Here is a 57,671-nt window from a genome sequence, read left to right on the forward strand (position 1 = left end):
GGGCGTCGCAGGGCGGGGGCTATCCCGACCGGCTGGCCTCCCGGCTCCGCAAGGACGGCCTCCCCGTGGGCCATACCAACCTGGGGCAGAGCGGCGCGCGCGTGCGCGACGTCGTGAACAACGCCCTCAAGCGCGTCATCGCGTTGCAGCCCACGCTCATCACCCTGGGCGTGGGCACCAACGACATCTGGCGGGGCACCGAGGCGGCGGAGTTCCAGGACGACCTGGACCGCATCGCCCGGCGGCTGAAGCAGACCGGCGCGCCCATGGTCGTCGTGAACATCGCGGACATGGCGCTCGCGCCCGTGGCGAAGATGGTGCCCAGCGCGCTGTACGAGGGGCGCATCGAGCCCTTCAACGAAGCCATCGCCTCCGTGGCCCACGCGCACGGGCTGCACCTGGTGGACCTCTACACCGCCAGCCGGGAGATGATCCCCCGGCGCCCGGACTTCTTCTGCCCGGATGGCTTCCACCCGTCCGCGGCGGGCTACGAGGAGTGGGCGGACCTGATGCTCCCCGTGGTCCGCACGCTCGTGGGGCGGTAGGCCCCGCGCCCTCAGGCCTTCGCGATGCCTGGAGGCGTGGGCGGCGTGGCGGGCGGATCCGCGGGCGGCGTGCTGATGCTGCGCTCGCGGCCGGGGTGCACCTCCATGCCGGGCTCGAACGCCGTCACGCGGTTGCGGCCCGTGCGCTTGCTGCAATAGAGCGCCGAGTCCGCGCAGTCCACCAGCGTGTCCTGCGACGTCGCGTCCGTGGGGAAGTGCGCCACGCCGATGGACACCGTGACGTGCCCGCCGGGCAGCCCCGGGCGGCTGAGCGTGACGGCGTCCGCCACCGCGCGGCGCAGCGTCTCCGCCACCTCCACCGCAGTGGCCTTGGACACCTGCGGCAGCAGCAGCACGAACTCCTCGCCGCCGTAGCGCCCCAGCGTGTCCACCTTGCGCGCGCGGGTGCGCAGCACCTCGGACACCCGGCGCAGCGTCTCGTCCCCGGCGCGGTGCCCGGCCAGGTCGTTGAGCCGCTTGAAGTGGTCCACGTCCACCATCAAGAGCGCCAGCGGCACGCCGAAGCGCTGGGCGCGCGCCAGCTCCAGGTCCATGCGCTGGAAGAGGTGGCGGCGGTTGGGCACGCCCGTGAGCGCGTCCGTCAGCGTGAGCTTCACCGTCTCCGCGTGCAGGCGCGCGTTCGTCACCGCCGTCGCGGCCTGATCCGCCACCGCGGTGAAGAGTTCGATTTCCTCCGCGGAGATGCTCGCCGTCTCCGGGCGCTGGAAGTTGATGACGCCCAGGAGCGTGTCCGCGTGCACCATGGGGACCGCCAGCAGCGTGCCGTGCTCGGAGCCGCCGCGCAGGCCGCGCCGCGCGAAGATGCTGGTGGGGTCCGTGAGGTCCGGCAGGTACACGGCCTTGCGCGACTGGGCGGCCCGGCCACACGCGCCCTCGCCCATGGCGAAGGTGTGGCCCTCCAGGCCCCGGCCCTGCGGCCACGCGTGCTTCACCTCCAGCATGCCCTCCTCGTTGAGGAGCATGATGGAGAAGTCCGGGATGTGCAGCCGCTCCACCACCAGGCGGGTGATGCGCGACAACAGCTCGTCCAGCTCCAGCGTGGTGTTGAGCGAGCGGGCCACGTCGAACAAGAGCGACAGCTCCGTCAGGCGCTCCTCCAGCTCGTCCTTCAGCGCCAGCTTCTCCTTCACCAGCTGGAGGTCGCGGTGCGTGTCGATCTCCTCCACCTTCATGGAGGTGAGCCGCGCGAGCATCTGGTTGAAGGCCGCGCCCAGCCGCGAGATTTCATCCGTGCCCCGGGACTCCGCGCGCACCAGCAGGTCGCCGTCCGCCGCGCGCCCCATGGCCTCGCTCAGCCGCTTGAGCGGCGCGGTGAGCACGAAGCGCAGGGACAGCCAGGTGACGAGCCCCAGGATGCCCACGAAGAGCACCATCGCGCCCAGCGCGTCCTGGAACACCGTCTGGAGCTGGCGGTGCAGCGCGGGCTCCCCCAGGCGCACCTGGAGCACGCCCATGCGCTGCGCGGCCTGCCCGGTGTGACAGCCGGAGCACTCCGGACCGCCCAGCGGCCGCACCACCTCCGTGCCGTGGTCGCTGGAGCGCGCCGTCTCCGGCCCTGTCGCGGACAGCCGCGCGGCCTCCGGATGCGGGTGGCCCTGCTCGGCCGGCCGCCGGCTCCAGCGGATGCGCCCGTCCGGCGTCAGGATGCGCACGTCCTCCACGGAGCGGAACAGCCGCGTGTCAGAAGACAGCACCTCCGCCACCGCGCCATGCGGCGCCGCGCCCGGCACCTGCGGCAGCAAGAACGTGTTGGCGACAGCCTCCGCCAGCGCGAGCGCCTCCAGGTGGGTGCCCTCCCGCACTGCCTGTCGCGCCTCGCGCGAGAAGTGGCCCACACCCAGGAGCGCCACCACCAACCCGGGCAGCGCGATGCTCCACAAGAGCTTCCTGCCAATCGTCTCGGAACCGAGGGCCATGTGCGGGGCGCAGTGTGTTCCGCGCGCTCGCGTTCTGTCCGCGAGTGACGGAGTGTTGAAAATTGTCAGGCGCATGACACGCCCTGTCAAACGTACCGGTGTCGAAATATTGAAACGAGAGTGTTGTTCCCCGGCCTGTTCCTGTTTTCACGGGTTGTACCCTTGGCGCGGCGGACGTACTCCCGAAGTCCAAGCCCGGAGATTGGAAGTCCACCATGACCCAGCCCCTGTTCCTCACGTCCTCGCTGTTGCCGGTGCCGCACGGCTTCGCCACGCGCGCGGGAGGCGTGTCCGAAGGGCCCTACGCGTCGCTGAACCTGGGCTTCTCCGTGGGCGACGAGCGCGCCCGCGTGGAGGAGAACCACCGCCGCCTGGCGCAGGCCGCGGGGGCGGGGCTGGGTGCGCTCTGCCGCGTGTCGCAGGTGCACGGCGACACGGTGCTGGAGGCGCGCGGCCAGGCGGACGAGGTGCTGCGCCCGACGCTGGGCGAGGCGGACGCGCTGTGGACGGAAGGGGAGGGGAGTTGGGTGGCGGTGGGCACCGCGGACTGCGTCCCGGTGCTGCTCGTGGATCCGCGAGGCCGGCGCGTGGCGGCGGTGCACTCGGGATGGAAGGGCACGGACCTGGAGATCAGCGCGCGCACGGTGGAGACGCTGGTGGCGCGCGGCAGCCGGCCGGAGGACCTGCTGGCGGCGGTGGGCCCCTGCATCCAGGCGTGCTGCTACGAGGTCTCCCCTGAACTGGGGGACCGCTTCCGCGCGCGCTTCGGCGGGGAGGTGGTCCGCGAGGGGGCGAAGCCGCACCTGGACCTGCCACGCGCGGTGAAGGCGTCCCTGCTGAAGGCGGGCCTGAAGGCGGCGCACGTGGACGTGCTACAGGCCTGTACGGCGTGTGATCCGGACCGGTTCTTCTCCCACCGGCGGGACGCGGGACGCACCGGGCGTCACCTCAACCACGTACTGCACCGCTTCTAGCGGAGGCCCGCCGGGTCGTTTTCTTGACGGTCTCCGACCGGCCTTCCTATCCTCGACCTGGAATTCCCTCCGTCCAGGCTCGTGCCGGTGCGTCCCTTCCTCTTCCGCCTGTTTGCCGCCGTCGCGCTGTCCGCGCCGACCGCCTGCGCCACCACCGCCGCTTCCCAGACGGAAGTGGGCCGGCTGGAGGCGGAGGTGCGCACGCTGCGCGCGGCCCAGGCGTCGCTCGTGGAGCGCCTGGAGCGGCTGGAGAACCGCGACACCGTCGCTCGCGCCCGGAACGCCGCCGCCCCCGCCGCCGCGAAGCCCTCGGCCACCGCGAGCACGAAGCCGGAGGCCGCGTCGCCGGAAGCGGGCGAGCCGCTGGGCCTGGCGCCGGCGGAGCTGACGGTGGTGCGGCTCAAGCCGAAGAAGGAACCCGCGCCGCGCATCAACACGGCCGTGGCGGTGGTGGAGCCGGACCCGGATCAGATGGAGATGTTCATCTCCCCGGTGGAGGGCTCGTCCGGGACGGGTTCCGTCATGCCCGCCCGCGTGGAGGTGCCGGAGAAGGATCCGGACATCCTCGACGCCGAGTACGAGCGCGCGGTGGCCATGCTGCGCACCGGCAACGTGGAGGGCGGCGTGGACACGCTCACGCGCTTCGCCGCGGACAACCCGCGCCACCCCCGCGCCGACAACGCCCTGTACTTCAGCGGCCTGGGCCAGATGGGGCTCAAGGACACCGTGGGCGCGGCCAGGACGTTCGAGAAGCTCATCAAGAACTACCCCGCCGGGGACGCCGTCCAGGACGGCATGCTCCGGCTCGCGGAGTGCCGGGTGCGGCTGAACCAGGCCGTGGATGCCCGAGCCCTCTATACCCGCGTCGTCACCCAGTTCCCGGGGACGGCCGCCGCCACGCAAGCGGAGCAGCGGCTCGCCGCGCTCTCGCCGTAAGCCCTTTGTGAAAGGACGTCGTCCGATGCGCTCCCGGATCCTCGCCACCCTGCTCGTGCCCCTCACCGTCGCGCCGGCATGGACGGCTTTCGCCCAGGACGCGCAGGAGGAGGAACCCCAGCCGGCCTCCACCGAGACGGAAGGGCAGGACATCTCCGACGACGTGGAGCAGCGCCCCACCTCCGTCACGCTCCCGCCCGGCGCCGCGCAGGGCCGTGAGAGCGCGCCCGGCCAGGTGCACACGGTGGAGACGGGCGACACGCTGTGGGACCTGTCCCAGCGCTACCTGGGCAGCCCCTGGTACTGGCCCAAGGTCTGGTCCTACAACCCGCAGATCGCCAACCCGCACTGGATCTACCCGGGCAACAACGTGAAGTTCTTCCCGGGCGGCGAGGAGGTCCCCGCGCGCGTGGAGGGCGGCGACCTGCCCTCCGACGACGTGGTGGCGCCCACGGAAGTGAGCGGCAGCAGCCTGGTGTCGGTGGTCGGGAAGATCGGCTTCGACCCGGCCAACGCCCGCCCGGTGACGACCAAGGGCTTCGTGACGCAGCGCGAGCTGGACGAGGCGGGCCGCATCGACGGCTCGGCCTCCGAGGCGCTGATGCTCTCCGCGCCGGACAAGATCTACCTGCGCTTCAAGAAGCGCGGCGCCGCCAAGATTGGCGACCGCTACGTCATCTTCCACACCGTGGAAGAGGTGAAGCACCCGGTGACGAATGCGCGCACGGGCTACCTCACGGAGCTGCTGGGCACGGTGCAGGTCGTCGCCATCAACAACGACGTGGTGACCGCGCGCATCACGGAGACGTGGGACCCCATCTCCCGCGGCGACCTGGTGGGCCCCTCCAGCGAGAAGCTGTCGGAGCGCGTGGCCCCCAAGCCCAACGCCAAGGAGATCCCCGGCTATGTGCTCACGCCGATGACGCCGGGCCAGACGCTGCTGGGTGAGCACCACTTCGTCGTCGTGGACCGCGGCACCGCCGACGGCGTCCAGCTGGGCAACGTCTTCACCATCGAGCGCCGGGGTGACCCGAGCCGGGACGTGCTCGGCCGCAGCGACTACAAGCCGGGCGACGCGGGCAAGAACCAGAAGGCCTACCCCTGGGAGGCCGTGGGCCAGTGCATGGTGACGGAAGTGCGTGAGCGCACCTCCAACTGCCTGCTGACCCGCACCCTGGTGGAGGTCTCCGCCGGCGACCGCGCCACCATGCGCAAGGACGGGACGCCCACCGCCAGCCGCTGAAAAGCGGCGCGGCGAACGGCAGGAATGCTGCATTCCGGCCCGCCCGGGAAGGGCGGGTCGCTTGACCCCCGAAGAACCGGTGTTATGTGTCACGCCCCTCCCGGGACCACCTCTATATAGGTGGGAAACAGGCGGGGGACGGCATGGCGGGCACGAACACGGATACGCACCCACACGCAGACGAGCAGCGCGCCACCCTGGCGCTCTGGGCCATTTCAGGCCTGGGGCCCCGGACGTTGGCCTCCGTGCGCGCGTTCGCCGGAGGAGCGCTGTCCCGGCTCGCCTCCACGCCCGTGCGGGACTGGGTGTCCGACGTCCCGGTGCCCGTCCCCGTCCGCCAGCGGCTTGCCACCGTCGCTTCGCTGGACGCCCTGGCGTCCCGGACCGAGGAGGCCTGTGCGCGTTCGGGACTCCAGGTGGCCTTCGCGGGCACGCCCGCCTATCCCGCCCGGCTGGAGGGCGTGGAGGACGCGCCGCCGCTCCTGTTCCACCTGGGCAACCCCGGGCCGCCCCGGCGCCGGCTGGCCATGGTGGGCAGCCGCCATCCGGACCAGGGCTTCCTGCCCTTCGCTCGCACGTTCGCCCGGAAGGTGGCCCAGGCCGGGGTGGGGGTGGTGTCCGGCGCGGCCGAGGGCGTGGACCGGGCCTGCCACTGGGGCGCCCTGGACGTGGGCGCGGAGACGTGGGCCTTCCTGGGCTCCGCGCTGGACGCGCTGGACCCCGCCCAGGCGCGGCTGTTGCCCCACTTCCTCGAGCGGGGCGGGGTGTACTTCAGCGAGCTGCCGCCCGGGGTCCGGGCGAGCACGACGACCTTCCCCCGGCGCAACCGGCTCATCGCTGGCGCGTCGGACGCGGTGCTGGTGATGCGGGCGGGAGAGGGTTCGGGGGCGCTGTACACGGCGGACGCGGCCCTGAGGCAGGGCCGGCCGGTGTTCGCCCTGCCGGGGGATGTCTGGCAGCCGGCCGCGGCGGGCTGCAACGCCCTGCTGGCGGACGGACGGGCCCGCGCCTGCACGTCCGCGGAAGCAATCTGCGCGGTGGTGGGCGTTGACCCCGTCCGCGCGGTGCCCGCGGGGCGGGATCCGGGGTGGTGGGAGGCGCTGTCGGCGGAAGCGCGCGGGGCCTATGGGCTGTTGGACAGGGTTCCCCGTTCGTTCGACGAGGTGCTCGCCGCAAGCCCGCTGTCACCCGCGGCGCTCACGAGCGCCCTGGTGGAGTTGGAATTGTCGGGGCTGGTGGTCCAGCACCCGGGTAAACGGTACGAGAAGGTCTAGAGGCAGTTCGAGGTAGGAGAGCCATGGCCACGCGGAAGAAGACACAGGCGGCGCAGACGGAGGAGGCGGCGGCGGAGGAGACGCCCAAGAAGGCGGCTGCGAAGAAGCCGGCGGCGAAGAAGGCGGCCAAGAAGAAGACGGCGGCCAAGAAGGTCGCCGCCAAGAAGAAGACGGCGGCCCGCCGCCGTGGCGCGGACGCCGACGAGCTCCCCACCGTGGACGCGGACGCGGACGCCGAGGAGGAAGTGCCCGAGCGCCGTGGCAAGGGCCCGCACTACCTGGTCGTGGTGGAGTCTCCCGCCAAGGCGAAGACCATCAAGAAGTACCTGGGCTCCGGCTACACGGTGAAGGCGTCCGTGGGGCACGTGAAGGATCTGCCCAAGAGCAAGATTGGCGTCGACGTCGAGGACGACTTCAAGCCCGAGTACACGGTCATCAAGGGCAAGGAGAAGGTCCTCAACGAGCTCAAGAAGATGGCCAAGACGGTGGACCGCGTCTTCCTGGCGACGGACCCCGACCGCGAGGGCGAGGCCATCGCCTGGCACATCAAGGAGGAGCTGGGTCACCCGGACTCGCTCCGCGTGACGTTCAACGAGATCACTAAGCGCGCCGTGCAGGAAGCCATCGCGCAGCCGCGTGAGCTCAACCAGGACAACTACGACTCGCAGCAGACCCGCCGCATCCTGGACCGGCTCGTCGGCTATCAAATCTCGCCGCTGCTCTGGAAGAAGATCCGCCGGGGCCTGTCCGCCGGCCGCGTGCAGTCCGTGGCGGTGCGCCTGATTGTGGAGCGCGAGGCGGAGATCAAGGCCTTCCAGCCCGAGGAGTACTGGACGCTGGACGCGCTGGTGCAGGGCCCGCAGGGGCCGCCGCCCTTCAAGGCGAAGCTGTCCCGCGTGGACGGCAAGAAGGTGGAGCTCAAGGACCGCGCCACCACGGACGGGCTCGTCGCGGAGCTGAAGGACGCCTCCTTCACCGTGGCGAAGGTGGACCGCAAGGAGCGCCGCCGCAACGCGCCCGCGCCCTTCATCACCTCCAAGCTCCAGCAGGAGGCGGCGAACCGGCTGCACTTCACCGCCAAGAAGACGATGACGCTGGCGCAGAAGCTGTACGAAGGCGTGCCGCTGGGGGAAGAGGGCCAGACGGCGCTCATCACGTACATGCGTACGGACTCCACGCGTCTGTCCGACGACGCCGTGACGCAGGTGCGCGAGTTCATCGGGCAGAAGTACGGCGCGGACTACCTGCCCGCGGAGCCCATGGTCTACAAGAGCCGCAAGAGCGCCCAGGACGCGCACGAGGCCATCCGGCCCACGTCCCTGGAGTACCCGCCCGAGCGCGTGCGTCCCTTCTTCGACGCCATGGACGAGCTGGACATGTTCCGGCTCTACGAGCTCATCTGGAACCGCTTCGTCGCGTGCCAGATGAAGCCCGCCGTCTATGATCAGACGGCCGCGGACATCACCGCGGGCCGCGCCACCTTCCGCGCGTCCGGCAGCACGCTGAAGTTCCCCGGCTACCTGGGCGTCTACGGCTCCGGCCTCACGCCGGAGGAAGAGGCCGCGGCGGAGAAGGCCAAGGCCGCCGGTGAAGAGGCCGCGGAGGACGCGGTGGGCGAACTGCCGCCGCTCAACGAGGGCGAGACGCTCACGCTGGACAAGCTGCTCAACGAACAGCACTTCACCCAGCCGCCCCCGCGCTTCAGCGAGGCCACGCTGGTGAAGGAGCTGGAGGAGCGCGGCATCGGGCGTCCGTCCACGTACGCGGCCATCCTCTCCAACATCCAGGACAAGAAGTACGTGGAGAAGCTGGAGAGCCGCTTCCGTCCCACCGACCTGGGGCAGATGACCAACGAGATGCTGGTCAAGCACTTCCCCCACGAGATGGACATCGCCTTCACCGCCAGCATGGAGGAGAAGCTGGATCAGATCTCCGACGGCGGCACGTCCTGGAAGACGGTGCTGCACGACTTCTACGGCCCCTTCAAGGAGACCCTGGAGAAGGCCGAAGCGGAGATGCGCGACGTCAAGCGCGAGGAGATCAAGACCGACATCGCCTGCGAGAAGTGCGGCAACCCGTTCGTCATCAAGTTCGGGAAGATGGGCCACTTCCTCGCCTGCTCGAACTACCCCGACTGCAAGAACACCAAGGACTTCAAGCGGGACGCCGAGGGCAAGATCGTCATCGTGGAGGAGGAGACCACGGACGAGAAGTGCGAGAAGTGCGGCAAGCCCATGGTGATCAAGCGCGGCCGGTTCGGGCGCTTCATGGCGTGCTCGGGCTACCCGGACTGCAAGACGTCCAAGCCCATCTCCATTGGCGTCAACTGCCCGGAGTGCAAGGTGGGCTACCTCACCGAGCGCCGCAGCGGCCGCGGGAAGATCTTCTTCGGCTGCAACCGGTACCCGGACTGCAAGTTCGCCGCGTGGGACCGGCCGCTCGCGGAAGCCTGCCCGCAGTGCGCGTCGCCCTACCTCCTGCAGAAGTTCTCCAAGCGGGACGGCGCCTACATCGCCTGCCCCAATAAGGAATGCGACTACCGCCGCGAGGTGGTGGAGCCCGCCATTCCGGGGGCTTCGGCGGAGGGCGCGCCTGCTCCCACGCCCACCGTGGAAGCCTGAGGGGAAAGCCCAGTCATTCCAGGGGGGTAGGCCCGGCCCCCTGGCTTGACACCCTCGCGGGCGAAGTCCTAGAAGTCCGGATTGCTCCCGGCCCGCCAGCATGCCTCCTGCCCGTTTCGCGGCAGGGGTGCGCGCGGGGGTAGCGAAAGGACGCGGTCCGCGATGAATCCCTCCCTGAACGAGTTGCTGCGCGTAGTGGTGGCCGAGGCCGCCCCCGCAGCGGCGGGCCACGCTTCTTCCGGAGGCCTTGGGGACTTCATCGTCGGCGCGTTCAAGGCCGGCGGTCCGTTCATGTACGTGAACCTGTTCTGGCTGGCCGCGTCGCTGGCTGTCATCGGCGAGCGCGCGGTGACGCTGCTCTACCGCTACCGCCTCAACGCGACGGCGTTCATCGAGCAGGTCCACAAGATGGTGCGCAGCGGCAACCTGGACCGCGCGGTGAAGTTCTGCGGCATGGCGCCGCGCTCGCCGCTGGCCCGCGTCATCCGCGCGGGGCTCATCAACGCGAACCGCGGTGAATTGGAAGTCGCCAAGGCGGTGGAGGAGGCGCTGGCGGAGTACACGCCGCACGTCTCGCGCCGGGTGCAGTGGCTGTGGTCGCTCGCGAACATCGCGACGCTGGTGGGCCTGGTCGGCACCATCGTGGGCCTCATCGGCACCTTCCGCGCGCTGGGCAACGTGCCGGCGGAGCAGAAGCAGGCGCTGCTCTCCAACGGCATCTCGGAGGCCATGTACAACACGGGCTTCGGCCTCTCCATCGCGGTGCTCTGCATCGTGTCGCACCTGTTCTTCAGCAACTACGCCAAGAACATGGTGGAGCTGGTGGAGCTCAACGCGCTGAAGCTGGAGAACCTGCTGTCGCGCCGGGGCTCGCTGGAAGTCGTCCCCGCGGACCCGGACGTCCGCGCCGCTTCGTAGTGGTGGCCCCGCCATGGCGTTCCACTACTCACGCCGGAAGCTGAAGCCGAGGGAAGAGGAGGAGGCGGGCGAGCTGAACATCGTCCCGTACCTCGACATCCTCATGAACCTCATCATCTTCATGCTGCTCTCCATCACGGGGCTCACCGCGTTTGGCGCGCTCAACGTGAACGCGCCCAGCTATGGCGCCAGCGTGGGGGCAGGGGGCGACGCGGACGCGCCCAAGCTGAACCTGTCCGTGCTCATCTCCCAGAAGGGCCTCTTCATCCGGGGCAACAGCGCGGAGCTCCCCGCCACGGAAGCCGGGGCGCCCACGGTGCCCGTGCGCAAGGACGGGACGCAGGACTTCGCGGCGCTGAACGCCCAGGTGGTGAAGCTCAAGGCCGCCTTCCCTCAGGAGACGAAGGTCATCGTCGCGGCGGATCCGGACATCCCCTACGAGTCGCTGATCCAGACGATGGACGCCCTGCGTGAGACGACGGGCACCGCCGCCGAGCGCAAGCTGCTCTTCCCCGACGTCACCCTGGGCGTCCTCTAGCCATGTCCGAATCCGCGCCCCTGTCCGCCGAGGAAGCCGATCAGCTCGCGCGCATGCGCTACCGCCGGGCGCTCGCGCGCAAGAAGCGCAAGGAGCGCGAGGCCGCCAGCGAGGTGAAGGAGCTCAACATCACCGCGATGATGGACATGATGACCATCATCCTGGTGTTCCTCCTGAAGTCCTTCGCGTCGTCTTCCGCGGCCATCACCGCGTCGGAAGACGTCCGGCCGCCGGTGTCCTCCACGCGCGCCACGCCCAAGGACACGGTGGCCGTCACCATCACCCCCAGGTTCATCCTGGTGGGGGACAAAGAGGTGGTGCGGCTGGAGAACGGCCGCATCCCGCAGAACCAGCTCCAGGGACGCCTGGTGCTGGGGTTGGATCAGCGGCTGAAGAAGGAAGTGGAGAAGCTCAAGCTGATCGCCTCACGCAACCCGGCGGCGCCGTTCACCCATGAGCTGTCGGTCATCGCGGACAAGATGGTCCCGTATGATCTGCTGCTCACGGTGCTCTACACGGCGGGCGAGAACGAGCTGCAGAACTACCGCTTCATCGTGCTCCAGCGCGACTCGGAGTAGCCGCCGGACACACGACTCCCCCGCGCGGGATGGACGCACGGGGGAGCGCTGGCACGGCTTCGCTAGAGGGACAGGCTGCCCACGTGGCGCGCGGCCTCCCGCGTCTCCTGCTCATGGATGGCGGCGTCCTCCTCGCAGCGGATGGCGAAGGGCATGGCCTCCAGCCGGTCCAGCGAGATTTCGTTGCCGCAGTCCACGCACTCGCCAAAGACGTCGTTGTCCATGCGGCTCAACGCCGCGTCGATGAGCATGATCTCCCGGCGTTGCGCTTCAATCAGCGTGGAGAGCGTGTAGTCCGCCAGCTCTGCCTGCGCCTGCTCCTCGTACTCGGGATCGCGCTCCTGATCCTTCAGCGCGGCCAGCTCGCGGCGGGCGCCCGCCTGGGCGGTCTCGGTCGTCCTTCGACGCTCCTGCAGCAGGCTGCGGATCTTCAACAAGTCGTTGGCTCGGCTCATGGCTGCGTCACTCCCATCCCAGATTCGCGGTTGAAGGGCGCTCGCCCGGACGCTTCCCGTCCCGAGCGAAGACCGCGAGAAACCTAGGGTTGGATCCCAGGTGGGGAAACCTCACCTCCCATTCCGCCCGCATGGTGGGACGCAGGGCAGGCGGGCGGACGTGAAAGGGCGGGGCCTCTCTGCTAACAGGGCCCTTTGGGGCCCCGGTATGGGGGGCCCGGAGGCATGCATGTCGGACGTGAAGCAGCAGCGGGTGACGGTGATTGGTGGCGGCCTGGCGGGGACGGAGTGCGCGTATCAGCTGGCGCGGCGTGGCGTGCCGGTGGTGCTGCGGGAGATGAAGCCGCACAAGCGCTCTCCCGCGCACAAGTCGGACACGCTCGCGGAGCTGGTGTGCAGCAACTCGCTGCGCTCGGACAACCCGGAGAGCGCCATTGGCCTGCTGCACGCGGAGCTGCGCGCGCTGGGTTCGCTGGTGCTCTCCAGCGCGGACCTGCACCGCGTGCCCGCGGGCGACGCGCTGGCGGTGGAGCGCGAGGGCTTCTCGCGGGAAATCACCACCCGGCTCACCTCCGGCGCGGGGGTGGAGATTCTGGGCGGCGAGGTGGAGAGGCTGCCGGAGGACGGCGTGGTGGTGGTGGCCACGGGGCCGCTGACGTCGGAGGCGCTCACGGCGGACCTGGAGCGCCACGTGGGCACGAAGCTCTACTTCTACGACTCCATCGCGCCCATCCTGTCGGGGGACTCCATCGACATGGACATCGCCTTCCGCCAGAGCCGCTACGGCAAGGGCGGCGGGGATGACTACCTCAACCTGCCCATGACGAAGGACGAGTACTACCGCTTCGTCCACGAGGTGAAGGCGGGCCAGAAGGTCGTTCCGCACAGCTTCGAGGAACCCAAATACTTCGAAGGGTGTCTGCCCATCGAGGTGATGGCCGAGCGCGGCGACGACACGCTGGCCTACGGGCCCATGAAGCCCGTGGGGCTGAAGGACCCTCGCACGGGGACGGACCCCTACGCGGTGGTGCAGCTGCGCATGGAGGACCGGGCAGGCACGGCGTGGAACATGGTGGGGTTCCAGACGCGTCTGACGTGGGGTGAACAGAAGCGCATCTTCAGCACGTGCATCCCGGGTCTCCAGAATGCGGAGTTCCTGCGGATGGGGCAGATCCACCGCAACACGTTCATCGACTCGCCCCGCCTCCTGGCGGAGGACCTGTCGTTGAAGACGGAGCGGCGGGTGTTCTTCGCGGGACAGGTGACGGGCGTGGAGGGCTACGTGGAGAGCGCGGCGTGCGGCTACATGGTGGCGCTGGCGGTGCACGCGCGGCTGACGGGCACGCCGTTCGCGCCGCCTCCGGCGACGACGGCGCTGGGGTCGCTGTACCGGCACCTCACCGGCGAAGCGCACCCGCCGGATCACCCGCACCAGCCCACCAACGTCATCTACGGCCTGTTCCCGCCGCTGTCGGGGCGGATGAAGAAGGCGGACAAGCGCGCGGCCTACTCGGCGCGGGCGAAGCAGGACCTGGCGGCCTGGCTGCCACTCGCGGGCGTTGTCGCCCAGACGGAAGGACAGACGAGCGCATGAAGCGAACCGGGATGGTGGGCCTGGTGGCCCTGCTGGCGGTGTCGGGGTGCAAGAAGGGCGAGGACAACGCCGCGCCCACCCAGCGCAGCGCCGCGCAGGGGGACACGGTCCGCAGCGCGGCGAAGGGCACGAAGGTGGTGGGCGGACAGGGGCAGCTGCTCGCGGAGGGCCGCGCGGCGGACCTGCGCCTGTCTCCGGACGGGCAGTTCGCCACGTTCCTGCTCAACGGGCAGAAGCCCCGGCTGGACGGCATCCCGCCGCAGATGCTGGTGGGGTCGCTGCACCTGGTGCCGGTGGCGGGCGGCAAGGCGCGCGCGCTGGGCGACGGCGTGACGAACGTGCCGGGCAGCCTGCTGTTCTCCCAGGACTCGAAGCACCTGCTCTACGTGACGGGCTACAACCCGGCCTCGCAGTCCGGTGAGCTGAACGTGCTGTCGCTCACGGACGCGGCCGCGGAGCCGGTGAAGCTGGGCACGGCGGTGAGCTACCTGCTGCCGTCCCCGGACGGCGTGCACGTCGCCTTCGTGGACGCGGGCACGCTGAAGCTGGGCAAGCTGCCGCAGGGCCCGTTCCAGGACGTGGCGGGCGAGGTGAGCACCGCGCAGTTCACGCCGGACGGCAAGACGCTGCTCTTCAAGCGCCGGCTGTCGGCCGCGGGCGGGCTGGCGGCGGTGACGGTGGGCGCCAGCGAGCCGCCGCGCAAGCTGGCGGATCAGGTGGGCGACTACCAGGTGTCCTCCGACGGCAAGCGCGTGGCCTACCAGGTGCGCAGCGAGGCCGTGCGCGGGATGTATGACCTGTACCTGGCGGACCTGCCCGCGCTGAAGGGCGCGAAGCTGGCCACGGGGACGAAGAACTTCAGCTTCTCCCCGGATGGGCAGTGGCTGGCGCGCACGGAGAACGGCAAGCCGGAGCAGCTGGGCGACCTGTACGTGGGCCCGGCTTCCGGAGGCCCGGGGCGCAAGCTGGGCGAGGCGGTGGAGGAGCTGGCGTTCGCGCCGGACTCCAAGGCGGTGGCCTTCCTGGAGAAGTACGACCAGCCGTCGCGCGCGGGCTTCCTCGTCGTCGCGTCGCTGCCGGACGGCGCGCCCAAGCGGGTGGGCAGCCTGGTGCCCAACTTCGTGTGGGGCTCGGACAGCCGCTACGTGGCGTTCCTGTCGCGCTTCGTGAAGCCGGTGTTCTCCGTGGACCTGATGCTGTACGCGCTGGGCCAGGAGAAGGCGGAGAAGGTGCAGGCGGGCGTGTTCGGCTACGGCTTCGCGCCGAAGAACGCCGCGGTGGTGTTCCGCACCAACTGCATCCGCAACGGCCGCGCGTGTGACTTCAAGGCCGTGGAGCTGAACGAGAAGCAGGCCGAGGCGAAGACGTGGCTGCAGGGCATCTTCAGCTACAAGATCTCCGAGGACGGCTCTCGCGTGCTCGCGACGTACGCGCGCATGGACTCGGACACCTACGACGTGGCCGTCTACGACGTGAAGTCGGGGGCGCGCAAGACGCTCGACCAGGGCGTGCAGGTGCCCGTGTACTTCGCGGGCAAGGATGACGCGCGGGCCGTCTACATCATCGGCCAGGGGCAGAACCCCGGCGTTTACAGCGCCGTCGCCACTCCGCAGTAACGGGTGACCCAGGGGCGGGAGGGCCTTGCGGCCTTCCTCCCCGGGAGCGGCGTGACGTTGAGGCGTGCACACTCGGACGGGGTGTGCTGTCTTCGCGCGCCGCATGGCACAGCTCGTCTATCGCCGCTACGGCGGCTCGCTTCAGGTCGACATCCCGGACTTCAACACCCTCACCGAGGCGGTGAGGATTCCCGCGACGCAGTGGATCGCGCTCGCGTGCCCCATGGAGGGCATCGCGTGTGATCCGCGCTTCCTCGCGCTGATGGACGCGGACGGCAACGGCCGCATCCGCGTGGAGGAGCTTCGCGCGGCGGTGGACTGGACGGCGGCGCGCCTGCAGGACCGCAAGGGCGCGGACGCGGGCAGCGACGTGCTGGAGCTCTCGGCGCTCTCCGATACAGCGTCCAACCTCAAGGGCGCGGCGGAGCTGGTGCTGCGCACGCTCAACGCGCCGGACGCCACGCGCCTGTCGCTGGAGCAGCTGCGCACCAGTGACAAGGCGCTGCGCGACGCGGGCAAGAACGGCGACGGCATCATCGCGCCGGTGACCCTGCCGGAGCGGCTGCGGCCCCTGGCCGAGTCCATCATCGCGGCCTTCCCGCAGGTGACGAACCGCGCGGGCCTGGCGGGCGTGGACGTGGGCCTGGTGAAGCGCTTCCGCGAGGAGCGCGCGGCCCTGCTCGCGCACCTGGGCGGTAGGGACGCCGTGTTCATCTGGGGCACGACGAGCCTGGAGCAGGCGAAGCGCGTGCACGACGTGGCGCCGCTGCTGGAGGGCTACTTCGTGCAGTGCCGCCTGGTGGCCGCGCAGCCGGAGGCCGCCGCCAGCCTGCGCCTGCGCGCGGACCGGGTGGAGGGCGCGCTGGGCGACCTGGGCGCCATGGGCAAGGCCGCGAACGAGCTGCCCATCGCGCCGCCCGACCCAAGCGGCGTGCTGGTGTGGGCGCGGCTGTACCGCGGCGCCGGCTACGAGAAGCTGGAGGCCTTCCACCAGGAGGTGGCGACGCCGCTGCTGCGCGACGGCGTGAAGCTGACGGACACGGCCTGGCGCGAGCTGTCCGCCAAGGCGGAGGCCATCCTCGGCTGGCAGGCGAAGCGCGACGCGAGCCCCCTGCACGCGGTGGCGGACACGCTGGCCACCGTATCGGACGAGGAGCTGGACGCGCTGGAGGCGGTGAGCCGCGAGGACCTGTCGCTCAAGCCCACGCTGGACGTCATCGCGGAGCTGGAGCGGCTGGTGCTGTACCAGCGCTGGCTGCTGCAGTTCGCCAACAACTTCATCAGCATGCCCAACCTGTACCTGCCCAAGCGGCGGGCGCTGATGGAGAAGGGCACGCTCATCCTGGGTGGGCGCAAGTACACGCTGTCCGTGCTGGTGACGGACCGCGCGGCGCACGCGGCGCTGACGGGGCAGGGGACCACCTGCATCCTCTACGTGAAGGTGCTGCCCCGCGACGCGGCGGAGAGCTACGAGGTGGCGGTGCCCGTCACCTCCGGCCGCAGCACGGAGCTCGGCGTGGGCAAGCGCGGCGTGTTCTACGACGTGGACGGCAAGGAGAGTGACGCCATGGTCACGCAGGTCATCCGGCAGCCCGTGTCGCTCTGGGAGTCGATGACCATGCCGTTCATGCGCATCGGCGCGTTCATCACCAGCAAGGTGGAGGGCCTGGCCGCGTCCGGTGAGAAGGACTTCGATGCGTCGCTGGAGTCCGGCTACAAGCAGACGGTGACCGCGCCTCCGCCTCCAGCGGCTCCTGCACCGGCGGGTGCGGCGCCTGCCGCGGCGGCTCCGGCGGGAGGCGGCCTCGCCGGAGTGCTCGCGGCGGGCGGCATCGCGTTCGCGGCGCTGGGCTCTTCGCTGGCGTTCATCCTCACGCAGGTGAAGTCGCTCACGCTGGTGGACGTCATCACCGCGGCCACCATCCTGGCCATCGTGGTGATGGCGCCCGCGGGCCTGCTGGGCTGGCTGAAGCTGCGCCGGCGCAACCTGGCGCTGCTCCTGGAGGGCTCCGGCTGGGCGCTCAATGACAGGCTGATGCTCACGCGCGGCGTGGCGACGCTCATCACCCGCAAGCCGAAGCTGCCCAGGAACGCGCGCGTGGACCACGCGGACCTGGTGCGCGGGGCGCTGCGCCACACGCAGGACGACGACGAGACGGAGACCATGTCGCTGGGGGCCCGGCTCGGGCTCACGCTGCTCATCCTCTTCGTGCTGGGCTGGCAGGTGCGCGTGCCCGTCACGGAGTGGCTGTGCACGTACCACTGGCTGTCCGAGGACGCCTGCCGCGTGCTCCTGCCCAAGCTGGTGCCGTCCGAGCTGCCGGGCGCGCCCGCTCCCTCGGGAACGGCGCCAGCGGCCGCGCCTGCTCCGGCGCCCGCGAAGTAGGGCCAGGCTCGCGGGACGACGCGAATCTTGCGAGGCTCGGGGAGGCCCCTAGGCTTCCCCGACCATGTCGACCCTGTCCCCGCTGCTGGAGCAGTTCAAGGTCCACCTCGAAGGTGAGAAGGGCGCATCCCCTCACACGGTGCGCAACTACCTCATCGACCTGGTGGACTATGAGCGCTACCTGGTGGAGCGGATGAAGCTGTCACTGCTCGCGGGCACGCACGCGGCCATCCGTGGCTACCTGGGCACGCTGGCGGTGGACCACGCGCCCACGAGCCGCGCGCGGCGGCTGGCCAGCATCAAGTCGTTCTACAAGTACCTCGTGCGGCAGAAGCTCCTGTCCGCCAGCCCCGCCAAGCTGGTGAAGAGCCCCAAGCTGCCCAAGTCCCTGCCCAAGGTGCTGCCGGTGGAGGAGGTCTTCGCCATCCTCGACATGCCGGACGTGAAGACGGTGCTGGGGCTGCGCGACAAGGCCATCCTGGAGATGCTGTACGGCGGCGGCCTGCGTATCAGCGAGCTGTGCGGCCTGGACCTCCTGGGCGTGGAGCGCTCGAGCCGCATCGTCCGGGTGATGGGCAAGGGCAGCAAGGAGCGGCTGGTGCCGCTCAACGCGAAGGCCATCCAGTCCCTGGAGGCGTACCTCGCACGTCGCGGCGAGCTGCTGGCCACGGTGCACGACGGGCAGGACCCGGACGCGCTGTTCCTCAACTTCCGGGGCGGCCGGCTCACGCCCCGGAGCATCGCGAGGCACCTGGACGCGTACGTGCTCAAGCTGGCCCTGGCGCGCAAGGTGAGCCCGCACGCGATGCGCCACTCGTTCGCCACGCACCTCCTGGGAGGCGGCGCGGACATCCGCAGCATCCAGGAGCTGCTGGGCCACGCCAGCCTGTCCACCACGCAGAAGTACACCCACGTGACCTTCGAGCAGCTGCAAGAGGTCTACGACGCCGCGCACCCGCGCGCGTGAATTGAATCCAGACATTCCCTGAAGTCAGTGAAGGCAAGCGGCCTGCCGTAGGGACTCAGACAATCCTGGGGGGTGTCTGGATTTCCGGTGGAGGCTTGTTGTAGAAGCGCTCCGCCTCGCGGCCGGCGGTGCTCTTCATCGCGGATTCGCGTCTCCTTCTGGACTAGCACTGACATGACGATTCTCGCGATGCCACTCCGCTGGGCGTGGCTCCTGACCTGGGTGTGGCTGACGGTCGGGCTGGTGGTGCCTTCGACCGCGGACGCAGCCTGTACTCCCGCGACGGAAGTCTGCAACGGCCAGGATGATGATTGCGACGGCCGGGTGGACGAAGACGGCGTCTGTCGTTCGGATGCGCTCGCCTGCAGTTGTTCGCCATTCACCTGCCAGGGGCTGGGAAAGAACTGCGGGGCCATGCCGGATGGGTGTGGTGCCTGGTTGAACTGTGGCACGTGCAGCTCCGGAATCACTTGCGAGGACAATGTCTGTCAATGCACCCCGGTGACCTGCGCCGACCTCGGAGTGGCATGTGGCCCGGTCTCCGATGGCTGCGGGGGAACCCTGCAGTGTGGCACCTGCTCCCTGAACGAGACGTGCACGAACGGCCAATGCGTCGCACCGCCTCCTGCGTGCCCGCAGGGGTACTACAAATGCTGTGACGGTTCATGCAACACGAACCGTCTGTGCCCGGGAATCGCCTGCAACCCTGGTGGCGCCGACTCATGATGACTCGAATTGCATTCGGCTGTTTGTTCGCGGTGTTGGTGGCCTGTAGCCCTGCACAGCCGGGCTCGCCTCGGGATGGCGAGTCGCTCCGGACGGCGGACCAGAAGTTGGCGGTGCCGGCGGGGACCCTGCTGGCCACGGAAGTGGGGCCGGACGGCGCCGCGGTGGGAAACCTTCAGGGACAGGCCGGCGTGGGCGCGGACGGCTCCGCCACCTATTCGATTCCTCTCTGGGTGCCGCCCGGCCGGGCCGGGCTCCAGCCGTCGTTGTCCCTCAATTACCGGAGCAACCTTCCGAATGGGATTCTGGGAGTGGGATGGGGCTTGTCCGGCCTTTCTCAAATCACCCGCTGCCCGAAAACCGTGGCGTCGGATGGCGTGTCCATGCCGGTGACCTTCACTCAAGCGGATTCATTCTGTCTGGATGGGCAGAAGTTGATCGCCGTGAATGGTCAGTACGGTGCGACGGAGACAGAGTACCGGACCGAAACGGATACGTTCTCCAAGATCGTGTCGCACAACGCCGACGCCAACGGTCCTGAATCCTTCCTCGTCTACACCAAGGATGGTCGCATCCTCAAATACGGAGGTTTCGACGGAATCCTCCAGGGAAACCGGGTTGCAGTCCGGCCCGAATATGAAAAGAACTACACCACCACCCATGACACGGTGCCGAGCCGGTACGCCTGGCAGCTGACCCGCATCGTGGATCGCGCCGGCAACGCGATGTCATTCTATTACGGCTGGGTGTTGTACAACGCGGCGGATAGCAGCTATGAGCATGCGTTGCACCGCATTGAGTATACGTGGCGTCTGGATGGCTCGCAGGGCTCTCCCCGCTCTGTGTACTTTGAGTATGAGACCCGGCCCGCGAAGGACATCCGGACGTCCTATGTCGCTGGACTCAAGATCAGGTCCAGCCTGCGACTCAAATCCTTGCAGATCAGCGGTCCCGACGAGACTGGCGGGGTCATCAGGCTGCGGACCTATATGTTCGGCTACGTCCAGGAGGCAGGCAGCGACAGAAGCCTGCTCTCCTCGCTCACGGATTGCGACGGCGGGGGCAAGTGCAAGCGCCCCATGACCTTCGAATGGACCCAGCCCACGAACACCTTCACGACCGTGAACACCGGGATCACGGAAGCGTCCATCACTCCTGAGTTCGCGATCCTTCAGCCGGGTGACGTCAATGGGGATGGCCGGGATGACCTGATCTACCGGGCACCTGCGGCCACCCAGTATTCCTACAAGTGGAGGGTGGCCTCGAGCACGGGTACCTCCTTCACCACGCCCGTGGACACGGCGCTCCCGGAGACTTGCGGGTCCAACACTGACGGCGAGGACGGCCGCTGGTTCGACTTCAACCTGGATGGCCTGCTGGACGTCAGCATCGTCAAGAAGGATGGCTGTTATGTGTCGCCGCCTCGCACGATGATGAACTACGTGGGGGGCAGCAGCGGGTTCTCCCTTACGGGCCCGGGCCCGGCCGGGAGGATGTTCCTGGCGGATCTGGACGGAAATGGCCTGATGAACCCTGTTCAGATCACCATGGATGGTCCCAATGGACATCCGCAGTTGTCCTTCCGGCCCATCATCCAGGGAACCCTGTGGGCCTTCCAGCCCATCATCATCGCGAACGAGTGGCACGACTTCATCCAGTACGCGGTCAACCTGGATGGCTTGCCCCGGAGCAGCCTGTTGATGGAGCGGAAGCAGGTCGATAGCCGGGGTTTTGTCAACAGCGTATCCAATCGCCTCTGGGCACTGGAGAGGCGGATTGGCGGCTACGTGAAGACGGAGACGACCCTGCTTCTGCCTGGTATCGACGAGAAGCTCTATCTCTTCGCCGACATCAACGGAGATGGATTGCCGGATGCCATTCTGAGCAAGGCGGACGGTGGCGATATTGAAATCATGATGAACACGGGCAACGGCTTCGCCGCGCCCGTGGCCCAGGTGCTTCCCGCGTATGCGAAGCTCAGCTCCTGGACCTACGACAATGGCGTCCGCGTCCTCGACTACAACCATGACGGGCGCCAGGACCTGCTGTTGATGGACAAGAAGGGCTCGGACCGGGCCCACTTCGTCCTGCTGTTGTCAAATGGCACCTCATTCGAGCCTCAGCCTCTCATGGACATCCCCGTGTCCGACGAGGCCGGGGCACGCCGCAATCAGCTCTCCCGGGTGCTCGACATGAATGGCGATGGACTGGCGGACTTCGTCCAGCCGGTGAATGGCCAGCTGGTCCTCTACCGCCAGAACGGTCAGCTCCCCGGGCTGCTCAAGGGGGTGAAGGACAGCATGAGCTCCGGCACCACCTTCACCTATAAGCCCATCTCCGACACCACGGTTCATGCTCGCGGTACGAACTGCGGATACCCCACCTCCTGCGCCCGCCAGGGACAGTGGGTCGTCGCCGAAAGCCAGACGGACGCGGGCGAGGGACATCCCGCGCGCATCAGGCGGTACTTCTACGAGGACGGACGGTTCGACGTCACCGGCCGCGGCTGGTTGGGGTTCAAGGCAATGACCGTCCAGGACGTGCAGGCCGGCTCGGAGACACGGACTGAATACGACGTCACGACGCAGGTCGACACCTTCTATCCCTATGCGACGACACCGATCCGTGAGCGCGTCCGGATCCAGTTCGAAGGCCGGACCACGGAGCGCGAGCGGGAAATCCATTACAACTCGGTGCTGCGGGGCGGGACGGTTGCCGGCACGAAAGTGATCTCCATCTTCCCGGGGAACGGGACGGAGACGGAGCGGGACTACGCCACTGAGGCGGGCCCCAACGCGGCCTCCGGGTTCGTACGAACCACACAGACTTCATGGAACTATGACGACACCTACGGCAACCTCTTGGAGAAGACGCAGAGCACCGTGGGCGGCGACCAGGTCGCATGGCATGCGGAGTATTCCAACTCGCCCTCGAACTGGCTCGTGGGCTTGCCGACCCTGGTGACGGAATCCAGCACGGTCAATGGCCAGACGGTCACCCGTCGCAAGTCCATGACGTATGAGCCCGGGACGGGCTACCTCCAGAGCGAGACGTCCGAGCCGGGAGACCCGGACCTGGAACAGACGACGACCTTCGTCCGGACCCCGGAAGGACTTGCTTCGCAGGTGATACGGAGCGGAGCAGGAATCCTGACTCCCCGGGTGACCCGATTCACCTACGACTCCGTCGACTGCGTGTTTCCAGCGTCCATCACCAACGCGGCCGGGCATGTGACGGAATTCGCGTACCATCCAGGCACCGGCGTGCTGGCGGCGGTCCGTGACGAGCGCGGGGTCGAGACGCGCTGGCAATACGACGGGTTTGGAAGACTGAGAAAAAAGGATGCGCCGGATCAGTCGGACACGGAGGTTCATTACACGCAGCTCATCACCGGGTCGCTCTACAAGACCCGTGTGACGACGTCCGTCGCGGGAGGTCAGACCGTCACCGTCGATTACGACCGGTTGGGTCGCTCCGTACGGTCGACCCGGCTCGCATTCAATGGCAACCAGGCCGTCACCACGACGGAATTTGATGCCCTGGGCCGGGTCTGGACGGTGACCGATCCGGACCCGCAGGGGGGAGTCACGGGTAGGGTGACGACCTACGAGTATGATCCCCTCAACCGCCTGCTCAAGACGACCCATCCCGATGGGACGGTGGCGACGAACTGGTACCGCGGCTATCCCGAGGGTTTTCAGACCACCACGACGGATGCGAATGGCAATTCCCGCCGTTTCTTGAACGACGTGAACGGGCGGGTCATCAAGAGCATGGAGCGGACGTCGTTCACCGCGCCGTGGCTGGAGACGAAGTATCAGTACGCGCCCTTTGGACAGCTCCAGCGGGTGTTGGATCCCCAGGGGAACGAAACGCTCCTGGGCTATGACCGGCTCGGGCGCCGGACCTCGCTGAGGACACCGGATTCGGGCCTGACCACGACGCACTATACGTCCCTGGGAGAGATTGACCGGACCGAGGATGCGTCGCAGGTCGTGACGACCTATCTCCGGGATGCGCTGGGACGGCCGGTCACGGTGACCAGCAGCCGGGACGGAGTCGACCACTTCACCTGGGACACGCCGGTCCAGGGGCCCAGCGTCCCCGGAATGCTCATGAGCAGCGTGCGCGAAGGAGATCCGGCGACGTCCGCGGACGACATCGCCGTGGCCTATGGCTATGACAGCCTGGGCCGGCTCACGCAGGAACAATGGCGGGTGGAAGGGCGCGCGTATGCCATTGACCGGAGCTATGACACCTACGGCCGGCCCCTGAGTCTGGAGTACCCGGCGGTCGCGGGGGCGCGGTTTCGCCTGGGCTATGAGTACAACTCCCAAGGCTATCTGACGAACGTCAGGGACCTGGAGACGTATCTCTCGAAATGGACGGTCGTGGGCCGTAACGCACTGGGGCAGCTCACGTCCGAGAGCCTGGGCAATGGCGTGGCGACACAGCGGTTCTATGATTCGATGGGCCGGCTGCGATTCATTGACAGCAAGAAGGGAGCGGTTCCGTTCCAGCAACTGGCCTACGATTACCAGTCGAACGGCAACATCAGCAGCCGGCATGACCGGCTTGCGCGGACGACCGAGGACTTCCACTACGACGGATTGGACCGGCTGAACGAATGGATCATCACCCAGAACTGCCGCCAGACCCTCCAGTCCTATTCGTATGACGATCTGGGCAACCTGCTGGGCTGGACCTCCAGCCTTGGGGCGAGCCAATCCGAGACCTTCACCTATGGCGCCGGGACAGCGGGGCCGCATGCGCTGACGGGGTCGCAGGCAGGGAGCTACGGCTACGACGCCAGTGGCAACCAGACGTCCGCGCCAGGGCGGACGGTGGAGTACACGGGCTTCCACCTGCCTTCCCGCATCACGGACGGTCAGCAGAGCGTGTCGTACCGGTATTCCGCGAGCAATGACCGGACCGTGAAGCGGCATTCGGACGGGACGGTGACCACGTATGTCGGTGGTCTCTACGAGGAGCGCCGCGAGCCGGGAGGCGCCGTCACGCATTCATTCCACGTGAGCGCGGCGGAGCGGGGGATCGCCGAGGTGACCTGGCGGGTCGAGGCCGCTTCCGGGGCGGCACTCAAGAAGCGGTGGCGCTACCTGCACTCGGATCACCTGGGCTCCACGGAGTCGGTGACGGACGAGGCCGGCCGCGTCGTGGGCCGGATGAAGTACGACCCCTTTGGGGCGCGGCGCCATCCGCTGGACCTGTCGTTGAAGTGGCAGGGGGCCTCGCACGAGGTCCGCCATTCCTTCACGGGCCATGAGCAGGATTCAGAGTTCGATCTCGTGAACATGCAGGGGCGCATCTACGACCCGAGGCTGGGCCGCTTCCTGAGCCCGGATCCCGTGGTGCAGGCGCCTTTGTGGGGGCAGTCGTTCAACCGGTACAGCTACGTGTTGAACAACCCGCTGCGCTACACGGACCCGTCGGGCTTCATGTCGATGGAGCTGATCTACTACTACGACAGTTGGTACGGGTCGGAGGTGGGCTTCAGTCCGGGGGACTGGTCCTCTCCTGAGAACCGCGGCCCCACGGTCGGGTATGGGCCTGGCCTTTTCGAACGTTCCCCGAACTACGATCCGCTCAAGCCGTTCGAGCTCAACTTCAACGATACGGCCGAGACTCAATACGATCATCTGCGGTACTACGAGTTCGGCTTTGGCTTCACCACGGAGACGATCCAGCTCGAAGTCTCGGTGACGTTCAATCAGAACGACGTGGATCTGCTGCTTGCCCGCCTGACCCAGGGATTGCAGGGCGGGACGATGGGGGTCGTGGCAGGACTGCTCCCCGCGAGTGAGCTGCTGCCGGTTCCCGAGTATCAGTCCGAAGACTTCTACCACGGGTATGGTTTGGGGCTCGGACTGGTTGGGTTGGCTGAGCTCTATGCCGCCTCCGCGATGATGACTTCCGGCGGGGCAGGGGAGATGGGGGGCGGTGCGCTCATCCTGACAGGAGAAGGGGCTCCCGTTGGCCTCCCGCTCGTCGCGGTGTCGAGCGCCGTGATTGCGGGTGGCATGGTTGTGGGAGTCGAAGGAACCGCTGACGCCCTCAAGGGAATCGCCGTCTTCAATTCCAACCAGGGCGGCTCATCCAGTTCGCCTCCCAAGGCCAAGGGGACACGGACCAAGAACTGGCTGCCGGGGGATAACCCCGACGAACGGGGGCCGCCGAACGGAATGCTTGAGAAGAGGAACAAGCAGACCGGTGAGCTGCAACAAAAGCGGTTCTATGATGAAGAGGGCAGGCCTTTGCGGGATTTTGATTATGACCATGAACACGGTGTTGGCGCCCCCCACGTCCACGACTGGGTGCGACGAGGAACCAAAGCGCCCCATCCCAGCCGGGGGCCGGGTCGCCCTCCATTGCCAGTCGAGGACCCATGAGCCAGAAGAAGCCGCCTGTTCATGATGCTGAGATTGTTGGGGTGCGAGTCGATCGCATCGGCAATGCCTTGTCGTTCGACCTGATTCTTCCAGAAAAAGGGAAGGCGGAGCTGGTGTTCCAGGGTGCCGAAGACTGGCGCCTCAACGCCTTCGGGGTGCAGAACGTGTTGTTCGGTCTCCAGGTCTGGTCAGCGGAAGTGCCAGACGTGGCCGAGGCGTGCGCGGAGTTGGCGATTGATGCTTTCTGGGTGGAGAGGATTGTCGCCGGCGAATTGACCCTCTACGAGGTGGAGCCTTCAGTGGGGCTCAACGGGTATGTCATCGCCAGGAGCGTTGCCTTGACGGGCGTGTGATGAATGGGTGATGGATGTGCATTGGAGGCGAGGAGCGGGTCGTGACCCATCACAGCGGCGAAGTCGACCAGTACATGGCGGAGCTGGAGCACCCGCTGAAGGCGGAGATCGAAGCCGTGCGCGCGGCCATCCTGGCCTCCGACGCCACCATCACCGAGCGCATCAAGTGGAAGGCCCCCAGCTTCGTCCACTCAGGCGATGACCGCGTGACGTTCCGCCTGGCCCCGAAGGGCATCTTCCAGGTCATCCTCCACCGGGGCGCGAAGGTGAAGGACACGAAGGGCTTCTCGTTCCAGGACGACTCGGGCCTCGTGGAGTGGCTGGCCCCGGACCGGGGCGCCGTCACGCTTCCGGACGCGAAGACGGTGAAGGCGAAGAAGGGCGCTTTGGTGAAGCTGGTGGGCCGCTGGATGGCCGCCACGGCGTCCTGAGGGACTGCCCCAGGGTGAGGGAGCGGACAGGCAGGCGGTTTTTCCAGGTGGGAGCCGGGCGGTCTTGTTAAACCCCCGGTCATGTTCCACGGCACCACCATCCTCTGCGTCCGCCGCGAAGGGAAGGTCGTCATCGCGGGCGACGGTCAGGTCAGCCTCGACAAGACCATCATGAAGAACACCGCGCGCAAGGTGCGCAAGCTGGGCGAGGGGCAGGTGCTCGCCGGCTTCGCGGGCAGCACCGCGGATGCCTTCACGCTCTTCGAGCGCTTCGAAGCCAAGCTCAAGGAGCACCAGAAGAACCTCGCCCGCGCCTGCGTGGAGCTGGGCAAGGACTGGCGCACCGACCGCTTCCTGCGCCGCCTGGAGGCGCTGCTCATCGTCGCGGACAAGGAGAAGACCTTCATCCTGTCCGGCGCGGGCGACGTCATCGAACCGGACCACGGCATCGCCGCCGTGGGCAGCGGGGGCCACTACGCCCTGGCCGCCGCGCGCGCCTTGCAGGCGCACTCCAACCTGTCCGCCCGTGACATCTGCACGCAGGCCATGGCCATCGCCGCGGACATCTGCGTCTACACCAACGCCAACGTCTCCTACGAAGAGCTCTGAGAGGACCGCCCCGTGGCCGAATCGCGCAAGTTGTCCGCCTTCACGCCTCGCGAGGTCGTCAGCGAGCTGGACCGCTACATCGTCGGGCAGAAAGACGCCAAGCGCGCCGTCGCCATCGCGCTGCGCAACCGGTGGCGCCGCCAGCAGGTGCCGGATGACCTGCGGGATGAGATCTACCCGAAGAACATCATCATGATCGGCCCCACCGGCGTGGGGAAGACGGAGATCGCCCGCCGCCTGGCGAAGCTGTCCCAGGCCCCCTTCGTCAAGGTGGAGGCCAGCAAGTTCACCGAGGTGGGCTACGTGGGCCGCGACGTCGAGTCGATGATCCGCGACCTCGTGGAGGCCGCCATCGCGCTGGTGCGCGAGGAGGAGACGGAGAAGGTCAAGCCGCGCGCGGAGGAGCTGGCCGAGGACCGGCTCATGGAGCTCATCAAGAACGGCGGGCAGGCGCGCACCACGTCCTCGCCGCCGTTCGGCTTCTCTCCGCCGCCGGCCCCCGCGCCCTCGCCGCTGGGCGACAACGAGCGGGAGAAGCTGCGCGCCCAGCTGCGCGCCGGCACGCTGGATGATCAGACCGTGGAGGTGGAGACCAGCGAGAGCTCCCCCACGTTCATGCGCAACTTCAGCGGCCAGGGAATGGAGGAGATCGGCGTCAACCTCCAGGACCTCTTCAAGAACATGCCGGGCATGAAGAACACCCGGAAGCGCAAGCTGCGCGTGCCGGAGGCGCTCCAGGTGCTGCGCGCGGAGGAGGCGCAGAAGCTGGTGGACCCCGACCGCGTCCAGCGCGAGGCCGTGGCGCGCGCCGAGTCGAGCGGCATCGTCTTCATCGATGAGATCGACAAGATCGCCAGCCGCGAGGGCGGCAAGGGCGGCGGGGGCCCGGACGTCTCGCGCGAGGGCGTGCAGCGCGACATCCTGCCCATCGTCGAGGGCTCGGCCGTCAACACGAAGTACGGCCAGGTGAAGACGGACCACATGCTCTTCATCGCCGCGGGCGCGTTCCACGTCTCCAAGCCGTCCGACCTCATCCCGGAGCTCCAGGGCCGCTTCCCCATCCGCGTGGAGCTGGAGGCGCTGTCCGGCGAGGACCTGGTGCGCATCCTGCGCGAGCCGAAGAACTCGCTGTTGCGCCAGTACACCGCGCTGCTCTCCACGGAAGGCGTGCGCCTGTCCTTCACCGACGACGCGGTGGAGGAGGTCGCCCGCATCGCCCAGCAGGCCAACGAGCGCACGCAGAACATCGGCGCCCGGCGGCTGCACACCGTGCTGGAGCGCCTGCTCGACGACGTGTCGTTCACGGCCAGCGAGATGGGCCCGCGCGACTTCCAGGTGGACGCTGGATACGTGCGCGAGCGCCTGGGCGCCATCGTCCAGGACGAGGACTTGTCGCGCTACATCCTCTAGCGCGCTAGGGTCCGCGGCCGCCGTCCCACCGCGTCGTCACGCAGAGAGAGGTACACCACCTTGCAAACGCCGTCCCCCGCATCCGCCGCTGGCAACGAAGCCCTCATCCAGAAGGCGAAGCAACACCTGCTGCAGAACTACAAGCAGCAGCCCATCGCCCTCGTTCGTGGACAGGGCACGCGGGTATGGGACGCGGATGGCAAGGCGTACCTGGACTGCATCGGCGGCATCGCCGTCTGCGCCCTGGGCCACTGCCACCCGGAGGTGGTCGCGGCGGCCAAGGCGCAGCTGGACACGCTGTGGCACGTCTCCAACGTCTTCTACTCGCAGCCGCAGATCGACCTGGCCACCCAGCTGACGGAGTGGTCCGGTCTGCCGCGCGCGTTCTTCTGCAACTCCGGCGCGGAGGCCAACGAGGCCCTCATCAAGCTCACCCGCAAGGTGATGAAGGACCGGGGCACGCCGGAGCGCTTCGAGATCCTCTCCTTCGAGAAGAGCTTCCACGGCCGCACCCTGGCCACCGTCACCGCCACCGGCCAGCCGAAGTACCACGCCGGCTTCGAGCCGCTGCCCCAGGGCTTCCGCCACCTGCCGTACGGTGACCTGGAGGCGGTGCGCCGCGCCGTGGGGCCGTCCACCGCCGCCATCCTGGTGGAGCCCATCCAGGGCGAGGGCGGCGTGCGCATGGCCCCCGAGGGCTACCTCCAGGGCCTGCGCGCGCTCTGCGACGAGAAGGGCCTGCTGCTGCTGGTGGACGAGGTCCAGACGGGCATGGGCCGCACGGGCCAGCCCTTCGGCTTCATGCACCACGGCATCCGGCCGGACGCCATCAGCATCGCCAAGGCGCTGGGCAACGGGCTGCCCATTGGCGCCATGCTGTGCCGCGAGGAGCTGGCGGTCAGCCTCTCGCCGGGCACCCACGGCTCCACGTTCGGCGGCAACCTGGTGTCCGCCGCCGCGGGCAACGTGGTGATGCGCGTCATGGGCCAGCCCGGCTTCCTGGACGACGTGCGGGCCAAGGGGGAGCACTTCCTCGCGGGCGCGCGCGCGCTCCAGGGCTCGCTGCCGGAAGGCCGCATCAAGGCCGTGCGCGGGCAGGGGCTGCTGCTGGGCGTGGAGCTGGACCGGGAGGCCGCCCCCGTCATCGCGAAGCTGCGCGACGCCGGATTGCTGGTGAACTCCGCCGGGGACGTCACCCTGCGCTTCGCCCCTCCGCTCATCATCACGAAACAGGAACTCGACGAAGCACTGGGAATCCTCCAGCGCGTCCTCTCCACGCTCTAGCAGGCGCGGGGTTCCGGGCCCCCGGGAAGGTTTGACGCCTTGCTTCCCGGGCACCTACACTTGGGGATTCGCCAGCCTGGGAAACCGACACCTTGAGCGCGCCCAACCCCATCGTCGGCCTCGGGGGCAGGACCGACCACATCGCCACGGTGCCCCACCTGGACCCGGCCCGTCTCCAGCTCAGCCCGGAAGAGGGCTCGGTGCTGGCGCTGGTGGGCCGCGTGGAGCGCATCGACTCCGTGCTGTCCCGCTCCTCGCTGGGCGAGGCGCGCACCATCGCCGTGCTGCTGTCGCTGCGCGCCAAGGGAGCCATCGTGCCCGCCCGCGTGGTGCAGCGCGCGCCGCCCGCCGCCCCGGTGGTGGACGCCGCCATGGCGGAGGAGGTGGACCTGGAGCCCGAGCAGAAGCGCGACATCATCGAGATGGAGCGCTCGCTGGACGGGATGGACCACCACGCGGTGCTGGGCGTGGCCCGGGGCGCCAGTCCGCAGGAGGTGAAGCAGGCGTATTACAACGCGTCCCGCCGCTTCCACCCGGACCGCTACTTCGGCAAGAACCTGGGCAGCTTCCGCGCCCGGCTGGAGCGCATCTTCAAGCGCCTCACTGACGCCCACAACGCCCTCAGCCGCCAGGAGCCGCCGCGCGCCGCGCCCTCCACGCCGCCGCCCGCCGCGCCTCGCGTCCCCACGACGCCGGCCCCCGTGGCGCCGCCCGCGCGCACGGTGTCCGGAAGCCACTTCGCGGCGGTGAAGCCTGCGGCGGCCCCAACGCCGCCCCCCGCCGCCGCGCCCCCGGAGGATCCGGAGTCCGAGGCCCGCCGCGCCGAGCGCCAGGCCCGCTTCGCCCGGCACCCGTACATGGCGCGCAGCCACAAGCTCACGGAGCTCATCGCCCGGGGCAGGGCGGCCACCGCGCGCGGGGACTTCGAGCGCGCGTACCAGGACTTCAACCACGTGCTGAGCCTGGATCCGAAGAACCGCGAGGTCACCCAGCTGTTGATGGAGGCGCGCCGCAAGCACGACCTGTCGCGCGCGCAGGCGGAGGTGGACCGGGGCCAGCAGCTGGAGATGAGCGGGGACTTCGCGGGCGCGCAGGCGGCGTACAAGCTGGCCGTGTCGCTCAACGGGGACCACCCGGAGGCGGCCTACCAGGCGGCGCGCGTGGGACGGGAGCTGACGCAGGACGCGCAGGAGGTGCTCAAGCTCGCGCAGCGCGCCGTGGAGCTCAAGCCCGGACGCGCGGACTACCAGCTGCTCCTGGCGCAGGTGCTGCTGGTGGCGGGACAGAAGAAGCAGGCCAAGCACCACTTCGAGGAGGTCGTGCGCCTGGACCCCGACAACGCCGACGCTCGCGCTGGCCTCAAGAAGCTGCGCTGGACGTTCACGTGATGAGGTGCATGCGTCCCCATGGCTGCTGAGCCCGAACCGCTGATCGGCATCGACCTGGGGACGACGAACAGCCTCGTCGCCACGGTGCAGGACGGTCAGCCCATCATCATCAAGAACCGCACCGGACAGCCGCTCACGCCGTCCGTGGTGGCGGTGTCGAAGAACGGCAAGCGGCTGGTGGGCGGCATCGCCAAGCGGCAGGCCATCACCAACCCACAGGAGACGGTGTCCGCGGCCAAGCGCCTCATCGGCCGCAAGTTCTCCTCGCACCCGGTGCAGGACGCGCTGCGCGCGCTCACGTACCAGGTGGTGGGCGGCCAGCACGACGACGTGCGCATCCGGCTGGCGGGCCGCGACCTCGCCGTGCCGGAGGTCAGCGCCATGATTTTGGCGGAGCTGAAGGCGGACGCGGAGGCGCACTTCGGTCGGCCCGTCACCCAGGCCGTCATCACGGTGCCGGCCTACTTCAACGACGGTCAGCGCCAGGCCACCAAGGACGCGGGCCGCATCGCGGGGCTGGACGTCCTGCGCATCATCAACGAGCCCACCGCCGCCGCTCTGGCCTACGGCTTCGGGCGCACGGTGAACGGGAAGGTCGCCGTGCTGGACGTGGGCGGCGGCACCTTCGACGTGTCCGTGCTGGAGATCAACAACGGCATCTTCGACGTGGTGGCCACCGGCGGTGACACCTTCCTCGGCGGCGAGGACTGGGACCTCCGCATCCTCGAGTGGATGGTGTTCGGCTTCGCCAAGGAGCACGGCATCGACCTGCGCAAGGACCGCATGGCGCTGCAGCGGCTGAAGGACGCCGCGGAGAAGGCGAAGGTGGAGCTGTCGTCGGTGAAGGAGACGCAGGTGCACCTGCCCTTCATCTGCACGCCGCCGGGCGGAGGCGCCGCGCTGCACCTGCAGTCCACGCTCACCCGCGAGAAGCTGGAGGAGCTCACCAACGACCTGGGCGAGCGCCTGGTGGGCATCACCTCGGAGGTGCTGGGCGAGGCGAAGGTGCGCCCCTCGGACCTGAAGGAGGTCATCCTCGTGGGGGGCATGTCGCGCATGCCCCGCATCGTGGAGCAGGTGCGCCAGTACTTCCGCCGCGAGCCCTGCAAGGGCGTGCACGCGGAGGAGGTGGTGGCCCTGGGCGCCGCCATCCAGGCGCACGCGCTGGTGGGGCAAGAGAGCGAATTGCTGCTGCTGGACGTCACGCCGCAGAGCATGGGCGTGGCCATCGCGGGCGGCTATGTGCGGCGGCTGATTCCCCGCAACACCACCGTGCCCACGTCCGCCACGGAGGTGTTCGCCACCTCCAAGGACTTCCAGCGCACGGTGAAGATCATGGTGCTCCAGGGCGAGCACGAGCTCGCGCACCACAACGAGCTGTTGGGCGAGTTCCTCCTCACCGGCCTGCGCGAGGCGCCGCGCGGGCAGGTGGAGATTGAGGTGACGTTCGACATCAACGCGGAGGGCATCGTGTCCGTGTCCGCGAGGGACCGTGACACGGGCCTGCGCCAGTCCATCACCGTCACCGCGTCCAGCGGCCTCACCGAGGACGAGCTGCGCCGCATCATGGACGAGCAGCGCGACTGGCTGGTGGCGGCGCGCAACACGGAGGAGCTGAAGTCCAGGCGCGTGGAGCTGGACACCCTGGCGCGCGACCTGGTGGACGCGCTGTCGCGCGTGCGGCTGATGCCCGGCGCCGGAGGCCTGTCACCCGACGTCATCGCCCGCGCGGAGGCCGCCCTGGACCATGCGCGGCAGGCGCGCGGCGCGGAGGACGTGGGCGCGCTCACCCGGGCCTGCGAGGCCCTGGCCCAGAGCCTGCCGCTCCTGCGCTCCGCGGGCTCGCGTGGAACGCCGGGGAGGTAGCCCATGAACGCGATCCGGGCCAAGGCGCTGGTCGAAGCCGGGTTGCTGCTGCGACTGAGTGGCGACATGGCCGGAGCGGAGAAGCTCTTCGTCCGGGCCCTGGAGCTGGACCCGGCCAACGTCCGCGCGCGCCGGCTGCTGGGGCGGGACGGCCCGGCCGAGCCCGGCGGGGACACCGGGTGGAACCTGGCGGGTCCGGAGCAGGAGGCGGAGTGGGGCGCCTGGGCCGGCCCTGCCGCGCCGGGACCCGTGGCCGCCCCGCTGCGTGAATCCGTGAGCCTCCCCGAGGGCACGGGCGTGCGCGGCGACGCGTTGGACCTCATCGCGGAGGCGCACCGCACGCAGGAGTTCGGGCTGCCGGACACCTTCACGCCGGCGGGCGGACTGCCGGAGGGCTCGGAGGTGGAGAGCCTGCTGCGCGGCGCGGAGGACCTGCTCGCGCTGGATGACCACTCCGGCGCGGTGGAGCTGCTGCGCCGGGCGCAGTCCCTGGCGCCGGAGAACCCGCGCGTGGAGGCGCTGCGCGACCGCAGCGAGCGCATCCTGGTGGCCATGCTGGAGGCGCGGCTGGGGGACCTGAACCGCATGCCGCGCGTGCGGTTGCAGCCGGATGACATCATCTGGCTCAACCTGGATCACCGCGCGGGCTTCGTGCTGGCGCAGATTGACGGCGCGGTGAGCTTCGACGACCTCTTCGCGCTGTCCGGCATGTCGCGCCTGGACACCGCGCGCATCCTCGCGCAGCTGCTCGACGAGGGCATCATCGCCCCCGGCGAGTAGGCGCGCGGGCTTCTCGCGTCACGCGGGGCGGATGACCGCCGTCCACACGCCGCGCACCACGGGCTCGCCCTTCGCGTTGAGCGTCTGCGTGGTGACGACGAGGAAGTCCATGCCGGCCTTGCGGTAGAGCTCCGTGATTTCGCCCGTGGTGGTGAGCACGTCCCCGGGGCGCATCACGCCCAGGAACTCCAGCTCCTGCTCGCCGTGCACCAGCCGCACGCGGTCCACGCCCAGCTCCGGATCCGCGATGGCGGCGCTGAAGGGGCGGATGGCGAACACCACCGCGAAGCTGGGGAAGGCGATGACGTCCCCGTACGGGCCCGCCTGGGCCGCCTCCTGCGAGTAGAGTAGGGGGCTCACGTGCTCCGGGGGCTCCCCGAAGGTGCCCGCGGAGGGCACGGAGCCGCCGAGGATGAGGGAGAACTCGCGCAGCTTCTCCCGGCCGATTTCGTAGGTGAAGGGGCCGTACGCACGGCCGACGAACTTGGGGTCCAGGGCCATGGCTATCCGAGCGAGGTTTCGACGACGGCGCCCCGGAGGACGGGCTCGCCGCGCTGGTTGGTGGCGGTGACTTCCGTGGTGAGCCGGTCCGCCGAGACGGCGGTGACGCGGCCCTGGAAGGTGACGGTGTCCTCCGGCAGCACCGGCCGGGAGAAGCGCACCTTCACGCGGCGCACCCGGCCCGGGTCGCCCACGAAGACGGCCACGGCCTCCACGGCCCAGCCCAGCGTGCAGAGTCCCTGGAGGATGACGCCGTTGAAGCCGGCCTGCCTGCCCACCTCCGGGTCGATGTGGATGGGGTTGTAGTCCCCGGAAGCGCCCGCGTAATACACCGGCCGCAGCCGGTCGCACTGGCGGACGTGCGTGAAGGTGTCTCCCACCTGGAACGTGCGTGCCATGAGGCGCGCGAGCCTACCGCATCCCCGGGCCGGGGACGTTCCACCGGAAATGAAGAAGGGGCGGCCCCCACTCAACGTGAGGACCGCCCCCGTCACTTCAGGACTTCAGGATGAAGCGCGCAGCTTACGCCTTGCGACGGCGCGCCAGCGCCATCGCCGCGAACAGCGCCATCAGCGGCGCCATGCCGCCAGCGGAGCCGCCCGTGGAGGAGCAGCCGCCGCCCTTGTTCTTCACCTTCACCGTGTAGGTCGCCTCAGCGGACGCACCGTGCGTGTCCGTGACCGTGAGGCTGAAGGTGAGGTCCGTGTCGGACTTCACCGAAGGCGCGGTGAACTCCAGCTTGGCCGTGTTGGCGCCCGTGAGGCTCACGGACGGGCCGCCCGTCTGGGTCCACGCGTAGGTGAGCGCGTCACCGTCCGGATCCTTGGCGTTGGTGGTGATGCTCACCTTGTCGCCTTCGGTCGCGGTGCTGGTGGTGCCGGACACCGTGGGGGCGCGGTTGTCCACGCTGACCTTCACGTTGACCAGGTCGGAGGCAGACTCGCCGCCAGCCGTCACGGTGAGGCGGAACGACAGCTCCTCGTCCGCGGCCACGTTGGGGGCGGTGAACTTCGCGGTGGCCGTGTCGGCGCCGGACAGCGTCACCGTCGTGCCGCTCACCTGGGTCCAGGTGTAGGTGATGGCGTCACCCTCGGCGTCGGTGGCGGTGCCGGACAGCGTCACCTCCGCGCGGGCCGCGACTTCCTGATCCGCGCCCGCGTCCACCACCGGCGGATGGTTGACGTTCTTCACCGTCACGGCGACGGCCTTGGAGCTGGTCGCGCCCGAGGAGTCGATGACGGTGACCGTGAAGGTCAGCTGCGTGTCCGCCGTCACTTCCGGAGCGGTGAACGAAGCCGTGTCCGTCTCGGCGCCGGTCAGCGTCACGGCCGGGCCGCCCGTCTGCGTCCAGGCGAACTCCAGGATGCCCTGGTCGACGGTGTCCGGATCCGTGGAGGCCGAGGCGTCGAGGACCACCTTATCACCCTCGTTCACCGTGGCCGGAGCGGAGGCTTCCGCGACCGGGTCCTGGTTCACGTTGGCGATGCCGATCTCCACCGTCTTCGGGATGCTCGTCTTGCCGGACTGGTCGGTGACGACGAGCTGGAAGGCGAGGATGTCGTTGTAGTCCACGTCCGCCACGAAGCTGGGGGTCGCGGTGTTCGCGCCCGTCAGCGTGACCGGCGTGTAGCCACCCGTCTGCGTCCAGTTGTAGGTCAGCGTGTCACCCGGGGCGGCGTCCGGATCGAAGCTGCCCGTGCCGTTGAGGGTGACGGTGGTGCGCTGGAAGACGCCGTTGACGATGGTGCCCTCGGCGACCGTGCGCGACGGACCGGGGTTGGCCACCGGGCGCAGGTTGCACGTCCCCGTGGAGGCCGGCTGCTCCGCCTGGGCCTGGAACACGGGGGTGGCACCCTGGAACTTCACGTTGTCGATGTCGATGCCGTAGCCGCCCACGCCCACGTCGGCGCCGACGACGAAGCGGAAGCGGACGTTCTCAATGCCGGCGTTCGCGAACCGCTTGGCGAAGTTCACGGTCACCGTGCGGAACGCGGGGAAGCCCGTGCTCACCGCCACCATCGCGGCGCGGTCCTCGAGCGGGTTCTCGCCGCCCACCGCGAGGTAGCCGGCGTAGCCCGGGTTCAGGCCGAACGTCTCGTAGATGTCCAGCCACTCCACGCCGTCGATGGTGAACTCCACCACCGCGCCGTCGTAGTAGGCGGGTTCGGAGTCGTTCTCGAAGGAGTGACGCTCGTTGAAGCTGAAGACGAAGTTCTGCGCCGGGTCGATCTTGATCCACGGGCTGGTCAGGGACATCGCCGCCGCGGTGGACGGGTCCTTGGCGTGCACGTAGCGGTTGGCCGTCGTGCCCTCCAGCGTGAAGTCACCCGAGGACGAGAAGACCTTGGAGTTGGTCCAGGACGACAGGCCGGCCTCGAAGGTCTCCGTGTTGGAGGCCACCGGGACGTTGTCGTAGTTGACGCGACCGTCGAACGACACCGTCTTCGCCTCCGCGGGAATCTCGGGGGAGTCGAAGGTGATGTTCAGGCCCGCGGTCGCGATGGCGTTGGACGTCGCGGTGACGTTGACCGGCAGGGTGACCGTGGCCTCGGCGCCGCGCGACAGCGCCGGCACGTTCACCGTGGTCCCGTTGGGGAACTGCAGGGTGGCCGTGGTGCTGTTGGAGCTGACGGTGCCCGCGAAGGCGCTCAGCCCGGTGCCGCCCACGTTGCGCACGGTGATCTTCAGCTCACCCTGCTCGCCGATGTCCAGGATGCCGTCCTGGTCGCAGCCGCCGCGGGTGTCGGTCAGCGCGATGGAGGTGACCTCCAGGTTGCCGCCCGACGCGAAGCTCTCCGTCACGCCGATGTGGTCGAACGTGTTGCGGTCCGGCGACTTGGCGCCGAAGCCGATGCCGCGCTTGGCGAAGGCCGCCACGAAGCGCTGGTAGTCCGCCGGATCCGACGCCAGGGCGACGGCCAGCACCGCGTCACGGGCTTCCGTGAAGGTCGGCGCGTTGGGCGTCGCCTTGTAGGCGGCGACCAGGTACTGCTTCATGCGGTTCTGCGCCTCCGCGAACGGGTGCGCGTTCAGCAGGCTCGCGTAGCACTCCCACAGCATCGTGGCCCACACCTCACCGCTGTTGTGGACCTCGGCGTTGTTGATGTTGCTCGCCGTGCTCAGCTCCAGCGGCAGCGGGGTGTAGTTCTGGATGTGCTTGAACGTGTAGGCGTTCTTGGTCAGGTCCGTCGAGTAGGGCAGGCGGCGGATGCCGTAGTAGTAGCCCTGGTTCTTGCCACCGCTGCTGACGTAGCCCGCGGTGCTGTAGACGCCCTGCCAGTTGTTGTTGCCGGCCTTGTTACGGTCGCTCTCGCGGACCTGCATCAGCATGGCGTGGAAGTCGCCCCAGCCCTCGCCCATCGAGCGGCCCTGGTTGTTGTTCAGGCCCGCGGCGTTACCGATGAGGCGGTTGCTGATGTAGTGACCCCACTCGTGCGCGATGATGCCGTTGTCGAGCGTGCCGTCGCGATCCTGGTTCGGCTCGCGCAGGAACTTCACCGTCAGCGTCTCGGTGGCCAGCGCCGCCCGCCAGGCCGCGCCCGCGTCCTGGGTGATCATCAGGGCCGGGGTCGTGACCGCGGGGTTCGTGCCGCCCATTGGGATGGGGCTGCCCGCCGTGTTGTTGACGATGACCGTGGCGATCGCGCCCGCCTGCTGGGCGTTGTCCGCCTTGACGTTGAAGTCGCACGAGCCGCGGTCGATGAGCGCGATCTTCCCGGTGAAGTAGCCGGCGTCGAACGCGTCGCAGCCATTCAGGTTGGCGTCGGGGGCGCTCTTGACGTTGCCCGTCGTGTCGTAGGCCTCCTCGCCGAAGTTCGCGGAGGATGCCTCGTAGACGCCCGCGAGCGACTGGGGCGCCGTGACGGACAGCTCGGGCGTACCGTCGAACACGTACATCTGCATGCGCGGGGACGCACCGTCCGCCGGCGTGCTCATGTTCGCGTTGTTGGTGCCGCCGTAGTCCTGCGCCTGGGCCTGGATGGGGTCGCCCTCCACGCCGCCGCGGCCGAAGTTGAACGACTGGGCGTTGGCCGAGGCCTCGTTGAAGCCCGAGTCGTAGAACCAGTCGTGCAGGAAGTTGTTCACGTAGAACAGGTTCACCACCGAGGCCTTGATCTGCTGCGGGCTGGTGCCCGGGGCCTTGGTCGTGTCGTAGACGTACGAGAACGTGTTGTCGCTCGTCGTCTCCGCGCGCATGTCGCCGCTGTTCGGCTGGAAGCCGTCCGGCGCGGACAGGTCCGCGTACGCGTCCACGTTGTTACCCGTGGTCTGCGTGGCGTTGGCCGGCAGCCAGGGGTCGTTCTTGCTGAAGGGGCTGTTGGCCAGGGTGACGTCGTGCGCCGGGCGGTCCAGCGGGGCCTGGTAGCCGTCGCGCAGGCCCGTGGGGTGCGGGGTCGCGTCGTTGCCCTGGGGACCGTCCTCCGGGATGAACGGAGACGTCGTGTCCGCCCAGACCTTGTACGTGAACGCCGCGCCGGCGTCCGCCGTCAGGTTGTTGCGGTAGAGGACCTGGCCGGTGGCCGCGGAGACCACGTAGCCGTAGTACTCGCTGGAGCGCGCGGCCTTGGGGCCGGCGTTCACTTCCACGTACCAGGCCGGCTCCAGCTTGCCGGCCAGCATGAAGAACACCTGCCGGGCGCGGGCCGGGGTGGCCAGGGCCTGCGGCAGCGCGGACTTCGCGGACGGGGCCAGCTCGAAGAAGGTGTAGTCACCCTTCGTGCCCGCGTTGACGAACGAGCCGCTCTGCGTGCCGGAGCCCGTCAGGTCCTTGAACGCACCGGACACCGCGTCCGCGGCGCCCAGGTTGAAGCCGGCGCGCGCCTTGGCCTTCGCGGCCAGGCCCAGCTCGGACGGAGCCAGGTAGCCGCTCACGGCCACCAGGCGCAGGTCCTGGCCCATGACGACCTTGATCTCATTGCGGAAGACGGGGATGCCACCCACCGACTGGCTGAAGGTCGCGATGATGGCGCCCTTGCCGGTGTTGTGCATGGAGCGCAGGCTGGCGCCCGCGACGTCGTCGCTCGTCAGGCGGTAGCTGTCCGCCACCGACTGCAGGTGCGCGCGCGCCGCGCCCTCCGGCGTCATGCCGTTGCGGATGACCGACTTGGACAGCGCACCGTCCTGAGCGGCCCACGCGAACGTGGGGACACCGAGCCGCTGCTCGGTCTGCTCGATGCGAAGCCCGCGGGACACCGCCGTGTTCGAATCCACGGCGAGAGAGCGGGAGTCCCGCTGCTCCAGGAACGCGTCGTAGTTCGACCGCTCCTTGGCCCACGCACTGGTACCCGCGACGGGCACCAGCAGCAGGCTGGTCAACAGCTTTTCCCTGAGACGCATGCGCCTTCCTTCTTGGGGGTGATGTACTGCCGGACGAGGGGACTACAGAGAGACGACGACTGCCTGAGGAGAGGACCGCCGGGGGACGGCGGGCCGCTCCCTACGGATGGCGGACCGTGGGTGGACAACAGCCCGATAGGGAACGCTTCCCAACGCCACGGGTCGCATGGACGACGTGCGCGGGCAGCTCAGCGTGGAAAGGCAGCACGCGCGGGGCGGGCAGGGCGGGAGCGACGTGCCTGGACAGCCGGAGCGCCACACCCGAACCCGGGGCGGCCCACTCGAATTGGCTGTCAACGATCTCCGGCAAGCGCTGCTCTCCAACCCACTCTCCGGGACGCGGTTGTGTTCACCGCGCCGGATTCAGTGGGAGCGCATGCTAACCAGGACACTGTTTCATTGAAAAGAGGGGGCCCCCGCATCTTTGCGTTAGCAACCCAGTAACAATTGTCAGTCTGGAATAAGCCGCAGCAGGCAGGCGGGCGCGAGCGTGAAACACGCTGCCGCGCCGCACCTTGCGCCCGGGCGTGAAGCCTGTTCAGCGGCGCGGACGGGACGCTGGCGCGCCGTCGTCGGAGGCGGGCAGCGGTCCGTGGTCAAGCGGGTCCTCCACCTCCGCGCCCTCCTTGCGCTGCTTGTATTGCTCACGCACGTACGCGACGAGCTGATCCAGATAGGACGACAGCGGCGGGCACCGCACGCCGGTGCCGTCGAGCAGCTCCAGCGTGTTGTGGCAGTTGTAGATGGCCAGGTGGTTCACGTAGCTGATGGCGGCGCGCTGGGGCCGGGCCAGCTTCTCCAGCACGGGCAGCCGCAGCATCACGTCCGCGGCGCGCGCGGACAGGTTGAAGCGCGGCAGCCGCTTGTGGGCCTTCTCCGCGATGAGCTCGTACACGCGCCGCGCGCTCATGGGGTTGGGGTCCACCAGGTGGAAGGTGCGCCCCTTCGCCCGCGCGTCGCGCGACAGCCGCCACACGGCCTGCACCACGAAGTCCACCGGGACGACGTTGAGCGGCGCGACGCCGTTGCCCGGCAGGGGCAGCGGCACCACCAGCGGCGACGTGACGAGCAGGATGCCCAGGTAGTAGGGGCCCTCGAAGCGATCAATCTCCCCCGTGCGCGAGTCGCCCACCACGCTGGACGGCCGGAAGATGGTGACGGGGAGGGTGGCGGCCGCGCGCTGCACCAGCCGCTCCGCCTGGAACTTCGTCTCCTCGTAGGCGTTGCGGAAGGACTGGCCCCGCTCCAGCTCGTCCTCGGCGATGACGCCCACGCGGTCGCCGGACACGTAGCAGGTGGAGAAGTAGTTGAAGCGGGAGAGCTTGTCGCAGTCGCGCGCCAGCTCCAGCAGGTTGCGCGTGCCGTCCACGTTCACCCGCCACGCCGTCTCCTTGGGCACGCCCAGCTGCGATACGGCGGCCAGGTGGAAGATGTCCGTCACCCGCTCGCACAGGCGCTGGTACTCCTCGCCGGACAGGCCCAGGTGCATGTCCACCGCGTCGCCGGTGAGCAGCTCCACGCGCGCGCCCTTCACCTTCGCCGCGAGCGCCTGCGCCTCCTTGAAGGCCTTGGGCTGCACGAGCGCGTAGATGTGCCCCTGGGGGTCCTCCCGCGCGATGTGCTCCACCAGCCGCTTGCCGATGAAGCCCGGGTAGCCGGTGAGGAAGTAGGTGCCAGGGCCCTGCCGCGTCTTCGCCGTGTCGCTCATTCGCGGCGCAGCATAACCGCCCGTCAGCCGTGCGCGAGCATCGCCCGCCACACGGCCTCCACCCGCGGACGGGTGGCCTCCGGCGTACCGCTGTTGTCGATGACCCACGTCGCGTGCGCGCGCTTGTCGTCCAGCGGCATCTGCGCGGCGAGCCGCGCCTCCGCCTGGTCCTCGGTGAGCCCGTCGCGCGCCATCAGCCGCGCCTTCTGCACGTCCCGGGGCACCCACACCACGGCCACGCCCGCCATGGCCTGGTGCAGGCCCGTCTCAATCAGGAGCGGCACGTCGTAGACGGCGTGGGTGACGCCCTCGGCCTCCAGCGCCTGGAGCTTCTGGAGGAAGAGGGCGCGCACCTCCGGGTGCACGATGGCGTTGAGCGCGGCCCGCTCCTCCGCGTTGGCGAAGATGTGCGCGCCCAGCTTCACCCGGTCCAGGCGGCCGTCGGGGCCCACCACGCCGGGGAAGCGTTCATTGATGCGCTGCAGGCCCGGCGTGCCGGGCTCCACGACCTCGCGGGCGAGCACGTCCGCGTCCAGCACGCGCGCGCCCAGCTCGCGCAGCATCCGGCTCACGGTGCTCTTGCCGGAGGAGATGCCGCCCGTCAGGCCGAAGACGTGCACGGGTTACTTCGCGGCCTTGGGCGTGGTGAAGACGAAGGACTGCACCGTCTTGCCATCCTCGTTGAAGAAGATGGCCACGCCCAGCTTCACGTAGAGGAAGTAGGTGCGGAAGTCGTCCGTCAGCTTGCGCAGGTAGCAGGGCGTGGCGGGCATGGCGCCGCCCGGGCACGCGGGGCCGTAGCTGTTCTCGATGGTGTCCTTCTCGATGATGGGCGCGGGGAACACGTCGATGCGCTCCACCAGCTGGGTGGCGGGGTCCACCTTGAACTGGGCCTGGGTGGTGCCCTTGATGGCCTCCTTCTGGAAGTAGGCCAAAATCTCCTTGCCGTCCTGGGTCATGGTCCGGGACGGCTCGCCGAACTTCTTGAGCACCTCCTCCTTCTTGGAGGACCCGGGCTCGATGCCCTGCCACGGCCTGGCGGAAGCAGGCAGGGAGACGGCGAGGACAGCGACGGCGCACAGGACGGCAATCACGGGGGTCCGCATCTCGACTCCTCCCTAGCGGATCAGGCAGGCACGCCTCAAGGTCCGTTACCTCAAGCCACGCACCTGTCCACCCGGTATTCAATCACGAACGAGACGCCTTGCCCCCTCCTGGGGCCTCTGCTACGTGCTCAAGGTATGTCTCCTCGTGCCTTCCGGGTCTTTTCCGCCCTCCTGCTCGCCCTCGGTGGCGGCCTCGCCGGCGCCGCGGACTTCACGGGCCCCGACAGCTGCAAGGGCTGCCACCCGGAGGCGTACGACGCGTGGATGAAGTCCAAGCACGCCCGGGCCACGGAGACGCTGGCGGAGTCGCAGAAGAAGGACGCGCGCTGCCTGTCCTGCCACGCGCCGGACCAGGCGGAGCAGCAGCTCTCCGCCGTCACCTGCGAGACGTGCCACGGCGGCGGGCAGTACTACTCGCCGTCCTACGTGATGAAGGACCCGGAGCTGGCGCGGCTGGTGGGGCTGGTGGACCCGTCCGAGAAGCAATGCCGCACCTGCCATGACGCGTCCTCGCCGTCCCTGCGCCCGTTCGACTTCAAGGAAGCGCTGAAGGCCATCGACCACTGGTCCGCGGAGCGCGCCCGCAAGCAGACCCGCGCGGACGCGACCCCTGCCACCACCCCGCCGGCTCCGGCCACGGCGAAGAAGTAAGTGACCTCCGCTTGATCAAGATCCTCGATTCCCGCTTTGTCACCACCGCCGTGGAGCTCAAGGGGCTGCCCACGGACCACGGCGCGGAGGTGGCCTTCGTCGGCCGCTCCAACGTCGGCAAGTCGTCCATGATCAACGCCCTGACCAACCGGCGGAAGCTGGTGCGCGTGTCCAACACGCCGGGGCGCACCCGCACGCTCAACTTCTTCGACGTGGACCTGGACCGCGACGGCGTGCGCCACACGGTGCGGCTGGCGGACCTGCCCGGCTACGGCTTCGCCAAGGCGAGCAAGGCGGACAAGGCCCAGTGGCAGGCGATGATCACCAGCTACCTCAAGAACCGGCACCGGTTGGAGGTGGTGGTGAGCATCATCGACGCGGAGGTGGGGCCCTCGCCGGAGGACATGCAGACGCTGGACTACCTCCAGGAGCACAACCGCCGCATCCTCGTCGTGGCCACCAAGGTGGACCGGCTGACGAAGGCGCAGCGCAAGCCCCGGCTGCACAAGCTGGCGGAACAGCTGGAGCTGCCCCGCGAGGCGGTCATCCCGTTCTCCTCCACGGAGAAGCTGGGCGTGGAGGAGGTGTGGGGCACGCTGCTGGACACCTTCGGCAAGGCGACCCGCGTCTGAGGCTGCCCGGCCCGGGCGCGCTGTGGTAGCACCCCCGGCGTGTCCCAGAACGGCAAGACGAACGGTGGTGTTTCGCCCCTCGCGCCCCGCGAGGAGCGTCAGCGGTTGATGCGCCTGTCCCCGCGCCAGCGGGTGGCGGCGCTCTTCGACGCGGAGGACACGCAAGCGCTGGTGCGCTCGCTGCCCGCGGAGGACCTCTACGTCACCATCCAGGAGGTGGGGCTGGCGGACACGACGGAGCTCGTGCAGCTGGCGTCGCCCGCGCAGTTCCGCACCTTCGTGGACCTGGGCGGCTGGGCGAAGGACAAGCTGGACCCGCACGCCGTCCTCACCTGGCTGCGCGCCGCGCGCGGCGACGAGCAGGAGGACTTCCTGCGCAAGGTGCACGCGGTGGACCTGGAGGTGGTGGAGACGCTCCTCAAGGAGTTCACCGCCGTCCACGACCTGGAGGAGAACCCGGACGTCAACCCGCAGGGCATGACGCTGGAGACCCCGGAGGGGCGCTACCTGGTGGAGATCAAGGTGGAGGGCGTGGAGATGTCCGCCATGCGCGCGCTCCTCAACGACCTCATCGCGGAGAACCCCTTCGAAGCGGTGCGCCTCTTCGAGGCGGTGCGCTGGGAGATTCCCTCCGAGCTGGAGGAGACCGCGTTCCAGTTCCGCCGCGCGCGCCTGGCCGACCTGGGCTTCCCCTCGCTGGAGGACGCGCTGACGCTCTTCAGCCGCGTGGACGTGCCCCCGCGCCCCACGGGGAAGGGGACGCCGGCGCTCACCGCCGCGGGCGGCCACGTGGACTACCTGGAGGCGGCCTTCCGGGACCTGTCCGACGTGGAGCGGATGAACGCGGAGGACGAGCTGCGCGAGGTGGCCAACGCCGTCCTCGTCGCGGAGCTGGGCGACCCGGGCGACCTGGACGCCGTGCGCCGCGTGGGTGAATGGGTGCGCGACTACCTGTCGCTGGGCCTGGAGCACCTGACGGGCGCGGACCCGGCGAAGGCGCCGGAGGTGCTGCGCGACACGCCCCTGCGCCGCGTCTTCCAGGTGGGCTTCACGCTCACGCTCCAGCTCAAGTACCGCGCGGACCGCCTCTTCAAGGTGCCGTTCGTGAAGCTGGATGACGTGCCGCTGGTGCTGCCGGAGGAGGCCGCCGCGCTGGAGGCCCTGCGGCGCAAGCGTCCGCGCCGGGCGCTGCGCGTGCCAGGCGCGGAAGCGGTGCCGTTCCGTTCGCTGCGCGAGGTGGCCGGCTCGGAGGCGCTGCTCGCGAGGGCGGAGGGCCAGGTGGCGGCGCTGGGCGCCATCCTGGGCGGCACGGAGGACGCGGCGCGCACCGTGCTGGCGCGCTTCGGCGTGTCGCTGGACGTGCTGGGCGTGGAGCGGCTGTGGGCGGCGGTGGTGTCCATGGCCGTGCTGGAGGAGGGCGTGGACGTGCGCCCCGTGCCGCTGGGCCGCACGGTGGAGCTGGGCCAGCGCCTGTTCGAAGGCACCCCGGATTCCCCCCGGCTGCGCGCGAGCGCGGCGGAGCGCGCGGTGGCGGCGCTGACGCCCGCGGTGCCGGAAGGTGCTCGCGAGGAGCTGCGTCGGGTGGTGAACGTCACGCTGGCGCGGCTGCTGTCGGAGCTGGGCCCGGCGTGGCTGCGCGAGGGGCGGCTGGACCTGATCGCCTCCGCGGTCCTACCGATGGAGAGCGCGCCGGTCCCGTAGCTTTTTCAGCCTTGCCCGGCCCGGCGGTCCCGGGCGGGCACGCAACCTCCCGAAGATACAGGCCTCCCGCGTTGCCATCCTCTGGCACGCGCGCTGCTTTGGCCCTCGCCCGCTAGCTGCTTGCCACTTGGCAAGGTGCAAGCGGCCAGGATTCCACGAGGGCCAGGGGCACGCGTGTGACGGGACGAGCGACCGACAGCGAAGGGGTGGCGTACATGGGACCGGGCGCGGAGGGGCAGCGTCGCGACGTACTGGCTTTCTACATGCTCGCGGGGTTCGCGGCGGTGATGTACGCGGTGCCGGGTGAGTGGATCCCCGCGCTGGAGCCGCTGCGGCTCGCGCTGCTGACTTCAGGGCTGGGCGCGGGCCTGATGGTGATGCGCCGCATCGGCAAGGCGGAGCCCGTCTTCTTCGACGGCGCGCGGGGCATCGCGCTCTTGGCGTTCTCGTCGCTGGCGTTCTGCTCGGTGGCGTGGAGCGTGAACCCGGAGGTGACGCGCTTCCAGGGCGTGGAGCTGCTCAAGCTCACGGCCATCTACCTGACGCTCGTCAACGTCATCACCACGCCCAAGCGGCTGGCGGTGGTGTGCGGCGCCATGGTGGTGGGCGCCATCGTGACGTCCATTGGCGTCATCAACTGGTACCGCGTCGGTGAGAACATGGTGGAGGGCTTCCGTTCGCGCTGGGTCGGCGTGTACGCGGACCCCAACCACATGGCCATGAACATGGTGCTGGTGGTGCCGCTCGCGGTGGCGTTCCTCGCGCGCAAGAGCACCCCGTGGGTGTTCCGCGTGCTGTGCGCCGTTTCGGCGGTGCTGGCGGTGGTGGCCATCGTGCTGTCGCACTCGCGCGGCGGCTTCATTGGCCTGTCGGTGGCGATGGCGCTGTGGGCCATCCGTGAGAAGCGCCGCATGCAGGCCATCGTGCTGGGCACGGTGTTCGTCGCGGGCCTGGCGGTGTTCGCGCCCAAGAGCTTCTGGCAGCGCAATGAGACGGTGGCGTCGTTCCACGAGGACGCGTCCGCCATGGGCCGCGTCTACGCGTGGCAGGTGGCCAGCCGCATGAGCCTGGACAAGCCGCTGTTGGGCGTGGGCGCGGGCGGCTTCCGCTACGCGTGGTTCCAGTACGCGCCGCCGGAGGCGCACCGCGCCTACGTGGCGCACAACATCTTCCTCGACGTCATCGGGGAGCTCGGGTGGATTGGCCTCCTGTGCTTCCTGGTGTTCTCGGGTGGGGCCGTGGGCGGGGCGGTGGCCGCGTCCGCGGACCCGGAGATGGGCTGGCTCGCACGCGCGCTCAGCGCGGCGGTGGCGGGCTACCTCATCTGTGACTTGTTCTCGGGCTACATCCTGTCCGCGCACTGCTACGTGCTCTTCGGCCTGGCCGCGAGCGCGCACCGCATCGCGCAGGCACGGGAACGTGCTCTTGGGGTGGGGAGGCAGCCGGCGGTGAACACCGCGCCGGTGGCCACATGGGAGGGGTCTGGGCATGCGGCGTGAGGATGCGCGGTTGGGGCAGGAGCCCCTCCGCCTGGTGCAGTTCACCCGGTCGTTCCACATTGGCGGCACCGAGGTGCAGGTGCTGGAGCTGCTGCGAGGCCTGCCCTCCAGCTATCAGTTGCAGGTCTCCGTGCTGGAGGACGCCGGGCCCTTGGTGGGCTCGGTGTGGAAGCTGGGCCACGCGCCGGAGGTGTTTCCACTCAAGGGCTCGCTCGTGCAGCCCAACACGCTGATGCAGATCCACCGGATGTCCCGGTGGCTCAAGGCGAACCGCGTGCAGCTGGTGCACGTGCACGACTTCTACTCCAGCATCCTCGCGGTGCCGGCCGCGAAGCTCGCGGGCGCGAAGGTCATCGTGGGCCGGTTGGACCTGTCCCACTGGCAGGGCAAGGCCCGCCGCCTGCTGCACGCGCAGATGACCCGCATGGCGGACCACGTCGTCGCCAACGCGGAGGCCATCCGCCAGCTGCTCATCCGCGAGGAGGGGCTGCCCGAGTCGCGCATCTCCGTCATCCACAACGGCCTGGACCTCCCGCGCTTCGATGCCCGCGCGGCCGAGGGGCTCAAGGACGCGCTGCCGGACTCCGGCGGCGTCCCCACGGTCATCCACGTGGCCAACATGAACCACCCCGTGAAGCGGCAGGAGGACCTACTCCTCGCGCTTGCCATGCTGCGTCATGAGGGCACGAAGCTGAACGCGTGGTTCGTGGGGGACGGGCCCCGCCGGCCGGCGCTGGAGAAGATGGCGCACGACCTGGGGGTGGCGGAGGGGGTGCACTTCCTCAAGCACCGCACGGACGTTCCGGCCCTCTACGGGCAGGCCACGTTCGGCGTGCTGTGCTCCACCGCGGAGGGCATGTCCAACGCGGTGATGGAGGGCATGGCGGCGGGGCTGCCCATGGTGGTGACCCGGGTGGGCGGCAATCCGGACCTCATCCAGGACGGCGAGCGCGGCCTGGTGGTGGAGCCGGAGCGTCCCGCCCAGCTGGCCCAGGCGTTCCGCCGGCTGCTGGCCAACCCCCAGGAGGCCCGGAAGATGGGCAAGGCCGCCCGGGGCTTCGTCGCCCGCGAGCTGTCCCTGGAGAAGATGGTCCGCACGCATGACGCGCTGTACCGCCAGGTGGCAGGACTGCCCCCAGGCTGAAAACCCGCCCTCCAGGGCCGGGAAATGTCAGACCGATCTGGATAATCCACGCCCGTCCTCAAGCAATTGGGGGCGGGCGCGTTTCGTATTCGGGGGGCGGCGCGCTTCCGCCCGGTCGCAGTGTGTGTGCAGGTTATAGATGGGAATAGCGCGATTTTCGTGGAGATTGATGGGCGGTCTGTGGTAATGGCGCCTCGGGCGTTGCCGGGAGCGCTGCTCATGCCCACCCTGGGTGTCGCGGATCAGGCGGTGCAGGAATCACCGCCGGTGCGCAGGGGTTTCGAAGGAAACGGACGCCGAGCGCGGGGCCCGAAAGACGGGACGCGGGGCGGACGGCAGGAAACATGAAGGTGGCGTGGAGTCAGGCCTTTGAGCCGCTTCACATCCGCCCGCGACTTTACGAGGCCCTGCCAGTCGGTACGAGGCCCGGGGCGCTCGCCGGTAAAACTCCAAGGTGCCGGCGAGCGCTCTCTTTTTTTCTCATCCCTCTAGCGAGGTCGCGGCCCGGCCGCCGTGCCTCAGCCTTCGTCGACCAGGTCGAAGCGCTGGCCCACGCCCTTCGCCACGGCGACGTCGTAGAGCGCGCGGGCCAGGGCCACGTCCTGCACGGCGAGGCCGGTGGAGTCGAAGACGGTGATTTCAGAGCCGGTGCGGCCGGGCTTGCGGCCGGCGACGACCTCGCCCAGGGTGCCGGCGAGCTGACCGGCCTGGATGAGCCCGTCGTGCAGCGGCACGTTGACCTCGCCGGAGTGGAGGGCCTGCTCCGCGTCGTCGATGAAGACGCGCCCCTGGACGAGCAGCTGCGGATCCAGCTCCTGCTTGCCGGGAGCATCCGCGCCCATGGCGTTGATGTGGGCGCCAGCCTGGACCCACTCCCGGCGGACCACCGGGGCGCGCGCGGGCGTGGCGGAGCAGACGATGTCCGCGCCAGAGGCCTCCTGGAGGCTCACCACGCGGCCGCCCTTCTCCTTCTGGAGGGCCTCCGCGGCCTGGGCGTTCACGTCCGCCATCAGCAGCTCCAGGTCCCCGAAGAGGGCGCGGTGCGCGTCGATCAGGACACGCGCCTGCACGCCGCAGCCCACGAGCCCCAGCGTGCGAGGCTGCTTCCTGGCCAGGTACTTGGACGCGATGCCGCCCGCGGCGCCGGTGCGCCATGCCGTAAGCAGCGTGCCATCCAGGATGGCCAGCGGGGACGCGGTGTCCGGATCGCTGAGGACGTACACGGCGCGCACCGTGGGCAGGCCGTGCTTGCGCGGGTTGTGGGGATGGGCGTTGACCCACTTCACGCCGGCCGCGCCGTCGAGGAACGCGGGCATGGCGCGGAAGTCACCTTCGTACTTCGGCAGGGACAGGTACACCTTGGGAGGCATGAGCGCGTCGCCGCGGCCATGGGCCAGGAAGGCACGCTCGACGGCTTCCAGACCGAGCTCGACGGTGTAGAGGCCGCGCAAATCCCTGGCACTGAGGAGAAGGGTGGGCATGGGCGCGCTATACCCAACCGCCCTGGCCCGCGCACGCGCCGAATCCAGCACCGCCGCCCGCCCGGCTGCCTGTGTCATCCTCTGGGCGGAATGTCTGCCATTGACCCCTGTCCCAGTCGCCAGCCGGAGAGGCGCTGCTGGCGGCGCTGGAGCGCGACCCGGAGGAAGCTCGCGGGCCGGTCGCTCGCCGTGGTGCCCGGGCTCCTGCTGGCCTCGGCCACGGACTGGGCGCCCGTCGGTGGCAGGCGCCCAGCGTGCAATCAGTTACCCAAACCTTGCACCTGCACAGGTGCAGTGCGCAGGCTGGTCGTCCCGTCGCCGATTTGGCCGAAGTTGTTGTAGCCCCAGGTCCAGACCATCCGCGTCCGTTTAACGCGGTGGAGAAAAGCAGAGCAGAATCAAAGACATAGGTGCAGCCGAGCAGGCAGGCCCGTCGAAACGGAGGGACGAGGAACATTCTCCCGGCATGAAGAAGAGCACTCCGCGGGCGAAGGTGGCAGAGGGACTTCGGGCACTGGTGTCGGCCGAGGACATCCTGGAGGCCGCGCGGCGGCTGGGGGCGTTGCAGCGCCAGCGCAAGGTGGACCTGGTGGCGCTGGTGGAGGCCACCGTGGCCGCGGTGACGCCCTCGAGCGTTTCAACCACGCCTTCGGGCAGTTGATGCGTGAGGTGGCGAGCCGGGCCGTCCAGGCCGTGCGAGAGGCCGTCGGCGAGGACAAGCCCTTCAATGAGTTGGGGGCACTGCTGGAGGAATTCACGGACGTGCAGGTGGCCGACTCCACGTGCCAACTGCTGCGGCGGCTGGTGGCGGACTGGGCCCCGTCCACCAGCGAGGCGAGGCCCGCCGCCTTCAAGTGGCACGCGCTGGTGTCGCTGAGAGACGAGTTGCCGGTGGCCGACGGGCTAACACCCCAGCGTACCCAGGACACGCGCGCCCTGCCTGAGGAGGCGCTGAGTCCCGGCACGCTCACCTTCATGGACCTGGGCTACACGGACACGGGCCGCTTCCTCGACGCGATTGAGGCCGGGGCCCACTTCCTGGTGCGGCTCAAGGCCCAGCACGACCCGAAGGTGCTGCGGGTGCACGTGGGCAAGGGCGAGCGTGTACGCGCGCGTGGCATGCGCCTGACGGATGCGCTCTTGCAGGGCGTCCTCCAGGAGGAGGGCGGCGTCATCGACGTGGACGTGCAGTTGGAGAAGCACGGGCGCACGGCCCAGGCGCGTGTCGTGGCCGTGGAAGGGCCGGAGGGCGAGCGGCGCTGGTACCTGACGACGGTGGGCCGCGACGTGCTGACGGCGCTCGAGGTGGCCGAGGCCTACCGTCTGCGCTGGCGAGTGGAGCTGCTTTTCAAAGCCCTCAAGTCTGGCGTGGGGCTGTCGGCGCTGCGCGCCACGCGGCCGGGCGCGGTGCTCGCGCTGGTGCTGGCACTGACCCGCTGCGCCCCGCTGCTGCTGTCGCACGCGATGATGAGCCGGGGCGTGACGCTGGAGCAGTTGGAGGAGCGCATCCTGCTCATTGCCGGGGTGACGGCTCGCTCACGCCAGCAGCGCCGAGAGCGGGAACGGCGCAAGCGGGAGGCTTCCCTCGGGAGCGGCGGCTAAACCGGAAGCGGATGGCTCCGCGGGGCATGTAGGTGCTCAATTCAAGACATCGCATGTCTGGAATTGAGCGCCCGGGTCGCGGCCGCGCCTCAAGGGGCCGAGGCGGGAATGGCCCACAGCGAGAAGCCGGGGGCGCCGGGCAGGGCGCGGAAGAAGATGTCGTCTCCCGCGCGGGTGAAGGCCGCCGCCTCCGCCGGAGTCTTGCCCGCGCTCAGGGACTCCAGCGCGTGGGTGCCCTGGAGCGTCCCGTCGGTGACCCAGACATTGCCCTTCGCGGAGAAGAGCAGGCCGCCGGAACCCAGGGCCATGAGCGGCGAATGGAACACATCCGGCCGGGTGAGCCCGGAAGACAGCCAGCGCGTGCCGGCCGCCGTGCCATCCGTCACCCACAGGTCCACGTCGCGGGGCGTCTGGACGGTCGCCCCCAGCGTCCGGGCGAAGTAGACGCGGCCCCCCACGGTCACCGCGTTGCGCAGGCCCGGGACGGCCTTCGGATCATCCGCGTAGGGATTGGGGAGGACCGCGATGCCCTCCTTGGCGCCTCCGGACAAAGGCAGCCGCCAGAGCTTCGAGTGGCCATCATCGGTGCGCGTGAGCACCGTGGCGAAGCCTCCGGCGACGCCCACCAGCCGGCCGTCCCGGCCGAAGGCGTCCAGCCGCACCGTGCCGGCCTCCGTGCCGTCCGTCTTCCAGACCTCCAGGCTGGGGCCCTCATCGGTGAAGGTGAACACCACGGTGCCGTCCACGACCTGGGGCGGCCACAGTTCCACGTTCGCGGACGCATCCAGCCGCTTCAACAGGCGGGTGCCCTCGGCGGTGCCGTCCGTCCGCCACAGGCGCGTGCCGTTCACCGTGTCCTGGAGGGTGAACACCATCGACTCGCCCAGCCGCTGGGTCCACGTGATCGTTCCCTGGTACCGCCCCGGGATGCCGAAGTCCTTCAGCTGGAACGTGCCGGCGGCCGTGCCGTCGGTGCGCCACAAGCGCACGGTCTCCTCGAAGTCGTCGGTGAAGAACACCCGGAGGCCGGAAGCGGGGAGCACCGCACCCGGGCCACCGGTGATGCGGCCAAAATCCAGCAACTGGACCGTGCCCGCCGCGGTGCCATCCGAGCGCCACAGCTGCGTCGTGCCGCTCTGGCTGTAGGGCGCATGCCGGAAGAACGAGAGCGCGCCGTTGAGCTCCTCGAAGTTGAACAGGTTCGAGCCTTCCGAGCCCGGATTCAGGTCCACGACAGGCCGGGTGCCCTCGGCCGTCCCGTCGCTCACCCAGAGCTCCCATCCGAGCCACGGTTCGTACAGGTGGAAGAACAGCCGCGAGCCCAGTGGCGTCATGCCGCCGATCCGCAGGCCACCCAGGATCGCATTCGTCGGACCGAACGCCTTCACCACGACGGTGCCCGAGTCCGTCCCGTCGCTCTTCCACAGGGCGATGCGCTGGTCCTCCTCCTGCACGACGAAGTAGAGCGTGCCCGCCACATCCGTCAGCAGGTCCGGGCGGGGCTCCTTGTCCAGCCGCGTCCCCGGAGTCCTGCCTGGAGGGAGCACCTGCTGCACCTCCCGCGTCCCCCAGGCTGTCTCCATCCGCGCCTGGACCGCCGCCAGCTCACCGGAGTCCATCGCCTCCGGTCCGGCCCCGCACCCCATCACGCATCCCGCCGCCGCCACGACCCAGCCCCACGACCTCGTCCGCATGTCCGCCTCCCCAGCCCCCAGGTGCGAGGAAGGTGAGGCGGGGAGGACACGCGAGAACCTGCACCCTGGGGCAAGGCCGTTGCTCGAAAGACGACGGAGGCGGGACTACGCCAGGGGGTGCTCAGCCATACAGCTCGCTCAGCGGTCCCGGCGCGATGCGCGTGCTGCCCTCCTGCCCGAAGGTGTTGAAGTCCGCGTCTCCGAACGCGTGGCCGAGCGTGTTGAAGAGGTTGGAGACCTGACGGTTCCGGGCCGCGTCGAACTTCGGGTACACGACCGTGCGCCCGTCGGTCTTCAGGCCCAGCGCGTTGCCGCCCACCACGAGCTTCGGCCACTCCCGCGAGGTGGAGTGGTGCTGCTCGCCGTTGTCGGACATGAAGACGATCGCCGTGTGATCCAGCATCGAGCCGCTCGCGCCCACCTCGGGCGTGGCGGCCAGCGTCCTCGCCAGCTTCGCCACCAGCTGCACGTGGCGGCGGGTGACCTCGGCGACCTTCTCCCAGTTCTGCCCCGCATCCAGGCCGTGCTGCAGGTTGTGTCGCGGGGTGTCGCTCACGTCCGGGCCGTAGGACACGTCGAAGCCCGAGGTGCCCGTGGCCAGCACCACCGTGTTCGTCAGCCCCCCCAGGAGGGCCGCCGTGGCGATCTGGAACTGCGCCTCGAACCACTTCAGCGAGTCGGGCGGTGAGCCCGCACTGGTGAGCAGCGGGTTGTCCTTGGGCGCCAGCGGCAGGTAGGGCCGCACGCGGTCCGCCATGCCGGAGAGCTGATCCTCCCGCGTGCGCAGCGACTCGAGCGAGGAGACGTAGCGCTCCAGCTTCAGCCGCTCGTTGGAGTTGCCCTTGAACTCCGCCAGCGCCTTGCGCGAGTCGGCCAGCGCGAAGTCGAAGAGCATCTTGCGATCGCGCCCATTCGTCGAGCCGCCGAGCAGCGAGCCGAAGGTGCTGTCGAACGCGAGCGACGGGTTGACGATGATGCCCGCGGGCTTGCGGGGGCCGAGCGCGCAGGTCTCATACACGATGGACACGCGCGCGGAGCTGGTGCCCAGGCGCAGCACGTCGAACGGGGCACCCCGGCGCAGGCGGGGGGCGATCACCGCGTCGAAGGTCGCGCCCGCGCCGTTCACCGCGCAGCTCAGCCCGCCCGTCCCGCTGGAGTGCCCGCCGCCCGCGATGAGGTTGGAGAGCCCCAGCAACACGGCTGAGCGGTTCACCAGGTCGATGTCGCCGGAGGACGCCGCCAGCGGCCCGAGGCTGATCGCGCTGGCGAGATTGTCGCCCTGACGCACCAGCGGCGTGTCCTTGTACGCGTCCCAGAAGATGCGCTCGGAGGTGTTGGCGCTGCCACCCAGCGCCGCGCGGGTGCCCGTGCTCAGGAGCGCGCGGGGGTAGACGCCATTGCATTCCAGGACCAGCACCACGCGCGCCGGCAACGCGGACGACTGGGCGTAGACGTCGCGGAAGTAGGGCGCGAAGAGGCCGGCGGCCATGCCCTTCAGGACGGTTCGTCGCGAGAACATGGCGGTCACTCTCCAGCCTGCGGCACACGCCGCGTCTTCCAGGTGTCACTGGTCATCAGCGTGGTCAGCATCTTGGAGAACGAGCCCTTGTTCTGATCATAGGCCTGCTCCATCTGCGTCAGCGTGCAGGCGTCGCTCGGGTTCTCCGGGCGTCCCATGAAGTAGCGGAACGTCTGCCGCACGAAGCAGCGCTTCACGTGCTGGGACGCCGCCAGGCGCTCGCTCAGCTCCACCGCGTCGCGCACCGGGCCGTTGAGCGCGGGGTCCGGCATCGACGTGAGCGTCGAGCTTCCGTCCGGCGTGGTCCAGCCTCCGCTGGGCGAGTGATCCCGCGCGCGCAGGAAGCCCGCGTGGTTGTAGATCTCGAAGGGCAGGCCCAGGGGTTCCATCAGACGGTGACAGCCCTGACACTGCGCTCCGGCGGTCGCCTCCTGCAGGCGGCGGCGCGCGTTCTTGTCCGCGGCGTGAGCGCCGACCTGGGCCGCCACCTGCACGCTGCTGAGCGGCGGGACGAAGCCGCACAGCAGGTTCTCGCGCACCCACTTGCCGCGGTGGACGATGGACGGATCATCCTCGAAGTTGCCGCCGTGCGCGGCCAGCCACACCGGGTGGGTCAGCACGCCCGCGCGCTCGGTGGCGGGCAGCGTCTTCCAGCGGCCCGCGACGGTCGCCGGGAGGATCTCGCTGACGTTGTACGGGTGCGACAGGCCCTTGTGCGAGTCGTACGCCGCGTTCTGCATGGAGGGCACGTAGAAGGTGCGCGTGGTGAGCAGGTTGGCCAGCACGTCCTGATCCTCGACGACCACCCGTGCGATCAGATCGTCGAACTGCTGGATGAAGGTCGGCTCCAGCGGATGGAAGTTGGTGAGCAGGTTGTCGTACGAGACCGAGCTGATGTAGCCGAGCCCCTCGAGCTCGAAGCGCGAGGTCGCCGCCGGGGACTCCTTGAACACCGCGGACACGTGTCCGTAGCCAAGCCACTCGCGGAAGAAGCCCGCGACGCCGTCACCCAGCCAGTACTGCCCGCGCTTGGAGCGCTGGTCCTCATTGTAGTCCTGCACCAGATCGAAGCGCGGCGTCCCGTTCTCCTGGGTGTCGACGCCGCCCAGGTGCTTCTTGATGAGCGCGGCGGTCGTCGCATCCTGCGTGAGCGAGCCATCCTTCGCGGCGACGGCCACGTCCGCCAGGTGGCCCTCCAGGGGCGCGGAGTAGTACGGATACACGAAGCTCGGCGTGGCCGAGGGCGCGCGTCCTCCCAGCGCGTAGGCCAGCTGCGATCCCAGCTCCAGGCTGGTCAGCGCCACGCGACCGTCCGCCGGCGCGCCGCCCAGCTCGCCGCGGAACATGGCGCCGGTCATCATCCACGCGGCGTTGGAGATCCGCGTGATGGAGTCCGCGCGGTTCTGCGCGGAGTAGGTGGGCTCCTGCGCGATGACCGTGGTCGCGAAGGCGATGATGCGGTTGAGCTCATCCTCGGTGGGCGGGCGGAAGAAGACGCCGAACTCGAGCATCTGGCCCAGGTGGAAGCGCTTGCAGGTGTCGCTCGGGTTCGCGTCGTTGAACATGCAGCTGAAGCGGCGGTCGGTATAGACGCGCTCCATCCGGTTGCCGTCCGGGTAGTTCATCGTCCAGGGCGCGGCGGCCGCGCCGACCACCGGCAGGAAGAGCTCCACCGTGGCCTCGTCCAGCGTCTCGTCCGTGGCCCAGGAGCTGTACTGCTCGATGGCGCTGGGATCGAGCGGGTTGTCGTAGAAGCTGAACCCGGTCCAGCTGCGCTCCACCGAGCCACCGACGTTGCGGGTGAACTCGCGGCGGTTCATGCGCCGGATGCGCGTCGGTGCATCCGAGCGCGTGCCTTCGGTGCAGGTGAAGAGCGCGGATTGATCGAGCAGGTTGGGCTCGGGCACGACGGTCGGGGGCGGACCGCCCGTGCTGTTGCAGAGGGGCATGCCCTCCCCGATCCAGGTCGAAAGCGCGGTGCGCTCGGCTTCGCTCGCGCGCTCATGCGGGGCCGGCGGCATCGGGGACGCGTTGTCGCCCATCCGGATGAGCGCGCGCTGGGCGTTGCTGAGCTTCCCATCCAGCGCCGAGCTGACCCGCATGTCGTGCAGGGTGCGCAGCGGCATCGTCGCACCTTGGGTCGGCAGCGCGCCGTGACAGCTGGCGCAGCGGTCGGTGAGCACCGACTGCACCACGCACGCGGCGGCCAGGTTTCCACCGGACCCACCGGGCCCGGCGTCTGGGGTGTTGGGGCCGCCGTTGTTGGTGCCTGGCCCGATGTTGCCCTTGCAGGCAACGAGGCTCAACAGTCCGGCCAGCAGGAGGACGCGGTTCATCCGGCCAGTCTGGCACGGACGGCAGGTAGAATAGCAAGCAAGGTCCGCGAAACGGGCTCGTGCGTGAGCGCCTACGCGGCCGCGTCCACGCCAATCACGTCGCGCACGGACGCGAAGCCGTCGCGGGCCAGCAGGGCGCCCAGCTCCGGGAGGATGCGGTCCACCATGCCCGGGCCCTCGTAGATGAAGCCCGTGTACACCTGCACCACGGTGGCCCCCGCGCGCAGCTTCTCGTAGACGTCCTGCGCGGAGAACACGCCGCCCACGCCGATGAGGGGCAGGGTGCCCCGGCTGCGCTGATACGCGCGGCGGATGACGGTGTTGGACAGCTCCCGCACGGGGGCGCCGGACAGGCCGCCGGCCTCCTTCGCGTGCGCGTGCTCGAAGGGGCGGGTGAGGGTGGTGTTGGTGGCGATGAGCCCGGACAGCCCGCGCTCCAGGGCCACGTCCACCACCTCGTCCACGGCCTCGGGGGTGAGGTCCGGGGCGATCTTCAGGAACAGCGGCGTGCCCGGGGCCACGGCCTCCATCCGCGCGCGCACGGCGAGCAGCAGCGCGGACAGCTGCTCCGGCTCCTGGAGCTTCCTCAGGCCCGGCGTGTTGGGGGACGACGCGTTGACGACGACGTAGTCACCCAGCGGCGCCAGCGCGTCCACGCACGCGACGTAGTCATCCACCGCGCGCTCCAGCGGCGTGTCCTTGTTCTTGCCGATGTTCACGCCCAGCGGGCCGGGCTTCCACTCGCGGGCCTTGAGGCGCTCCGCCGCGGTGGCCGCGCCGTGGTTGTTGAAGCCCATGCGGTTGATGACCGCGCGGTGCTCCGGCAGGCGGAACAGGCGCGGCTTCGGGTTGCCCGGCTGGGGCTTGGGCGTGACGGTGCCAATCTCCACGGCGGAGAAGCCGCAGGCGAACAGCCCGTCCACG

Annotated in this window: 43 protein-coding genes (1 of these 43 running past the window's edge); 29 read left to right on the top strand and 14 right to left on the bottom strand. The window is 69.4% G+C overall.

Annotated elements, in window-relative coordinates:
* The coding region (locus tag D7X96_RS18475) for an SGNH/GDSL hydrolase family protein (protein WP_244219639.1) at positions 1 to 545 on the top strand (545 nt) is incomplete at its 5' end.
* Positions 546 to 556: 11 nt separating this feature from the next.
* On the opposite strand, the gene D7X96_RS18480 is transcribed toward D7X96_RS18475, so the two are convergent.
* Complete coding sequence (locus D7X96_RS18480) at positions 557 to 2,482, bottom strand: GGDEF domain-containing protein (protein WP_121770332.1); 1,926 nt, start codon at positions 2,480 to 2,482, stop codon at positions 557 to 559.
* A 215-nt stretch (positions 2,483 to 2,697) separates the two neighbouring features.
* Here D7X96_RS18480 and pgeF point away from each other — a divergent pair, with 215 nt between their 5' ends.
* The 8 genes from pgeF to D7X96_RS18520 all read left to right on the top strand — a co-directional run bounded on the left by pgeF (position 2,698) and on the right by D7X96_RS18520 (position 11,564).
* On the top strand, positions 2,698 to 3,456 hold the full coding sequence (gene pgeF, locus D7X96_RS18485; RefSeq protein ID WP_121725202.1) for a peptidoglycan editing factor PgeF: 759 nt from the start codon (positions 2,698 to 2,700) through the stop codon (positions 3,454 to 3,456).
* Positions 3,457 to 3,543: 87 nt separating this feature from the next.
* Positions 3,544 to 4,392 (top strand): tetratricopeptide repeat protein, encoded by an 849-nt coding sequence (locus D7X96_RS18490; protein ID WP_370450131.1) that lies wholly within the window; start codon positions 3,544 to 3,546, stop codon positions 4,390 to 4,392.
* 25 nt (positions 4,393 to 4,417) lie between these two features.
* Entirely contained in the window at positions 4,418 to 5,635 is a 1,218-nt protein-coding gene (locus D7X96_RS18495; RefSeq protein WP_120547881.1) for a LysM peptidoglycan-binding domain-containing protein, read from the top strand.
* 143 nt (positions 5,636 to 5,778) lie between these two features.
* Complete coding sequence (locus D7X96_RS18500) at positions 5,779 to 6,909, top strand: DNA-processing protein DprA (RefSeq protein ID WP_121770333.1); 1,131 nt, start codon at positions 5,779 to 5,781, stop codon at positions 6,907 to 6,909.
* Between the two features lie 23 nt (positions 6,910 to 6,932).
* Positions 6,933 to 9,530: a type I DNA topoisomerase gene (gene topA, locus D7X96_RS18505; RefSeq protein WP_120547879.1), complete on the top strand. Its 2,598-nt coding sequence runs from the start codon at positions 6,933 to 6,935 to the stop codon at positions 9,528 to 9,530.
* 162 nt (positions 9,531 to 9,692) lie between these two features.
* Complete coding sequence (locus tag D7X96_RS18510; RefSeq protein WP_120547878.1) at positions 9,693 to 10,448, top strand: MotA/TolQ/ExbB proton channel family protein; 756 nt, start codon at positions 9,693 to 9,695, stop codon at positions 10,446 to 10,448.
* 13 nt (positions 10,449 to 10,461) lie between these two features.
* The gene (locus tag D7X96_RS18515; protein WP_121770334.1) at positions 10,462 to 10,986 is read left to right on the top strand and encodes an ExbD/TolR family protein; all 525 of its coding nucleotides are present in this window, start codon (positions 10,462 to 10,464) and stop codon (positions 10,984 to 10,986) included.
* A 2-nt stretch (positions 10,987 to 10,988) separates the two neighbouring features.
* Positions 10,989 to 11,564, top strand: a complete 576-nt coding sequence (locus D7X96_RS18520) for an ExbD/TolR family protein (protein WP_120547876.1) — start codon at positions 10,989 to 10,991, stop codon at positions 11,562 to 11,564.
* Positions 11,565 to 11,626: 62 nt separating this feature from the next.
* On the opposite strand, the gene D7X96_RS18525 is transcribed toward D7X96_RS18520, so the two are convergent.
* The gene (locus D7X96_RS18525) at positions 11,627 to 12,019 is read right to left on the bottom strand and encodes a TraR/DksA family transcriptional regulator (protein ID WP_120547875.1); all 393 of its coding nucleotides are present in this window, start codon (positions 12,017 to 12,019) and stop codon (positions 11,627 to 11,629) included.
* Between the two features lie 229 nt (positions 12,020 to 12,248).
* Here D7X96_RS18525 and trmFO point away from each other — a divergent pair, with 229 nt between their 5' ends.
* The 13 genes from trmFO to D7X96_RS18590 all read left to right on the top strand — a co-directional run bounded on the left by trmFO (position 12,249) and on the right by D7X96_RS18590 (position 33,836).
* A complete protein-coding gene (gene trmFO, locus D7X96_RS18530) occupies positions 12,249 to 13,613 on the top strand; it encodes a methylenetetrahydrofolate--tRNA-(uracil(54)-C(5))-methyltransferase (FADH(2)-oxidizing) TrmFO (RefSeq protein WP_120547874.1) in 1,365 nt (454 codons plus the stop codon).
* Positions 13,610 to 15,229 (top strand): TolB-like translocation protein, encoded by a 1,620-nt coding sequence (locus D7X96_RS18535; RefSeq protein ID WP_121770335.1) that lies wholly within the window; start codon positions 13,610 to 13,612, stop codon positions 15,227 to 15,229. The genes trmFO and D7X96_RS18535 overlap by 4 nt, the downstream gene beginning before the upstream one ends.
* 103 nt (positions 15,230 to 15,332) lie before the next feature.
* A complete protein-coding gene (locus tag D7X96_RS18540; RefSeq protein ID WP_121770336.1) occupies positions 15,333 to 17,615 on the top strand; it encodes a kinesin in 2,283 nt (760 codons plus the stop codon).
* A gap of 64 nt (positions 17,616 to 17,679) precedes the next feature.
* The gene (locus D7X96_RS18545) at positions 17,680 to 18,582 is read left to right on the top strand and encodes a tyrosine recombinase XerC (RefSeq protein WP_121723162.1); all 903 of its coding nucleotides are present in this window, start codon (positions 17,680 to 17,682) and stop codon (positions 18,580 to 18,582) included.
* Positions 18,583 to 19,304: 722 nt separating this feature from the next.
* Positions 19,305 to 25,715, top strand: a complete 6,411-nt coding sequence (locus tag D7X96_RS18550; protein ID WP_158626599.1) for an RHS repeat-associated core domain-containing protein — start codon at positions 19,305 to 19,307, stop codon at positions 25,713 to 25,715.
* A complete protein-coding gene (locus tag D7X96_RS18555; RefSeq protein WP_147442715.1) occupies positions 25,712 to 26,068 on the top strand; it encodes a hypothetical protein in 357 nt (118 codons plus the stop codon). Before D7X96_RS18550 ends, D7X96_RS18555 begins: the two co-directional genes overlap by 4 nt.
* A gap of 41 nt (positions 26,069 to 26,109) precedes the next feature.
* The gene (locus tag D7X96_RS18560) at positions 26,110 to 26,499 is read left to right on the top strand and encodes a DUF1801 domain-containing protein (RefSeq protein ID WP_244219640.1); all 390 of its coding nucleotides are present in this window, start codon (positions 26,110 to 26,112) and stop codon (positions 26,497 to 26,499) included.
* A gap of 81 nt (positions 26,500 to 26,580) precedes the next feature.
* On the top strand, positions 26,581 to 27,108 hold the full coding sequence (gene hslV, locus D7X96_RS18565) for an ATP-dependent protease subunit HslV (RefSeq protein ID WP_120547868.1): 528 nt from the start codon (positions 26,581 to 26,583) through the stop codon (positions 27,106 to 27,108).
* A gap of 12 nt (positions 27,109 to 27,120) precedes the next feature.
* Entirely contained in the window at positions 27,121 to 28,518 is a 1,398-nt protein-coding gene (gene hslU, locus D7X96_RS18570; protein WP_120547867.1) for an ATP-dependent protease ATPase subunit HslU, read from the top strand.
* 60 nt (positions 28,519 to 28,578) lie between these two features.
* Complete coding sequence (locus tag D7X96_RS18575) at positions 28,579 to 29,802, top strand: aspartate aminotransferase family protein (protein WP_120547866.1); 1,224 nt, start codon at positions 28,579 to 28,581, stop codon at positions 29,800 to 29,802.
* A 92-nt stretch (positions 29,803 to 29,894) separates the two neighbouring features.
* Positions 29,895 to 31,190, top strand: coding sequence for a tetratricopeptide repeat protein (locus tag D7X96_RS18580; RefSeq protein ID WP_121770338.1), 1,296 nt, complete (start codon positions 29,895 to 29,897; stop codon positions 31,188 to 31,190).
* A gap of 18 nt (positions 31,191 to 31,208) precedes the next feature.
* On the top strand, positions 31,209 to 33,056 hold the full coding sequence (gene dnaK / locus D7X96_RS18585; RefSeq protein ID WP_120547864.1) for a molecular chaperone DnaK: 1,848 nt from the start codon (positions 31,209 to 31,211) through the stop codon (positions 33,054 to 33,056).
* 3 nt (positions 33,057 to 33,059) lie between these two features.
* Positions 33,060 to 33,836: a tetratricopeptide repeat protein gene (locus D7X96_RS18590; protein ID WP_120547863.1), complete on the top strand. Its 777-nt coding sequence runs from the start codon at positions 33,060 to 33,062 to the stop codon at positions 33,834 to 33,836.
* A gap of 18 nt (positions 33,837 to 33,854) precedes the next feature.
* On the opposite strand, the gene D7X96_RS18595 is transcribed toward D7X96_RS18590, so the two are convergent.
* The 6 genes from D7X96_RS18595 to D7X96_RS18620 all read right to left on the bottom strand — a co-directional run bounded on the left by D7X96_RS18595 (position 33,855) and on the right by D7X96_RS18620 (position 42,488).
* The gene (locus D7X96_RS18595) at positions 33,855 to 34,337 is read right to left on the bottom strand and encodes an FAS1-like dehydratase domain-containing protein (RefSeq protein ID WP_120547862.1); all 483 of its coding nucleotides are present in this window, start codon (positions 34,335 to 34,337) and stop codon (positions 33,855 to 33,857) included.
* A 2-nt stretch (positions 34,338 to 34,339) separates the two neighbouring features.
* On the bottom strand, positions 34,340 to 34,735 hold the full coding sequence (locus D7X96_RS18600) for a MaoC family dehydratase (protein WP_120547861.1): 396 nt from the start codon (positions 34,733 to 34,735) through the stop codon (positions 34,340 to 34,342).
* A 124-nt stretch (positions 34,736 to 34,859) separates the two neighbouring features.
* Positions 34,860 to 39,674: a myxosortase-dependent M36 family metallopeptidase gene (locus tag D7X96_RS18605; protein ID WP_121770339.1), complete on the bottom strand. Its 4,815-nt coding sequence runs from the start codon at positions 39,672 to 39,674 to the stop codon at positions 34,860 to 34,862.
* 538 nt (positions 39,675 to 40,212) lie between these two features.
* Entirely contained in the window at positions 40,213 to 41,382 is a 1,170-nt protein-coding gene (locus D7X96_RS18610; RefSeq protein WP_199747042.1) for an SDR family oxidoreductase, read from the bottom strand.
* Positions 41,383 to 41,405: 23 nt separating this feature from the next.
* On the bottom strand, positions 41,406 to 42,002 hold the full coding sequence (gene coaE, locus D7X96_RS18615; protein WP_120547858.1) for a dephospho-CoA kinase: 597 nt from the start codon (positions 42,000 to 42,002) through the stop codon (positions 41,406 to 41,408).
* Positions 42,003 to 42,005: 3 nt separating this feature from the next.
* Complete coding sequence (locus tag D7X96_RS18620; RefSeq protein ID WP_120547857.1) at positions 42,006 to 42,488, bottom strand: hypothetical protein; 483 nt, start codon at positions 42,486 to 42,488, stop codon at positions 42,006 to 42,008.
* A 135-nt stretch (positions 42,489 to 42,623) separates the two neighbouring features.
* On the opposite strand from D7X96_RS18620, the gene D7X96_RS18625 reads away from it, so the two are divergent.
* The 5 genes from D7X96_RS18625 (at position 42,624) to D7X96_RS18645 (ending at position 48,115) form a co-directional block, all read left to right on the top strand.
* Positions 42,624 to 43,139 (top strand): multiheme c-type cytochrome, encoded by a 516-nt coding sequence (locus D7X96_RS18625; protein WP_120547856.1) that lies wholly within the window; start codon positions 42,624 to 42,626, stop codon positions 43,137 to 43,139.
* Between the two features lie 11 nt (positions 43,140 to 43,150).
* Entirely contained in the window at positions 43,151 to 43,771 is a 621-nt protein-coding gene (gene yihA, locus D7X96_RS18630) for a ribosome biogenesis GTP-binding protein YihA/YsxC (RefSeq protein ID WP_120547855.1), read from the top strand.
* A gap of 39 nt (positions 43,772 to 43,810) precedes the next feature.
* Positions 43,811 to 45,472 carry a DUF6178 family protein gene (locus D7X96_RS18635; protein WP_120547854.1) on the top strand — a complete coding sequence of 554 codons (1,662 nt, stop codon included), beginning with the start codon at positions 43,811 to 43,813 and terminating at the stop codon, positions 45,470 to 45,472.
* A 215-nt stretch (positions 45,473 to 45,687) separates the two neighbouring features.
* Positions 45,688 to 46,971 (top strand): O-antigen ligase family protein, encoded by a 1,284-nt coding sequence (locus D7X96_RS18640; RefSeq protein WP_120547890.1) that lies wholly within the window; start codon positions 45,688 to 45,690, stop codon positions 46,969 to 46,971.
* Entirely contained in the window at positions 46,961 to 48,115 is a 1,155-nt protein-coding gene (locus D7X96_RS18645; RefSeq protein WP_121724294.1) for a glycosyltransferase, read from the top strand. Before D7X96_RS18640 ends, D7X96_RS18645 begins: the two co-directional genes overlap by 11 nt.
* A gap of 518 nt (positions 48,116 to 48,633) precedes the next feature.
* Here D7X96_RS18645 and D7X96_RS18650 read toward each other — a convergent pair.
* Together D7X96_RS18650 and D7X96_RS41495 are read right to left on the bottom strand one after the other, a co-directional pair.
* Complete coding sequence (locus D7X96_RS18650) at positions 48,634 to 49,596, bottom strand: ornithine cyclodeaminase family protein (RefSeq protein ID WP_121770340.1); 963 nt, start codon at positions 49,594 to 49,596, stop codon at positions 48,634 to 48,636.
* A gap of 260 nt (positions 49,597 to 49,856) precedes the next feature.
* Complete coding sequence (locus D7X96_RS41495) at positions 49,857 to 49,955, bottom strand: RCC1 domain-containing protein (protein ID WP_120547851.1); 99 nt, start codon at positions 49,953 to 49,955, stop codon at positions 49,857 to 49,859.
* Between the two features lie 107 nt (positions 49,956 to 50,062).
* Here D7X96_RS41495 and D7X96_RS18660 point away from each other — a divergent pair, with 107 nt between their 5' ends.
* Positions 50,063 to 50,257 carry a hypothetical protein gene (locus D7X96_RS18660; protein ID WP_121724295.1) on the top strand — a complete coding sequence of 65 codons (195 nt, stop codon included), beginning with the start codon at positions 50,063 to 50,065 and terminating at the stop codon, positions 50,255 to 50,257.
* Positions 50,257 to 51,198 carry an IS4 family transposase gene (locus D7X96_RS18665; protein ID WP_121770341.1) on the top strand — a complete coding sequence of 314 codons (942 nt, stop codon included), beginning with the start codon at positions 50,257 to 50,259 and terminating at the stop codon, positions 51,196 to 51,198. The genes D7X96_RS18660 and D7X96_RS18665 overlap by 1 nt, the downstream gene beginning before the upstream one ends.
* 89 nt (positions 51,199 to 51,287) lie before the next feature.
* Here D7X96_RS18665 and D7X96_RS18670 read toward each other — a convergent pair whose 3' ends face one another.
* The 4 genes from D7X96_RS18670 to D7X96_RS18685 all read right to left on the bottom strand — a co-directional run.
* A complete protein-coding gene (locus tag D7X96_RS18670) occupies positions 51,288 to 52,892 on the bottom strand; it encodes a hypothetical protein (protein ID WP_147468345.1) in 1,605 nt (534 codons plus the stop codon).
* Between the two features lie 121 nt (positions 52,893 to 53,013).
* Positions 53,014 to 54,411, bottom strand: coding sequence for a DUF1552 domain-containing protein (locus D7X96_RS18675; protein ID WP_120547889.1), 1,398 nt, complete (start codon positions 54,409 to 54,411; stop codon positions 53,014 to 53,016).
* A gap of 5 nt (positions 54,412 to 54,416) precedes the next feature.
* Positions 54,417 to 56,747, bottom strand: a complete 2,331-nt coding sequence (locus tag D7X96_RS18680) for a DUF1588 domain-containing protein (RefSeq protein WP_121770343.1) — start codon at positions 56,745 to 56,747, stop codon at positions 54,417 to 54,419.
* 71 nt (positions 56,748 to 56,818) lie between these two features.
* Positions 56,819 to 57,671: the 3' portion of a quinone-dependent dihydroorotate dehydrogenase gene (locus D7X96_RS18685; RefSeq protein WP_120547847.1), read on the bottom strand. 224 nt of this gene lie beyond the right edge of the window; only the last 853 of its 1,077 coding nucleotides appear in the window; its start codon lies beyond the right edge, outside the window; it ends in the stop codon at positions 56,819 to 56,821.

It is taken from the genome of Corallococcus interemptor, assembly GCF_003668875.1.
GTDB lineage: Bacteria > Myxococcota > Myxococcia > Myxococcales > Myxococcaceae > Corallococcus > Corallococcus interemptor.

Coding starts and splice junctions, on each gene's coding strand:
- pgeF (WP_121725202.1), top strand. CDS start 2,698: ATGACCCAGCCCCTGTTCCTCACGTCCTCGCTGTTGCCGGTGCCGCAC.
- D7X96_RS18525 (WP_120547875.1), bottom strand. CDS start 12,019: ATGAGCCGAGCCAACGACTTGTTGAAGATCCGCAGCCTGCTGCAGGAG.
- D7X96_RS18540 (WP_121770336.1), top strand. CDS start 15,333: ATGGCACAGCTCGTCTATCGCCGCTACGGCGGCTCGCTTCAGGTCGAC.
- trmFO (WP_120547874.1), top strand. CDS start 12,249: ATGTCGGACGTGAAGCAGCAGCGGGTGACGGTGATTGGTGGCGGCCTG.
- D7X96_RS18535 (WP_121770335.1), top strand. CDS start 13,610: ATGAAGCGAACCGGGATGGTGGGCCTGGTGGCCCTGCTGGCGGTGTCG.
- hslV (WP_120547868.1), top strand. CDS start 26,581: ATGTTCCACGGCACCACCATCCTCTGCGTCCGCCGCGAAGGGAAGGTC.
- D7X96_RS18480 (WP_121770332.1), bottom strand. CDS start 2,482: ATGGCCCTCGGTTCCGAGACGATTGGCAGGAAGCTCTTGTGGAGCATC.
- D7X96_RS18595 (WP_120547862.1), bottom strand. CDS start 34,337: ATGGCCCTGGACCCCAAGTTCGTCGGCCGTGCGTACGGCCCCTTCACC.
- topA (WP_120547879.1), top strand. CDS start 6,933: ATGGCCACGCGGAAGAAGACACAGGCGGCGCAGACGGAGGAGGCGGCG.
- D7X96_RS18680 (WP_121770343.1), bottom strand. CDS start 56,747: ATGAACCGCGTCCTCCTGCTGGCCGGACTGTTGAGCCTCGTTGCCTGC.
- D7X96_RS18555 (WP_147442715.1), top strand. CDS start 25,712: ATGAGCCAGAAGAAGCCGCCTGTTCATGATGCTGAGATTGTTGGGGTG.
- D7X96_RS18545 (WP_121723162.1), top strand. CDS start 17,680: ATGTCGACCCTGTCCCCGCTGCTGGAGCAGTTCAAGGTCCACCTCGAA.
- D7X96_RS18660 (WP_121724295.1), top strand. CDS start 50,063: ATGAAGAAGAGCACTCCGCGGGCGAAGGTGGCAGAGGGACTTCGGGCA.
- D7X96_RS18610 (WP_199747042.1), bottom strand. CDS start 41,382: ATGAGCGACACGGCGAAGACGCGGCAGGGCCCTGGCACCTACTTCCTC.
- D7X96_RS41495 (WP_120547851.1), bottom strand. CDS start 49,955: ATGGTCTGGACCTGGGGCTACAACAACTTCGGCCAAATCGGCGACGGG.
- D7X96_RS18665 (WP_121770341.1), top strand. CDS start 50,257: ATGCGTGAGGTGGCGAGCCGGGCCGTCCAGGCCGTGCGAGAGGCCGTC.
- D7X96_RS18640 (WP_120547890.1), top strand. CDS start 45,688: ATGGGACCGGGCGCGGAGGGGCAGCGTCGCGACGTACTGGCTTTCTAC.
- D7X96_RS18590 (WP_120547863.1), top strand. CDS start 33,060: ATGAACGCGATCCGGGCCAAGGCGCTGGTCGAAGCCGGGTTGCTGCTG.
- D7X96_RS18510 (WP_120547878.1), top strand. CDS start 9,693: ATGAATCCCTCCCTGAACGAGTTGCTGCGCGTAGTGGTGGCCGAGGCC.
- D7X96_RS18500 (WP_121770333.1), top strand. CDS start 5,779: ATGGCGGGCACGAACACGGATACGCACCCACACGCAGACGAGCAGCGC.
- D7X96_RS18670 (WP_147468345.1), bottom strand. CDS start 52,892: ATGCGGACGAGGTCGTGGGGCTGGGTCGTGGCGGCGGCGGGATGCGTG.
- D7X96_RS18650 (WP_121770340.1), bottom strand. CDS start 49,596: ATGCCCACCCTTCTCCTCAGTGCCAGGGATTTGCGCGGCCTCTACACC.
- dnaK (WP_120547864.1), top strand. CDS start 31,209: ATGGCTGCTGAGCCCGAACCGCTGATCGGCATCGACCTGGGGACGACG.
- D7X96_RS18625 (WP_120547856.1), top strand. CDS start 42,624: ATGTCTCCTCGTGCCTTCCGGGTCTTTTCCGCCCTCCTGCTCGCCCTC.
- D7X96_RS18515 (WP_121770334.1), top strand. CDS start 10,462: ATGGCGTTCCACTACTCACGCCGGAAGCTGAAGCCGAGGGAAGAGGAG.
- D7X96_RS18620 (WP_120547857.1), bottom strand. CDS start 42,488: ATGCGGACCCCCGTGATTGCCGTCCTGTGCGCCGTCGCTGTCCTCGCC.
- D7X96_RS18495 (WP_120547881.1), top strand. CDS start 4,418: ATGCGCTCCCGGATCCTCGCCACCCTGCTCGTGCCCCTCACCGTCGCG.
- D7X96_RS18600 (WP_120547861.1), bottom strand. CDS start 34,735: ATGGCACGCACGTTCCAGGTGGGAGACACCTTCACGCACGTCCGCCAG.
- D7X96_RS18645 (WP_121724294.1), top strand. CDS start 46,961: ATGCGGCGTGAGGATGCGCGGTTGGGGCAGGAGCCCCTCCGCCTGGTG.
- D7X96_RS18520 (WP_120547876.1), top strand. CDS start 10,989: ATGTCCGAATCCGCGCCCCTGTCCGCCGAGGAAGCCGATCAGCTCGCG.
- D7X96_RS18550 (WP_158626599.1), top strand. CDS start 19,305: ATGATGACTCGAATTGCATTCGGCTGTTTGTTCGCGGTGTTGGTGGCC.
- D7X96_RS18675 (WP_120547889.1), bottom strand. CDS start 54,411: ATGTTCTCGCGACGAACCGTCCTGAAGGGCATGGCCGCCGGCCTCTTC.
- D7X96_RS18605 (WP_121770339.1), bottom strand. CDS start 39,674: ATGCGTCTCAGGGAAAAGCTGTTGACCAGCCTGCTGCTGGTGCCCGTC.